Origin of the sequence: Sphingorhabdus sp. EL138 (assembly GCF_945862485.1) — a bacterium.
Lineage (GTDB): Bacteria > Pseudomonadota > Alphaproteobacteria > Sphingomonadales > Sphingomonadaceae > Sphingorhabdus_B.
The window spans coordinates 1-57038 of sequence record NZ_CAMAYF010000001.1 but is presented as its reverse complement, the minus strand read 5'-3'; the positions used below and the strand labels follow the sequence as shown (position 1 = coordinate 57038).

Here is a 57038-nt window from a genome sequence, read left to right as displayed (position 1 = left end):
CGTCACGTCCGATCAGGTCGATACGGCTGATATGCGCGTCCAAGTTGATGCGGATGCAGGGCCATTTCAGGCGGGCGGCAACTTGTTCGATATGTGTCGATTTACCCGTGCCGTGATAGCCTTGCACCATCACGCGGCGGTTATGGGCAAAGCCCGCAAGGATTGCGAGGGTAGTGTCAGGGTCAAACACATAGCTTGGATCGGTGTCCGGCACGCGTTCGTCGGCAATGGAGAAAGCGGGGCATTCCATATCCACAACAATGCCGAACAATTCGCGCACGCTGACCATTTTGTCAGGGGCGGCGAGGATGGTCGCGTCGCGGCTGTCGGGTTGGATATTTGGGATGTCAGTCATGTTATTCTCGTCAAATGAAAGCGGGCGAAGTTTTAAGGTGCGTATAGGCAGCAATCACGTCTTGCAAAGCCTTTTCATAAGAGCGGTTGCCGCCATTTTTGTCCGGATGATACGCGCGCACCTTCGCCGAATAGGCGCTGCGTAAGGCGCGGCGGTCGGCATCCTCGCTAAGCCCTAGCGTCCGCAACGCTTTGCGGTCTTCAAGCGACAGAAAATGGCCATCGGCCCGCTCTTTGGGGAGGCGCGACCGGAACCGGGTCGAGATAGCATCCAGCGGGTCTTTAAAGTCCGCCCATTTCGGCGGCGAATCGACATTGCCATTGGCACGAAAAGCGCGGGTTTCACTGGGCCAGAATTGTGTGGGGCTTTGCGCCATGGAAATTTCATCCGCCGTCATGCCCGCAAACCAGTTATAGCCCGCATTAAACTGCCGCACATGGTCAAGGCAGAGATATTGATAGTCGCCGGGACCGTTCGCCGATGCGGCCTGTCCTTTGGGATCAGGCGCACGAAATTCCCCTGCTTCGTGGCAACGCGGATAGGCGCATCGCCGCCCCGCGCCGTGAATGCGACCGTGAAATCTGTCAGTGGAACGCTCGGAGGCCATGATTTTCCTTGGCGAAAAACCCGCCATATGGGAAGAGCAGGCTATGAAAAAAGGTCCCGCACAACTGGAAATGGAAATGCTGCTTGAAACAGCATTTGCGCCAACCCGCCTATCCGTGATCAACGACAGCGCCAAACATCACGGCCATAGCGGCGATGATGGGTCCGGCGAATCCCACTTTACCATCGAAATTGAAAGCGCGGCCTTTACTGGTGTTTCCCGCCTGATTCGGCAACGTATGGTGAACAAGGCGCTGGGTGATATTCCCGGAACGCGTGTTCATGCGCTGGCCATCAAGGCTAGTGCACCCGGCGAGATTTAGATATTCTAGGACATTAGAAAATCGGCCAATAGCGGAGACGAATATATGCCTAAATTGACACAAGTTGTTCTTCTGGTTGCGTTATGTGCTTCCCCTGCTTTTGCCGCTGATACACAGACGAACCGACCGAAGGTGTACACAGACATTCTCGCCTGCCGCGCCTTGGCTGACGCCGCTGCGCGTCTTACATGCTTTGATGCGGCAACCAAGGCGTTGGAAGATGCCGCTGACAATCGGCAGATTGTGATGCTGGACCAAGATGATGTGCGCAAAACTCAAAAGTCTTTATTTGGTTTTTCCTTACCTAAAATTCCGTTTTTTGGCGAAAGCGACGCAGAGCAGGAAGCAGAATTCAAACAAGTTGAAGGCAATCTGGCGGGTGTGCAATCCATAGGGGCCGGTAAATACCAGTTCACGGTCAAAGATGCAGGGGTCTGGCAGACCATGGAAGCGACCCCCTTGCTTTTGAAGGACGGCAAAGCCTTTGTTATTAAACGCGGCGCGCTTGGCAGCTTCTTGTTGGTGATGAACGGCCGGGGCATCCGCGTGAAGCGGGTCAACTAAGCTCAGCAACGGGGCCACATGACATGATCGAGCTTTCTCCGCACCGCCTGTCGCTGTCGACGGGCATAGACATGGATGTATTTACGGCCGGTGATCCCAAAAATCCGGCGATTATCTTCCTGCATGGCTTTCCCGAATCGCACCGCACATGGCGGCACCAAATCGCGCATTTCGCCGACCGTTTTTATTGCATCGCGCCTGATCAGCGCGGCTATCGTGGGACGTCACAGCCCAAACAGGTCGATGCCTATACGGCGGACAAGCTGACCGCCGATATCTTTGCGTTGGCTGATGCCTTGCATGTGCAACAATTCATCATTGCGGGCCATGATTGGGGTGGGGCGATTGCGTGGAGCGTTGCGTTAAATGGGCAGGCTGGCGCGCTCAACCCCGCTTGGGCGGGACGGGTGTCACGCGCGATTATCGCTAATGCGCCGCATCCCTATATTTTTCAGCGCTTGTTGATCACCGACATGAACCAGCGCGAATCCAGCCAATATATTCGCGCCTTTCGCGATCCGGCGAACGACGCTTTGGTGCAGGAACATGGCCTCACCGGCTTGATGTTGAAAACGATTAAATGGGACAAGCCAAATGCGATGGAGCCGGAGGAACGCGCCGCGTTGCTCGCCGATTGGACCGACCGCGACACCTGTTTCGGGATGCTCAATTGGTATCGCGCGTCCGCGTTATATGTGCCCGCGATGGATGAGGATGCGGAAATCCCTGCCTTTGCCGCTGGCGCATTTCCACCGCTGATGATCCCGACCTTAGTGGTTTGGGCGATGGATGACCTGGCTTTGCCGCCCAGCAATATTGACGGCCTAGAGGAACTTGTGCCTGATGTAACAATCGCGCCCGTTGAAAATTGCGGGCATTTCGTGATTTGGGAACAACCCGATACGGTAAATGCTGCGATGGACAGATTTTTAGCCTAATCGCCGCGCCAGAATAAATCTGCACCGGTGATCGCTTCATCGGCCCCAATATTCTCTGCCATATTGCCCTTTCCGCCCGCGACCCGTAAAGCGCGGTCATTGTGACCGAACCAATCATCTTTGCAATCCCTAAGGGACGGATTCTCGACGAGGCTTTGCCGTTGATGCAAGCGGCGGGAATACAGCCCGAAGCTGCGTTTTTTGATGAGGCCAGCCGCGCGCTTTTGTTCGCGACCAACGATCCGGCGATCAGCATCATTCGCGTCCGCGCGTTCGATGTGGCGACCTTTGTCGCCCATGGCGCGGCGCAGATTGGCATTGTCGGTTCGGACGTTATCGACGAATTTGATTATTCGGAGCTATATGCGCCCGTGGACTTGGGCATTGGCCGTTGCCGCATATCGGTGGCGATGCCGCAGGGCGTGCCCGACGATGTTAATGGCGGGCATATCCGTGTCGCCACCAAATATCCCGGAACGACCAGCCGTTATTATCACGCGCGGGGTATTCAGGCCGAATGCGTGAAGTTGAATGGTGCGATGGAACTTGCGCCTTCGCTTGGGCTTTCGGGTCGGATTGTGGATTTGGTGTCATCGGGCAAAACGCTCGCCGAAAATGGCCTTGTCGAAACGGCCGTCATTAGCCAAGTGTCCGCGCGGCTGATCGTTAACCGCGCGGCATATAAGATGATGAGCGGGACTATTCCGGCTATGGTGCAACGTTTCCGGGAATTGACGGGCGCACGTGCAGCGGCTTAATTCTTCCGACATTGGTTTTGCGGATGCATTTGACGCTTTGGTCAATGGCCGGCGTGAGGCGGATGCCGATGTATCGAGCGCTGTGGCACAAACCATAAAAGATGTCCGCGCGCATGGGGACGTGACGCTGGCGGAAATGACTCAGCGTTTTGATGGTTTCGATCTGAACACAGCGGGTTGGCAGATTGACGCGGCGCAGTGCAAGGCGGCCTATGAGGCTCTGGAACCCGATTTGCGCGACGCGCTGACGCTCGCGGCGAAGCGGATTGAGGCCTATCACAAGGCGCAACTGCCAGAGGACCGTGATTATCGCGACAACGACAATGTGCGTTTAGGCGCGCGTTGGTCGGCGGTGGATGCGGCGGGGGTCTATGTCCCCGGTGGCCGTGCGGCCTATCCATCATCGGTGTTGATGAATATCATTCCTGCTAAGGTGGCTGGTGTTGCGCGCATTGTCATGGTCACGCCAACACCCGGCGGCGAAACCAACCAGACCGTTATGGCCGCCGCACATGTGGCGGGTGTGGACGAAATCTGGCGCGTCGGGGGCGCGCAGGCGATTGCGGCGCTTGCCTATGGAACCGAGCACATTCGCCCGGTGGATGTCATCACGGGCCCCGGTAACGCTTGGGTGGCCGAGGCAAAGCGGCAGCTTTATGGTGTGGTTGGCATCGATATGGTGGCTGGACCATCGGAAATCGTTGTGGTGGCCGATGCCCAAAATAACCCTGAATGGATTGCGGCGGATTTGTTAAGTCAGGCCGAACATGACCCGACGAGCCAGTCGATATTGTTCACGGACAATGCCAAATTTGCCACCCAAGTCGCGGCGGCTGTTGACGCGCAAATTGCGATGCTGTCCACTGGTGCGGTTGCGCGGGCGAGTTGGACGGATTTTGGCGCGATTATCGTGGTCGATGATCTGGAAGGCGCAATGCCTTTGGTCAACCGGTTGGCGGCAGAGCATTTGGAACTTGCGGTCGATGATGACCGCGCCGAACGGCTGTTTGACCTCGTGCGTCACGCAGGGTCGGTATTTTTGGGCCGCATGACGCCTGAGGCGATTGGCGATTATGTTGCCGGACCTAATCATGTGTTGCCTACCGGACGGCGCGCGCGCTTTGCATCTGGCCTGTCGGTGCTGGATTTCATGAAGCGGACCAGCTTCATTGCGCTTGATCAACAGGCTATCCATAAAATTGGTCCGGCGGCGGCAACGCTTGCCGATGCCGAAGGTTTACCCGCCCATGCGGCGAGTGTCAGGAAAAGATTATGAGTGCCCATAACGCCAGTGCGAAATCCAAATCCCGTTCGGCGGCGCGTCTGGCGTCGGTGCAGGCGCTGTATCAAATGGATATGGAAGACATCGGCATTGCCCGCCTGCTGAATGAATTTCATGCGCACCGGCTGGGTCAGGAAATCGAAGACGCGCAATATGCCGATGCCGACCCCGATTTCTTCGATGATGTTGTCTCGGGCGTTGATGCACGGCGTGCGGAAATCGACGGGCTGGTCGATGGCAAGCTGGGTGAGAAATGGAAGATGGATCGTTTAGACAAGACGATGCTCCAAATCCTGCGCTGCGGCACGTATGAATTGATTGCACGGCCAGATGTGCCAACCGCGACAGTGATCGACGAATATCTCGACGTTGCTCATGCGTTTTTTGACAAGAAGGACGCGAAGTTCGTCAATGGCTTGCTGGACGCCGTTGCCAAGGACGTACGCGCCCGTTGAACGGCGCTGTCCGGAATAGGGTTCTGCATGTCTTCGCCATGCGTTAACGTTGCACTATGACCACCGAATCCAGCTTCATCAACCTTTTGCGTGGCTTTGCCAATGACCCTGCGGCGCGTGGCTTGCTGGACGATGTTGCAGTTATGGACATAAGTGATGCGTCTTTGATTATCACCCATGACATGATGGCCGAAGGCGTGCATTTCCGATCAAACGCCAATCCGGCGGATGTAGCGTGGAAATTGCTGGCGTCGAACCTGTCCGATTTGGCCGCCAAGGGCGCCGCGCCCATTGGTGTGCTGCTTGGCTTCATGCTCGGCGATGATGCGTGGGACCGGGCGTTTGCCATTGGCCTGGAAAAGGCGTTGGCGCATTATAATGTCGCTTTGCTTGGCGGAGACACCGTTGCCAATCGTGGAGATAAACGGGCGCTGGGGCTGACCGCTTTGGGGAGGGCAACGCATATTCCCGTGCCATCGCGATCCGGCGCCCAAATTGGAGACATTTTATATGTGACAGGGACGCTCGGCGATGCCTTGGCGGGATTTGAGCTGATTGACGCTGGTTTTGATGAGGTTGGGCCACTGGCCGATGCGTTTAATCGGCCCGTCGCGCGGCTGGCCGACGGCCAAAAGCTTGCGCCGATCGTCACTGCGATGATGGATGTGTCGGATGGCTTGCTGCTGGATGCCGAACGCTTGGCGCGCGCCAGCCAGATTGGCATAGAAATAGACCTTGCGTGCGTGCCTTTATCGCCGCTTTATATCAGCTATCGTACCGACAGCCTTGAAAGCCGTATGCAGGCGGCAAGCTGGGGCGATGATTATCAATTGCTGTTCACCGCATCACCCGAAGCCGTGATACCCGTGCGCGCAACGGCGATTGGCCGCGTGGTGTCTGGCGGGGGGCTCACCTTAAAACATGGCGGGAATCCGGTAAAGCTGCCGCCAACACTTGGTTATCAACATCAATGAAATGCAGCGCAGAAAAGGCCACGTTTAATGGGTTGCCATCTCTAACTATGCCGTCTTATACGGCAACGGCTTGCAATTCTCTGCAGGGGAAGGGCAGAAATATGTGTTTATCCAATATAGGAGGGGAGAGATAATTTCATGTCTCTGACAATTATCGCAATATTATGCGGGTTATTGGCCGTAGTGTACGGTTTTGTAACCAGCCGCCAGGTGCTGAGTGCACCGGCCGGTAATGAAAAAATGCAGGAAATCGCTGCTGCCATTCAAGAAGGCGCCAAAGCCTATCTTGGTCGTCAATATCGGACCATCGCCATTGTAGGCGTCGTGGTTGCGGTGTTGGTGGCCTTGTTCCTCGGCGTTATACCAACCGTTGGTTTCGTGATCGGGGCAGTGCTTTCGGGCGTTGCGGGCTATATCGGGATGAACATTTCGGTGCGTGCAAATGTGCGCACGGCCGCTGCGGCGCAGACCGGGCTTCAAGCCGGTTTGACAATGGCGTTCCGCGCTGGTGCGATTACCGGAATGCTCGTGGCCGGCCTTGCCTTGCTCGCGATTGCTGTGTTTTTCTGGTATCTCACCGATGTCGCAATGATGGCACCGAACAGCCGCCCTGTTATTGATGCGCTTGTAGCATTGGCATTTGGTGCATCGCTGATTTCCATCTTCGCACGTTTGGGTGGCGGTATCTTTACCAAGGCTGCTGACGTCGGCGCTGACCTTGTCGGCAAGGTTGAGGCTGGCATTCCCGAAGACGATCCTCGTAACCCCGCCGTTATCGCGGATAATGTCGGCGACAATGTCGGCGATTGCGCCGGTATGGCAGCTGACTTGTTCGAAACCTATGTTGTGACCGTTGGTGCAACGATGGTGTTGATCGCCTTGCTGGTGCAGGGCGTGACCGACAATGCGTTGTTCATGAACCTCATGAGCTTGCCATTGTTGATTGGCGGCGTGTGCGTCATCACCTCGATCATCGGTACCTATTTCGTCCGTCTTGGCGGCGGAAAGAATATCATGGGCGCGATGTACAAGGGCTTTTTGGTCACGGCCATATTGTCGGTTCCGGCGATTTGGTTTGCTATCGACTTCGCTCTGGGCGGCATGTCAAATGATGTTGGCGGGTTCACCGGCCGGACATTATTCTATTGCTCGTTGCTTGGCCTTGTCATCACTGGCCTGATCATATGGATTACCGAATATTATACCGGCACCAATTATCGTCCGGTCCGTTCGATTGCGAAAGCATCTGAAACAGGCCACGGCACCAACGTTATTCAAGGTCTGGCAATCAGCCTTGAATCCACCGCGATGCCAACGATTGTAATCTGCGCAGGTATCATCATCGCTTATCAATTGGCTGGCGTTATCGGCATTGCCTTTGCCGCGACTGCCATGTTGGCGTTGGCCGGTATGGTTGTGGCGCTTGATGCCTATGGCCCAGTTACCGACAATGCCGGTGGTATTGCCGAAATGGCTGGCCTTGACGATTCTGTCCGTGAAAAGACCGATGCGTTGGATGCTGTGGGCAACACGACAAAGGCTGTGACCAAGGGCTATGCCATTGGTTCGGCGGGTCTGGCAGCGTTGGTGCTGTTCGCGTGCTACACCGCCGATCTTCGGGAATATTTCCCTGATCTTGCGGTGAATTTCAGCCTTGAAAACCCCTATGTGATCGTCGGGCTTCTGCTTGGTGCGCTTCTGCCATATCTGTTTGGTGCGATGGGCATGACGGCTGTGGGTCGTGCGGCGGGTGAAGTGGTGAAGGACGTGCGTGACCAGTTCGCAAACGACCCCGGCATCATGACCTACAAGTCAAAGCCAAATTATGCGCGTACCGTCGACTTGGTCACCAAGGCAGCGATTAAGGAAATGATTATTCCGTCCTTGCTGCCCGTGCTGACACCAATTGCGGTCTATTTCGTGATTACGGCCGTTGCAGGTCAGGCGGAGGGCTTTGCGGCTCTTGGCGCACTCCTGCTCGGTGTGATTGTCGGCGGTCTGTTCGTTGCTATCTCGATGACATCGGGTGGCGGCGCATGGGACAATGCCAAGAAATACATCGAAGACGGCAACCATGGCGGTAAAGGTTCGGAGGCTCATAAGGCAGCTGTAACCGGCGACACCGTGGGTGACCCGTATAAGGACACCGCTGGACCTGCTGTGAACCCAATGATCAAGATCACGAATATCGTGGCCTTGCTCCTCTTGGCAGCATTGGCCCATGGCGGCATGTAACGTTTAATCAGTTTTAAGTTTTAAGACCCCGCTGGAAGCAATTCCGGCGGGGTTTTTTATGTGCTGTTCCGATTGCTCAGAACCGCTTTCTGAAGCTCAATTCAAATACCCGGCCACGCGGGTCGATATAACCCGGTTGATAGCCCAAAGGCACATTGCCATTCTGATCGCGCACATCGACAATATCGTTCAAGATATTTTCGATGCGGAATGAGATGCGGCTACCTTTCAGCAAAGGCAGGGCCTTTATGACGCGCGCTTGCTGGTCCAGATTGATAAACAGAAATGCACTGACGGCGGCAATGTCGCTAAATCGCAGGTCATTGCTACCGGCAAGGCCAGTGCCGTCGGCTGTGGTTGCGCTTTTGTACGTCCCTTGCAGCCGGAAGCCAAAGCCCTTGTGGAAAAGGCCACCTGAAAGCTCTATCTCATGCCGTGATGCGCCGCCATTGTTGCTGGTGGCTGAGCCGTTGAGCAAATCGAGTACAGGCACGCCGGGACGGATAAGGATTTCGTCTTCGATGCGGTAGCTGTGGTATAAAGCGATGTTCCAGCGGCTGGGCTGGCCACCGCCGGGTGCACCAAAACGAGCCCCGCCACCAAATCCACCACCTGCAGCCCGCGGCGCACCAGAACCACCTCTTGCCGCAGCAGGAGGCCCGCCGAATGGCCCACGCGGAGGCGTGGCCGCGCCGATATTGCCTGACAGATTAAAGCCCCAGCGGATCCGTTGGGATATTTCACGGTCGAAATTCACTGGACGTTGGTCGATGCTAACCAACCGGCCTTGCGCATCGCGGACAACACGGCTGGCAAAGGCGGCTTCAATTTCTGGCGTCAGCAGGGGGAAGGCGGCTGTCGTGTTGCGGCTGTTATTTTTGAAATAGCTGAACTGTAGCGCGAAATCCTTGATGAAATCGGGGTTCCAATTCGCGTTCAATATGACATCGCGGCGCTTTTCACCGATCAGCGCGGCGTTGCCGCCGGTAATGACGTTGATGAACAGGCTTTCGCCGCGCGTGAAATCATAGGTTGCGACATTGGGTGTGACCAAAACTGGGTTGCCCAGTTGGCCAATGCCGGGTGCGTTTTCATCGCCTGTAATTGAAGCCTGAATGGTTAGATTGCGCGCAGGGGCCCAGCGCAGGCCAGCACCATATTCCAACAGCTTTCCGAAATCGGACAGGTCGCTATAGCCGATATTACCATTGACCGCCCATTCGCCAATCGCGGCGCCAAGGCCGAAATCGCGGCTCGTGAGGGGCAATTCCGCATTGACCGAATGGTTCATGATGTTCCGACGCAAGGATATGTCGGTCGTGACGCCTGATCGCCATGTCTCGCTGTCCAGCATTTGTCGGGTAAGGCCAGACGCGAACGTCATCTGCACATCGCCTGCGGGCAATTTGAGCACCGTTCCCGCAAGGGTGCTGCGCACGTCCATATTCTGGTTCAGACTGTTGGCGAGATCGGGCGCAAGAAACAGCAAATTCGCACCGAAATCCGCAGCAAACGGATTAATGGTTCCCGCAAGCACACCAGCGCGTAATGCGGTGAAATCTGCGTTGCGCGTGGTGCGTGTGTCATTGGCCGTGCGCGCATAATTGCCCGTTAATGTCCACCGCCATCTGCCCAGCGCATGGTTGAACGTGCTACCCGTCTGGAACACATGTGTTTCGCTTTCCCGTTCTAGGGGGCGCGGGGCGTCGAAATAGCGGCTGAGTGTCACATCCTGGCCGAAGGGCGAAAACGGACTGCTGCGGGGCAATACGAAGCTTGTACCGGGCAAACCCAGCAAAGATTCGCTGCCCCTCAGCGCATAGTTTGCGTTGAACGACAAAATTGTTTGCGGGCCAAGCGACCTGCTCCATGTGCCGTTCATCTCCAGCCGTTCGGTGCGGGGCAGCAATGTCCGGACATCGCCAATATTCCCGTCATTCAGGCGATTTGCTGTGCTGGCAAATTGCGCCAATGATGGGTTGGATATGCCCAACGGAATGCCCGCTTTAGTCACATTGCTTCCGGCAAGCGCGCTTAAGGCAGGCGAAATGGCTCCATTCACGCCAAGGCCGCTGATATTGCCGCCACGCGCCAGCGACGACCCAGCTGAAGAAATAAGGTCGCGTTCGGACTCAGTCAGCGCCGTCGCGCGCTCAAGCTCAATATCCAGATTAAATCGCGTTTTTGGCCCGATGCGCGTCAGCGTCGTTTCAAATTCATTTGTGCCAAAGCCACCATCCTGCGGCTGGGCATGTTCGATTTCGGCGGCGAAAGAAGCAAAATTATCCTTCAAGATGAAGTTGATCACCCTTTGGTCGGGTCGGAAACCAAATTTGAGCGCCACTTCTTCTGGGAAAATCTGGACCTGACGAATGGCCTCTGGCGGCAAATCACGCAATTCACGGAAGCCCGATACGCGTTGGCCATTGAGCAAGATGATAGGCATGCCACCGCCGCGTCCGCGGCCCGAATTGGCTTGCGGTGCGACCGCCGCGACAAGCTCCGTCAGCGATGATGCACCCAAGGAGGCAATATCGGCTTCGTTCAGCTCCTCGACGGGCGGGACGTCGGTGTCCACCGAGCCCTTAATGCGTTCCGCCGTAACGACGATTTCGCGTGAAGACCCGACTTCAACCGCATCTTTGGCGTCGCCACCGGGCATGGCCACACTGCTGCCTGTGCTCTGGGCATCGTCCATCGCTATTGCGGGCATTGCGGTTGATGCAAGCAAGATTGCACTCAAACGGGAAATTGTCATGGGGCGAAGCTCAGTTTATATGGTGCTACGTCGTAAGCATAATGTAAAATTCAAGGCCGTGCCTCTAAACTGCATCGCATTTTCTAGCAATGAAGCGATTATACTGTAGTGCTTCCCTTTTTCCAACATTAGGTTTACAGGCGCAACATCGTTCGATTTTTGAAGATTTAAGGGGCCGAATGGCAAAAGAAGAATTACTTGAAATGCGTGGGACAGTCCGTGAATTGCTGCCCAATGCTATGTTCCGTGTTGAGCTTGAAAATGGCCATGAAGTTTTGGGCCATACCGCCGGAAAGATGCGCAAGAACCGTATCCGCGTCCTCGTGGGTGACGAAGTGCTGTGCGAACTGACTCCTTATGATCTGACCAAAGGCCGGATCACGTACCGCTTTAAATAAGGGCGGCAGACCTTGGGTCTGAACCCTATACTCATATTGGCATCCTCCAGCCCGCGCCGCCGTGACCTACTGGCGCGGTTGGGTGTGGCGCCAGCGCGTATCGCGTCCCCCGACATAAACGAGACACCCCGCAAGGGCGAGGTTCCGCGTGTGTATGCGCTGCGTATGGCCGAGGAGAAGGCGGTTGCCGTTGCGCGGGACGCTGGAGAGATTGTTGTCGCAGGAGACACCACGGTTGCCGTTGGCCGCAGAATTTTATCGCAAGCTGCCGATGCTGACATGCAACGCGGGTTCCTGAACCTGCTCAGCGGTCGCCGTCATCATGTGCTCAGCGCCGTTGCCGTGATTGACGGAAATGGCCGGATGCGCAGCCGGATTTGCGATAGCATCGTGCGATTTAAACGTCTGTCGGCAGATGAAATCGAAAGCTATATCGATAGCGGCGAAGGGCTGGGTAAGGCTGGCGGCTATGCCATTCAGGGCAGGGCAGAGGCGTTGATAGACTGGATGGCGGGCAGTCATTCGGGCGTGATCGGTCTGCCCCTATATGAAACGCGGGCCTTATTGCGCGCGTCGGGCTATCCGCTTGACTGATATATGGCGCGATGATGCGCCGGGCGAGCGCCGCGCGGCTCTTGTCGAAAACGGAAACATTGTTGAGATCCACATTCAGCGCGACGCTTTATGGGCCTTGGGCGAATGTGGCGTGGGGCGCATTGACCGAAAAACGCCTTCGGGCGCGTATATCGTTTCCGATGATGGAAGCGTGCTTTTGTTACGCAGCAAGATCACCCAACCGGACGGCGCGCGCATAGCCTTTGAAGTGACGCGTGAAGCGATACCCGAGCCGGGCCGTATCAAGCCGCCAGAGATTATGCTGCGGGATAATGCGCCCAAACCCTTGATCGGCAAAGATGCACTGTGGGACGCGCGTGTGGCGTCTTTGGCCCCATCTGCCATCAACGCGTCCATTGCCGATGGCTTTGACGTTGGCATCGCTGGCCAGTCAGTTGTCGGCGACGTTAGCATAAGCTTTCAGCGCACCAAAGCAGGGCTGGTGTTCGACATTGACGGTATTGGCGATGCGTTCGCCATCAATATGGCCGCAGCGACCGAAATTGCGCGCCTGCTGCGCCTGTACCAAATTGGCGCGATGGTTCTGATCGATTTTGTGTCGATGGAGTCTAAGGCACAGCGCACGCAAATTGCCGAAGCTTTTGATGCCGCGTCCTTGGCGGACGCCCGTCCGTTCGAACGTACGGCCATTAACGGCTATGGCATGATGCAAGTCGTCCGTGCCCGGCCAAGGCCGTCGGTCCTCGACCATGTGTTCGGGACGCGTATCGCTGCGCTGTCGGACGAGACACAAGCCTATTGGCTGTTGCGCGCCGTGGCCCAGTCAACGGGTTTTGGCACGCGGACGGTGACAGCGCAGCCTGATGTTGCGACGTTACTTCAGTCCGAAGGATGGGCTGCATGGCGCGCGGCGGCTGTTCGCCTTGCGGGCGCGGATATGGTGGTGGTTGCAGATGAAAAAGCCGCAGGCTATGGCCATGTCCATGTCGCGCAAAGCTAATCTATGCCCGCTCTGCGGAAAGCCGGTAGTGGCGGAATCCAAGCCGTTTTGCAGTCAGGGATGCAAGGATCGCGACCTGTTGAAATGGCTGGACGAAGGCTATCGTGTGCCAGGGCCGCTGGCGGATTATGAAGATAGTATCGGTTCCGATGGCAGCGACTGATTTTGCGCTTGCCAAGAGGCGCATCGCCTCTCTATAGGCTGCGCTCCCACGCGGTTTTCGCCGCTTAGCCCGAGTAGCTCAGGGGTAGAGCAGCGGATTGAAAATCCGCGTGTCGGTGGTTCAAATCCGCCCTCGGGCACCATTTTTTCGGTGTTAATGATTTTAGCGACAAGAGGCCATGCGTCCCTTGTTCTGTTGCTGCGCGTGTGCAGCCAACTGCGCTGGGGTGTCGCAATAAAAAAGCCGGAGCAGCGATGGCTGCCCCGGCTTCTTTTTTCCTGAAGAATTCAGGATATTAGAATTTGTACTTCACCGACGCACCATAAGTGCGTGGTGCGTTTGGATAGCCCGAAATCGATCCAGACTGCACAACACTTGGGAAGATGACGGTAAGATATTGCGCATCCGTCAAGTTGCGACCCCAAAGCGATAATTGCAGACCGCTGTCCAAACGCAACGTTACCGCTGCACCGAGATCTTTTACCGAACGCGTATACTGTGCCGCAGATGGGTCATCGTTCATGACCGTCTTTGACTCAAAGTGGTAGTCGGTATTCAGGATCAGCGCTTTGCCGTCGCTCAAGTCTGCGGTGTAGGTTGCACCCAAGGTTGTCGACCACTTTGGTATGCCACCTACCGACTTGCCACTCAGGTCACCAAATTGCGATCTGACAAAGCTGTCATATTTCGAGTCGAGATAGACGGTAGCGACGCGCAATTGCAGTGCGTCGATAGGATTGAAGCTGCTATCAAACTCGACCCCCTTCACCGACTGCTTACCGGCGTTTGTCAGAACGAAGCCTGTGCCGATGAAGCTGTTGCCCTGGAAGTTTTTGATCGACTGATCAAAAATTGTCAGGTTGAACGCAACGCTGTCCCATTTTGCTTTCAGACCAAGCTCCTTGACCGTTGCCTCTTCAGGAAGCGCATAACGCGTTCCGCTGGTGAGGTTCGCCGAGGCAAGCCCAGCTGTGCGAATGGCCGATGCGGCGAGCGGCGCGCCTTGAGCTGGTGAACCTGCGACGAAATCCGAACCGAATGGACGCGAGTCAATCGACATGTTCCACGACGTTGCCTTAAAGCCTGTGCCATAGCTGGCGTACAGGTTAATGCTGTCGGTGGCTTCCCAGGCAATACGTGCCGAATAGGTCAGCTTACCATCGCTGGTGCGGCCATCTTCAACGGCATTTGGAAGGTTCAGGAACGGCGGCAAGAATTGCAGCGCCTGAAGGCCGAGGAACGGGTTACAGACAGTTGGCGCGCCATTTCTGTTCGGGCAGGCGGTGATGCGTGGATACAATGTGCTTGTATTGCCCACTGCACCGGCCGGAAGAACCGCAGGAACGCCGGCGGCACCAGCAACCTGGATCAAATCGATGCTTGAGAAGACGTCCGTAATCCGAATGTCGCTCGCAATGTTCTTCTTGTCCTTGGTGTAGTTGAAACCACCTGTCAGAACGAGGCCGTCGGTGAGTTCAAGGTCCGCCGTACCGAAGACGGAGTAGGCTTTGTTCGTGTAATCCCAATCTTCAAAACGTCCCTGGCCTTGGCCGCCAAATTGACCTGCGGTCGAAGGGATGCCTGCCAATGCGCGGATGAGGGCTTCATTGCCGGTATATGCACCGCCGGTGAGGGCGTTAGCATAATTGCGGAAATCACGACCGAGCGTCAGTGCCTGTTTGTTGTTGATGCTTTCGTCAAAATAATAGGCACCCAGCAAGAAGTTGAATGGGCCGTCAAAATCCGACGCCAAACGCAGTTCCTGAGTCTTTGTGGTGATGTCGACATCGCCACGGTTTGCACCGATCAAATCTGCGCTGGTGAAATCACTGTCCGCATTCGTTTTTGCGCGCGATTCACGATAGGCGGTGATCGAAGTGAGGCTCAACGAACCCATTTCATAATCGGCCTGCATCGAGATACCACCATTGGTGATGTCGTTTTCCGAATTGAAGTTCTGATACTCGGTATAGCTGAAAATGCCGCGCGAGTTTACCCGGCCACCGATGGCGCGAATGGCATTGCCAGTTGGGCCGTCGAAGATATTGCCAACAAAGCAGCAATTTTCGTCAATCTTGTCATAGTCACCGATCAAGCGCAGCTTGAAGCTGTCCGAAGGCTCGATCAACAACTGTGCACGGCCAAACCAGCGGTTACGCTCGCTTGTTTTCGATCCGTCGGTCAGGTTGGTGCCGTAACCATCAGCTTGGTTGATGCCGCCAGCAAGGCTGAACGCGACATTGTCAGAGATTGGACCCGTAATATCGGCCTTCGCTACGATTGCGTTACGATTGCCATAACTTATTTCAGCCGAACCGCCGAATTCATAGCTTGGTGCTGCAGTCACAATCGAGATAACGCCAGCCGAGGCGTTTTTGCCGAACAGGGTCGATTGTGGACCGCGCAACACTTCGACGCGCTGCAGGTTTGGTAGGTCGCTGATCGCTGCAGCGGAACGCGAACGGTAAACACCGTCGATGAACACGCCAACCGAACCTTCGATGCCGGGGTTGTTGGCGCCGTTGCCGAAGCCGCGAATGATGAAGTTCGTGTTGGCCGAACTTTGCAGCTGGCTGACGCGGAGCGAAGGAACCAGTGTCTGAATATCCTTAAGGTCGCGCACTTGCGCGCGTTCGATTGCAGCAGCCGAGGTCACCGAAACGGCAACTGGCACTTCTTCAAGTGTCTGTTCGCGCTTCGTTGCGGTTACGATGATGACATTTTCGTCAGCTTCGTCGCTGGCTTGTGGTGTATTGTCTTGTGCAAAGGCAGCTGAACCCACGCTCAGCGAAGCGATGCTGATCGTTGACAGCATGGCTGCCTTCAGCAGATGATTTCCCAATTTCATATTCACTCTCCTGTTGATCATTCTATCCCAGTTTACCTAGGTTTTATTGGGGATGAGATTTAAAATTGCCCCAGCACCCCCCCGAGCCGCTGTTAAGCATATTGCGGTATTAACGCGACAATTGCTGCGCAGCAATTGCTTAGTGTCATTCCCAAAAATATAGTTGCATATGCGATAAAAATGTAACGAACCTTTTCACGGTTCCATAGCGATCTGGATAGAAAATGCCCAAAATGGTCAAGAAGTCGGATCTTCCATCGAAAATATGCGCGGCCTGCGCAAAACCATTCGCTTGGCGCAAGAAATGGGCAAAGGATTGGGATAATGTTCTTTATTGTTCGGACCGGTGCCGCAAGGCACGATAAATTGGCGTTAGCTGCCTTCGTCGCGCTAATGATAAACCAAGCCCGACTGATTTTATAGTTCCTGACCTGAGCTCAGCACATGTCGTCCAGTTTTCTGTACTTTTGATGCGCAATCCGCCGCGCAGATGATCTCTGATCATTTGCGGGATGTAAAACTTTGCATTTATGTGACTATCGAATGACGAGAGGTGGAGAACTAGTCATTTTATCATCATGCTTGAGTCTTCCCCGCAAACTAGGCGAGCGCTCAGTTTCATTGGGGAATCAAAAATGATTAAAGTTTCAAAAACGCCACATCGCTGCATCAGCAAGTTTGCCATAGCTTCGGTCGCAGGTATCTTGGCTGTATGTTTAGCCAACCCAGCAATGTCGCAAGAAGCTGTCGACGAAGACAGTGCTGGCTTGTCCGAAATTGTCGTGACGGCGCAAAAACGAACTGAAAATCTGCAGGATGTTCCTATTTCTATCTCGGTATTGGGTAGTGAGGGTATCGAGAATCGCCACATACAATCGCTGCTTGATCTGGGTGATGGCGCCATTCCTTCGCTTCGCGTCGCCCCGTTCTTTTCGCGTCCAGGCGCGCTTATCATCAACGTGCGCGGTGTGGGTGTTTTGTCAGACAGCAACCAGCCAGCGCGTGACCAAGGCGTCGGCGTTTATGTCGATGGTGTCTATATGGGGCGTGCCCAAGGTTTGGGAACTGCGCTATACGATGTCGAGAACATCGAAGTGCTTAAAGGACCTCAAGGCACCCTTTTTGGACGCAATACCGAAGGCGGTGCGGTCAATATTGTCACCAAAAGGCCGAGCGGTGAATTTGGACTGGATGCCACTTTAGGCTTTGGCAATTACGGCAGCTACAGAGCCGAAGCACATCTCGACCTACCCGAGACAAATAATATCAGCCTGAAATTTGATGGTATTTTAACAAAGCGTGATGGCTTTGTGAAAAACCCGTTTCCAGGCGCACTGGATTATGCCAGCTTTGACAAACGCGGCTTCCGCGCTGAAGTGCAGTGGAAGCCATCAACCAATTTCACCGCCAATTACGCCTTCGATATCGCGCGCGACGCCACAAGCACAAACTATCTGCAATTGGTAGAGGGACCCGTAGGCGCCCCAGCGACAACTACCTCACCGGCGATTTTACCCAATCGCCTTTCTGACTTGCCAATCGTGCAGCCACGGCGCGCATCGAGCACCCCGGTTGGTATGCCGCAAGAGGCAAGCGTCGGCGATACAAAGGGTATTCGTGTCGGTTTGAATTGGGATGTGACCGACAATCTGACTTTAAAATCCATCTCCTCTTATCGCGATATGACGCAGTCACAGTATGACAACGCCATCAATATCGTGTCGCTGCAGCAACCACGGACGTCGGCAAACCCTACGGCCAGTTTCGCCGGGTTTCAGTTTGGCCGGTACAGTCTCGCGCCATTTGCCCAAGATCAAATCAGCCAGGAATTTCAGGTCATTGGCGATTTTGCCCGTTTGAAATTTGCGGCTGGCGCGCTTTATTATCGGGAGAATGCAGAGGATAGCGCAAAAGCGTTCAACACTTTGCAATTCACCGACGCCGCAGGAACGGCCATCGTTGTCCGTCAAATTGATTATGCGACGCAGATTGTGCAACGCGCAAGCCGCGTTGAAACAACCAGCATGGGCGTTTATGGTCAGGCCACTTACACGCCGCCCATCGCCGCCGATATACTGCACCTGACCCTTGGTGGCCGTTGGACGCGGGACGAAAAGGTGGGTGAGCTTTTCACCATTAACGGCACGACGCCAACGATCCCCATCAATGGCGTCAATGTTACCCGGCCAGTGCCGTTGGACGCCGCCTGGTCACGTTTTGACCCGCTGGTAAACCTTTCCATCGATGCGTCTGAAGATATCCTTATCTATGGCAAATGGAGCACCGGTTACAAATCGGGTGGCGCAAACTCGCGTTCGCTGAGCTATGCGGCATTTAATCCTGAAACCGTTTCAATGTTTGAAATTGGTGCCAAAGCGGAATTTCTGGATGGGCGCGCGCGGCTTAATGTCGCTGCCTATCAAGGCGACTATAAATCCATCCAGCTCGACTTTTTCGGCCTGTATGAAGATATCGTCAACGGCGTCCGCGTTGCCACAACACGCACAACTTCGGACACGGTGAATGCCCCGGGCACGGGTAAATTGAAAGGCTTTGAAGCGGAATTCAACTTGGCCCCTGTTACTGGACTAACGCTGTCGGCAAGCTATGCTTATAACAGCGTCAAAATTCCCGCGACGCTTAATCCGTTCCCACAACCCGGGAACGTTTTTATCACGGTGCCGGTCCCCATTTATCAGGTTTATACTCCAGAAAATACTGCAAGCGCAGCGATCGATTATGAACTGCCGTTAAAAGATTTTACCATCCGCGCACATCTTGATGGTAACTTCAATGATGGCTTTTACGGCAACTATACTGACACGGAATTCGACGCCGTCACCCGTGCCGTGCGATACGCGCAGCCAAAGGGCGAAAAAGCGCTTATCTTTAATGGTCGCATCGCTTTTGCCGACATCGACATAGGTTCGTCAGATGCAAAACTCACCATCGCGGTCTGGGCGCGGAACCTGTTCAACCAAGAACATCTGTTCTACAAAGCCGGGGCGCCGCGCTCTGGCATACAGGGTTTCTTCAATGAACCCAGAACCTTTGGCGTTGAAGCGAAGATCAAAATGTAAGGTTAAGAGCAATGACCTTCGGTCTGCGCTCTAACTTATAAACCCCAGGGGAATCGATATGCGTCACCTTTTTGCCGCTGCAGCGTTTTTGGCTTTCACCGCCCCAGTTGCTGCGGAAGCCCGCAATATTGTCATCACCAATGATGATGGTCTGACCAGCAATGTTGTCGCGCTGTATAAGGCTCTAAAAGCCGATGGCCATGATGTGATCGTATCGGTTCCGTGTCAGAACCAAAGCGGGATGGGCGCAGCTTTAGGGTTGCGCCCGCTCACTCCGCTGGAGACCGCCTGCCGCAACAATGCGGCCAATATAGGCGCATCGGGCGCTGGTTCGATGACGCGAGACGGGTTGGGCAGTGATTTTTATTATGTGAATTCAACGCCAGTTATGGCGGTATTATACGGGTTGGATATCGTTGCGATGAAACGTTGGGTGAAGGCGCCCGATCTCGTACTCTCCGGCCCCAATGAGGGACAAAATGTCGGCGCGATCGCTATCAGCAGCGGTACAATCAGCGCAGCGCAATTTGCAGCATTGCGCGGGTTGCCGGCAATTGCCTTAAGCGCTGGTCAGAATAGCGCAGGCCCTGATTTGGATAATGCCCAATCTCCTGCCATCGCGGAAAAAAGTGCGGAGATGGTGCGCGCTTTGGATGCGGCATCAAAAGGCGGGCGGATGCTCCCTTCTGGATTGGCGCTGAACGTCAATTTTCCCAATGAGGCGAAGGGAACAAAATTTTGTGCTTCGAAAATCGGCACGTATAACGCCTACACGATCACTTTTTCCGAAAATATGGCTGCCAGTGCATCGCCCGAAATGAAAGAAATCGCGCGGACGAATAAAATGGATATCCCGGCGCTGCCTGGCCTGTCACTGGGCCAAAATCCGGCCAAGCCCTCCGCGGACCAATCGCAGGATGAATCCATTCTACACCTGACGTGCATCGCTATATCGCCCATGCAGGCAGGCTATGCCAGTGATGACCAGAATATGAACTGGGTTAGCAGAATTTTGATAGGCTCTGCGCTGGCTAAATAAGGGCGAAGGTGCAGGGCAATGACGCGCCCACCGCTGCCAATATGCTGCCAATGTGAGCCATTTTACTGCTTTAGTTTTCGAAAAAAGCAGCCTCACGAAAATACATGGTAGTTCTAAGATTCTTAGGAGAATATATGGTGCCGGCTACAAGGTTCGAACTCGTGACCCCCTGATTACAAATCAGGTGCTCTACCAACTGAGCTAAGCCGGCACTCGGGGCGTCCCATAGCCTCAAATCACGCCAAAGGTCCAGCCCTCAGTTGCAGCAATTTCAAAATTTAATGCATTGGGTGCCCAAAGCTGCGGATTTTCGGCAACATTGCGGAGCCATGCAGCGGTTATCAGGGCATCGGTCGCATGGTCCGTGTAACGGTTTAAGGGCAAATGCGGTTTCGATCCAAGCGCTTGCAACGCCAAATCGAGGCTGATGGCATCGCGCACCTTGCTGCGGCCCTTGGCCACGCCAGCTGCGCGGGCGGCGATGGTGGTGTAAATCTCTAATGCTACCTTGCCCCGCGCCGGAAGCGGATCGAAGGGCCAAATGGCCATCGCATCGCGCAGTTGGTGCAGCAGCCGCATGCCAGCAAAACTGGCCTTGGCGACTTGCGACGCGCCAATCGCGTCATAGACGGTCGACGCCTTGCCGCTGCTGCCTTTGTTTAGCAATTCACATTGCCGCCAAAACAGATAGTCGGATTTTGCGCCATCTGCTGCGCCGAGATAAAAATGACGGCGGTGATGGCTTTCCAAAAAGGATGCCGCGCCCAAATCGGGATCGTCGCAGATATGGTCGACATAGGCCCAAAATGCCTTGGCAGACGCAGGCACGTCATCGCCCGGCAAATAGCTGCGACGTTCGATAAAGGGCGGAGCGAAGCTGAAGTCGAAGCCGATGAGCATATCATCATCCTGTGCCAGCAGCCATTCAGCGATGCCTTGGCGTGACCAGAGTTTGTCGGGCGGGTTGATGAGGCGCGGGGCTTCGTCGCCTGCCGCACAAACCGCAAGCGCGATGCCGGGATGTAGGCTGCCTTTCGCGCCCGACCAGTCGACGCACGCAAAACGCGTGAAGCTAGGCATTATTGCCTGTCCGGCTCGCCATTACGCGCGCGCAGTCGGTCCCAATATTGCAGCCGCTCGATGATCTTGCGTTCAAAGCCGCGCTCAACTGGCTGATACAGCTCGGCCGGCGTTACCGCATCCGGCCAGTAATTCGCGCCCGAAAATCCGTCCGCGCTGTCATGATCATAAGCATAGCCTGCGCCATAGCCGATGTCCTTCATCAGCTTCGTCGGCGCATTGAGAATGTGCGCTGGTGGCATCAGCGAGCCTGTATCCCGTGCCAGTTTCCATGCTGATTTTTGCGCCTTATACGCGGCATTCGATTTGGGTGCGGTGGCGAGATACAGGCATGCCTGCACAATGGCGACTTCACCCTCCGGACTGCCCAAAAATTCATAGGCCTGTTTGGCAGCAAGGCATTGGACCAAAGCCTGCGGGTCAGCGAGGCCGATATCCTCACTGGCGAAACGGACCAAGCGGCGTAGCACATATAATGGCTCTTCGCCGGCCACCAACATACGCGCCATCCAATATAAGGCAGCCTGTGGGTCGGAACCGCGCAAGCTTTTATGGAGCGCGGATATCAGGTTATAATGCCCCTCCCGATCCTTGTCATAGACAGGCATCCGGCGCTGCAACAGGGCCGCCATGGCTTGCGGGTCAAGCGGGTTTTCAATGTGAATGGCGAACAGAGTTTCCGCCTGATTGAGCAAAAAGCGGCCATCGCCGTCGGCGCTGCTGATCAATGCCACGCGGGCATCGTCGGTTACGGGCAAAGGGCGTCCCAATATGGCTTCGGCACGGCTCAGCAGCGTCGCTAACGCCGCCTCATTCAAACGTTGCAGCACCATCACTTGCGTGCGCGACAGCAAGGCGGCGTTCAGCTCGAACGACGGATTTTCGGTCGTTGCACCGACGAGCGTGACCGTACCGCTTTCCACAAATGGCAGGAATCCGTCTTGTTGTGCGCGGTTGAAGCGATGAATTTCGTCCACGAACAGCAATGTCTGCTTGCCCGTTCGTGCCATGGCCTCTGCCTCGGCAAAGGCTTTTTTGAGATCCGCCACGCCTGAGAAAACCGCCGAAATCGGTTTATAATGCATGTCCACGGCGTCGGCCAGCAATCGGGCGATGCTGGTCTTGCCCGTGCCCGGCGGTCCCCACAGGATCATCGAGGATAATTTACCCGCCGCAACCATACGGCCAATCGCGCCATCGGGCCCCGTCAGATGTTCCTGACCAATCACCTCATCCAATTTGGACGGGCGAAGCTTGTCCGCAAGCGGAGCGTTTTCCGGTATGGAGGCGGGCACTACGGGGGTGTCACCAAAAAGATCGCTCACGGCAAACGCCCGTTCCGCCATGCTTCATAACATAAGCATCGGCGCGTCCGACAGGTTCCGGAACGCGACCGCCGGCTTGCCACAGCTTTAACGCGCTGACGCCGCACGCGCAGCACGTTGGCGGATGAGGCGGATATAGGTATCGGCGACAGTCTGGTTAATCGCATCCCAGCTGAAATCGAGCGATCGTTGCTCGCCAGCCGCGCCGTGCTGCGTGCGCAAATCGGCATCGGTGCAATAGAGTTGAAGTGCGTCGGAAAATTTCTGGATGGCACCTGGCGAGATTAAGCGACCGGACACATTGTCCTGCACGAGGCTTTCGCTACCAGTCGCTTTGGCCGCAACAACGGGCAGGCCGCAGGCCATAGCCTCCAATGTAACATTGCCAAAAGTTTCGGTGACGCTTGGGTTGAACAAAAGATCCATGCAGGCCACTGCGCGGCCCAGATCTTGTCCCCCTTGGAAACCTACAAAACGGGCATGGGGCAGGCGGCTTTCAAACCAGCCACGAGCAGGGCCTTCGCCAATGACCATGACCTGATGTGGGACATTGCGGCGGCGCAATTGGTCAATCGCGTCGGAAAAAACGTCTAGGCCCTTTTCCATCACCAAGCGGCCAAGAAAGCCAATGACGACGGGCTCGTCAGTCACGCCTTGCGCGCGCCGCCACGCAAGGTCCCGGCGGCCAGAGTTGAAAATATCCCGGTCAACACCGCGTGACCAGATGTCGATGTCATAATTCATCCGTTGCTCGCGCAAAACCTGGGCAAAGCTCTCGGATGGTGCGACCAACGCGTCGCATTGACGGTATAATCGGCGAAGCCATGCCTCCACCAACGGTTCGGCGAAGGACATATTATAATATCGAAAATAGGTTTCGAAACGTGTGTGCACTGAAGACAGCACTGGCAGGTTACGCCGCCGCGCCCATTGGACAGCCTGACGCGCGACACGGTCTGGACTTGCGATATGGACGACATTGGGGGCGAATGCCTCCAGATCGCGCCTTACTTTTGCCGACAAGGATAAAGGCAGGCGATATTCTGGACGAAAGGGTATGGCGAATGACGGCACGTTAACGACGTCGCCGGTCGCAACAAAGGCCGGTTCAGCAACCGTTGGGGAATAAATCCGCACCGACGCGCCTTGCCCTAAAAGATAGCCGACAAGCCGATTTAATGCCTGATTTGCGCCATCACGGACATAATTATAATTGCCGCTGAAGAGCGCAATGCGAAGGTCGCTGGTCTGCATTGGTCGGCTTTTATCGGCGACAGCGCAAAATGCCAATGGGAATGGTGTATTTGGTGCGATATGCAGCCAATATGATATCAAGTCAGATCGATGTGTTGCTGATTGGGCAACCCAAAGCGTTTCACGCCGATGGCACGATGAGCGCCATGGCGCGCACACCGGTGGACCGATCCGTCTTCCTGGGCAAAAATGGCTTTGTGGGGGACCAAGTCGCCGACCCGACGGTGCATGGCGGCGCAGACAAAGCGGTGCATTTTTATCCTGCGGAACATTATCCCAAATGGATCGCCCATTTTGTTGCGGAGAATTTTGTTCACCCTCTCCTTGACCACGCTGGGGCATTTGGTGAGAATATTAGCGCGTGCGGGCTTCTGGAGGACAATCTGCGTATCGGTGATCAGTTTCGCCTCGGACGCGCAGTGGTTGAAGTCGCGCAAGGCCGGCAACCCTGCTGGAAGCTCGATCATCATTTCGGTGTGCATGGCCTGTCAGGCGCAGTCATCCAAACTGGCCGTTGCGGTGGCTATTTCCGCGTGATTGAAGAAGGCGAGGTAGCACCCGGCGACCGGATAGAACAGGTGCACGCGGCGGGGCATGATTGGACCATTGCCCGAACCTTCCATCTTTTAATTGGCGGCGGTCATCGCGCAGCGGGTGCCACGTCAGAATTGCGGGCGCTCGCCGCGCTGGAGACAATGGCGGAAAGCTGGCGAACAAGGGCCGCAAAATTGGCGGGGTGACCTTCTGCCGGAAGCGGACGCCTCCGCATACAAATTGGGCGACGCCTATTCGCTGGCGTCGGGTCGGTCGGACGCAGGGGCGTAGAGCCGGATTCGGGTCACACGTTTTTCGTCGCCTTCCATTATTTCCAAAGTCCAACCACTGGCCGCATGCACCAGCGTTTGGCCGATATCGGGGACTTGACCGGCAATGACGAAGGCGAGGCCGCCAAGCGTATCGACGTCTTCATCCACTTCCGCCAGATTCGGATCAATGGCATCGGCTAGATCGTCGAGTTCAGCGCGGGCATCAGCTTCCCACATATCGGGCGCTATTTGCGAGAATAGCAATTCGGGTTCGTCGTCATGTTCGTCTTCGATTTCGCCGACGATTTCTTCGACCAAATCCTCAATCGTGACCAAGCCCTCGGTGCCCGAATACTCATCCAATACGATGGCCAAATGTGTGCGGGTGCGGCGCATTTCGTCGAGCAGCGCAAGTACGCTCATATTTTGCGGCACGAACCGCGGTTGGCGAATGAAAGATTCAAGGCTGTCGGGACGGTCCTGATCTGAGGCCAGAACAGCGAATACATCCTTTATATGGATCATGCCGATGACGCTATCCAACGTTTCGCGGTAGACGGGCAGGCGGCTGTGGCCATGTTCGGCAAAGGCGGCGATGCAATCGGCAAAGCCAGCGCTTTCTTCAATCGCGATAATGTCGCTACGCGGGACCATGACGTCGTCAACGCGGTGCTCGCTAAAATGGAGCAAATTGCGCAACATGGTGCGCTCAACGGCGGTCAAGTCGCCATCCGCGTCCGATTGTCCGTTGTCGTCGCTATCTTCCTCATGCTCGGCGATCGCTTCTTCAAGCTGCTCGCGTAAGGTCGGCCCGTGGTCGCGGCCAAAGAAGATATTCTTCAGCCGCTGCCATAATCGTCCGTCGTTATCGTCGTCGGTTGCGGTTTTCGAACCGCTAAAACTGTCACCCTCAGGCATAATGGACGCGTACTGGCCTCTTAATGGTCGATTTCGTCATTATATGGATTGTGAAGGCCCATAGATGCAAGCGCTTTTACCTCAAGCGCCTCCATCAATTCGGCTTCGTCCTCCTCGATATGGTCATGGCCAAGCAAATGGAGCATCCCGTGGATGACCAGATGCGTTGCATGATGGGCGATGGAGATGCCTTTTTCTGCCGCCTCGGCAGCGCAGGTTTCATACGCCAAAATGATGTCGCCGAGCATGATTTCAGGGGCATCATACGTGCTGGTGATCAACGCGTCTAATTCCTCATCATCCAGCATCGGAAAGGACAGCACGTTCGTTGGCTTGTCCTTGTCGCGCCATTGTTTGTTGAGCGCATGGACTTCCGCATTGTCCGAAAGCTTGATGCTGACACTGACGGGAACAACGGGATCAGCTAGTTCAGGAATGGTTGCAAAGCGGACGGCGGCATCGACGGCCTTTTCAACTTCGCGCTGCCCGAAATCTTTATTGCCCCAAACTACGCCAATGTCGAGTTCGACATCAATCATGCCCACCCTCATAGGCGTCTACAATCTTGCCGACGAGCGGGTGACGCACGACGTCGCTGCTGTTGAAGCGGATGGTTCTTATGCCATCAACACCGTCAAGGCGCTGCACCGCATCATTCAAGCCCGACATGCGTTCACCGCCGGGGATATCGACCTGATGCGGGTCACCGCAAATGACCATGCGGCTGTTCATACCAAAACGGGTCAGAAACATCTTCATCTGTGCCGCTGTGGTATTCTGCGCCTCATCCAAAATGATGAAGGCGTCGGCCAAAGTACGCCCGCGCATGAACGCGATGGGGGCAATTTCGATCTCGCCAGAGGCAATCCGTCGCTCGACCTGTTCGGCTGGCAAGCAGTCATACAAGGCATCGTAAATCGGCCGCAGATAGGGATCGACCTTTTCCTTCATATCTCCGGGCAGGAAACCCAGCCGCTCACCCGCCTCAACCGCGGGACGGGAGAGGATCAGCCGCTGCACCGCACCAGTAATCAACATCGCTACGGCCTGCGCCACCGCCAAATAGGTTTTTCCGGTGCCTGCTGGACCAAGTGCGAAGATAATCTCGTCGCGGGCCAATGCCTCCATATAGGGTATTTGTGTGGCCGAACGCGGCACCAATGTCTTCTTGCGCGTGCGGATCATGATACCCGGAGCGTCGGTCGCGTCTTTGCGGACGATGCCCTCTAAAGTGGGTTCAGCGGTCATGGCGATGATAGCTTGTACAGCTTCGGTGTCCATATCTTGTCCACGCGACAGGCGGGAGTAAATGTCGTTGAGAACATCACGCGCCCGGCCAATGGCACCAGCTTCGCCTTCAATTTGGACGCGATTTCCGCGGGCAGAGATATAAACCCCGAGGCGGTTCTCAATCGTAACTAGATTGCGGTCAAATTCGCCAAAAACCGCGTTAATCAGATGCGGTTTGTCGAAACTCATCTCCAGCCGGGACAAGTCACCGGCTTGCGCTTGGGCTTTTTTGGCCATTCAGGCTGCTGCTCTCATCGTTGGTTCACCTTTCAGGCTAAGCGGTCCAGAATCGGTTATCTTAACGGTAACGATATCGCCTATTGAAAGGTCTGGCGCAAGCACATGAACCGATTGGAGCCATGGTGATTTGCCAATTAATTGCCCCTCAAATTTTCCGGGCCGTTCCAACAGGACATCGGTGGTGCGTCCCACGGTGCGATCGTTAAACGCCGTCTGGTCCGCAACGATCTGCGCCTGAAGCCGTTGCAGCCTTTCGTCCATGATTTCCATAGGTATTTGGTCGGACATATCGGCTGCGGGTGTACCGGGGCGTGGGCTATATTTGAAGGAATAAGCTTGTGCATGGCCGACTTCGCGCACGAGACCTAATGTGTCCTCAAAATCGGCATCGCTTTCGCCAGGAAAGCCGACGATGAAGTCGCCAGAAAAGGCGATGTCAGGCCGGACAGCGCGCACGCGGTCAAGGATACGCATATAGCTGTCACGGCTGTGGCTGCGGTTCATCGCCTTTAAAATGCGGTCTGAACCAGATTGAACGGGCAGATGCAGGAACGGCATCAGTTTTTCAACATCACCATGCGCGGCAATTAGCCCTTCGGTCATGTCGTTTGGGTGGCTGGTCATGTACCGGATGCGGCGAAGCTCGGGTATCTTGTCGAGGGCGCGGATGAGGCCGTCTAGGCCCTGAAGCGTGCCCTTGTCATCTTCACCATCCCATGCGTTGACATTCTGGCCAAGCAAAGTGATTTCGCGCGCGCCAGCATCGACTATTGCCTTTGCTTCATCAATCAGCTCAGCCCAGCCGCGCGAAATTTCCGCACCTCTGGTGTAGGGCACGACGCAATAAGTGCAGAATTTGTCGCAACCTTCTTGCACCGTCAGAAACGCCGATGGCGGCTGTTTGCGGCGGGCGGGAAGCTTACCAAACTTATCGAGTCCGGGCAGATCGAGGTCAACCACACGCTCGCCGCGTCCAACCGCTGCAACCATTTTGGGCAGGTTGTGATAGGCTTGTGGGCCAACAACGATGTCGACTTCGGGAGCGCGGCGGCTGATCTCGCCGCCTTCGGCCTGCGCGACGCAGCCTGCGACGGCGATGATGGGGCTCGTCCCGTCCTTGCGGCGCAGACGGCCGATTTCGGAATAGACCTTCTCCGCTGCTTTTTCTCGGATATGGCAGGTATTAAGAACGACAAGATCGGCATTCGCCTTGTCATCGGCCGGCGACATGCCCTTGCTTTCGAACATCTCGGCCATGCGCTCGCCATCATAGACGTTCATCTGACAGCCGTAATTTTTGATCGAATAGGTTTTTGGGGAATCCATGCTCATAATGCGCGCCTATACAAGGCGCGCCGCATTGCCGCCACCCTCCATCGCAGCGCCAATACGCGCCCGCACTTCGGCAGAAATCGCTTTACGGTCCGGATAATGCAGCGGATCAAATGGCTCGAGAAAATGCAGGGTCGCGGTGATCGGTGTGAGATACGACAAAAGGCGCCAGAAATTCTCGGTCACTTTTTCGTCGCCAACCCAGGCTACGCGCGGCGTGTGGTGGCCATAACTGAGGTAGACAGGCTGCACGAGCATTCCGGCTGGCGGCGGAACCAAAGCGGCGAACAAAGACGGTTTGAATGGCAACAGGCCCGATCCATCATGCGTCGTGCCTTCCGGAAAGATGGTCACGGGTTGGTCGCCCGTCATGGCCGCGCGCAAATCATCGACTTGATTGCCGACGCTGGCACGATTTTCGCGATTGACGAAGATGGTGTTGTTGATTTTGCACAGCCAGCCAATCAGCGGCCAGCTTTCGATGCCGTCATTGGCCACAAAAGTGCAGCCTGTAACGCCAGACATGACGGGAATGTCGATCCAACTATGGTGGTTTGCGGCATAGAACACATTATTGCGTATCCTGGTGCCCTTAGTTGCGGTCGCAATGCCGCTGGTCCAGCTGATCGAGAGTAAAAACAAGCGGGGCCAAGGCGAAGGTCTGCGAATAATCCGCCAGAGATTATGCAATAGCAGGCTTAAGGACAAGCTTGCTGCCATCAGCAACAGCCGTGTCAAAAACAAGAACTGCCCTGTGACAAAAGCCGCCGGGTTGCGTCGTTCAATCCTTGCGGTCGATGGCGACGCCATAAAGCTCCATACGATGGTCGACCAAACGATAGCCAAGGCGTTCCGCGATGATTTTCTGCAATGCCTCAAGCTCTGGGTCGACAAATTCGACGACCTTGCCGGTTTCGACGTCAATCAAATGGTCGTGATGCGCCTCGGGCGATGCCTCATAGCGGGCGCGGCCATCGCCGAAATCATGCCGGTCCAATATGCCAGCTTCTTCAAACAAGCGAACAGTTCGATATACGGTGGCAATCGATATTTTGGGATCAATGGCCGACGAACGGCGGTAAAGCTCCTCCACATCAGGATGGTCGGTCGCATCGGAAATGACGCGTGCGATGACCCGCCGTTGATCGGTTATGCGCAAGCCGCGCTCGTTGCAGAGCGCTTCAATGTCAATTTTGATATCCATTGAAAAAGACATTTAGTGCCGCCCCGTGATTCGTCAAAGAAAAAGGCCGGGGTGTCCCGGCCTTATGTTCTTGCAGGTAAGCGAAACGCTTATTTCACTTTCTTCTTGCGGCCCGAACCCGGCGCGCGTCCAAGGCCAATCGCTTTGGCCAATTCGCGGCGCTGTTCCGCATAAGCAGGGGCGACCATCGGATAATCGGCGGGCAATCCCCACTTGGTGCGATAATCTTCGGGTGTCATGCCATAATGCGTCATAAGGTGACGCTTGAGCATTTTGAGCTTCTTACCATCGTCCAGACAGACGATGAAATCACGCTTTACAGAATTACGGATTGGAACGGCGGGTTCCAAAGCTGTTTCTACCTTAATAGCGGGTCCGGAAATTCCAGAGAGAGCCGCGTGCACATTAGAGATTAAAGTGGATACATCCGCCACGGCAACGCTGTTGTTGCTTACATGTGCTGCGACAATATCTGCGGTTAACGTGATTAACAGCTCCGCGACCCCGTTACTTTCTTCTGACATTTTATGAACTCCAGCCCCAATAGATTATTGAATTAATCTTATAAAATTGGGTAGATAATCTAAGTTAAATCGTCAACTAATTGTTTAACACCGAATATAAATCATAATTGTAGAAGCATCGTAATTGCATCAACACTTATAACATTGATATTATTATAGTAATTTTTCCGACGTCCAATCGGGGTAAATCCATATTTAAGATAAAAACCATGGGCATTGTTGCCGTCGCGAACTTCAAGGAAAATTTTGCTTCGTCCTCCCTTGCGGGCCCGGCGGATTGTTTCAGACAATAAAAGCTTTCCGATATTTTGTCCCTGAAGTCGCCGGGCAACGCCAATCATCAACAATTCTTGATGATCAAATACCCAGCGGTTCATGGCAAAGCCGCAGACGCCATCACCATCCTTGGCCAGCAATAACTGGCAATCGGGCATCACTAATGTGGATAGACATTGTGCCGCGGTCCATGCTTCACCAAATCTGGGGTCGAAGGCGTCATTCATGATCGTCATCATGGCCGAAATGTCTCCGGCATCACCTTCAACGACCCGAATCATTTGGCGAAGGTTGCGGGCTTTGCGTCTGGCGCTCTGCCGTAGATGGGCGTTGCCGCAAGCGGATAGTTGTCCCGCAAATGCGTCCAATGGCGCGCATCAGGTAACAGCTCCAGCCAATGACGGTCGGCACGTTGGGGATCAATATCGCCTGCCACAATAGTTGCCTTGGCAAGGCTGGGTAGATCGGCGGGCAGAACGGAGCGCACAGGCGCACGCGAATGCCCCTGCGCATCAAATGCCTCAAAGAAATACTCGCCATGGCCGCCCGTCATGACGACGTCTACAGGCGCAGGCTCCGCCAACTGGGAACGCCCCATGGCCGCCACCAAAGCGAGGCAGCCATAACCATGTACATTAATGTGCCAAGCTAGACCCAAAGCCTTTGCGGCGGCCACGCCGACCCGAATACCCGTAAAGCTGCCCGGTCCGACATTGACCATGATCTGGTCCGCTTTGCCCTTGCCGGGCAAGGCAGCGATCAGGGGAAGCAAACGTTCGGCATGGCCGCGGCCAATGACTTCATGCGCTGCGGCGATAACATGCTCATCATTACACAAAGCGACCGAGCAGACCTGCGTCGCGGTATCGATGACCAATGTCCGCATGACAGCGCGTTGGCCGCTTGATTAGAGGATGCTGTTAAAGCGGTCGAACGCTGGCCTGGGGCTGCGTTCGAAAATGCTCGCCTTGTCGCCATAGCCCAAGGTGCAAATGAAATTGGATTGCACTTTAGTGCCTGCAAAAAACGCTTCGTCCACTGCATCATTGTTGAACCCTGACATCGGGCCAGTGTCCAATCCGAGTGCGCGCGCTGCGAGCATGAAATATGCGCCCTGCAAGCTGCTGTTGCGGAAGGCGGTTTTTTCTATAGCGACATCATTGCCAACAAACCAGCTCCGCGCGTCGGTATGCGGGAATAGTTCGGGCAGATTTTCGTAGAATTCGAAGTCCATGCCGATAATTGCGGTCACGGGAGCCTGAAGGATCTTCTCGCCATTGCCCGGCATGCAGCACGCGGCAAGTTTTTGTTTAGCGTCTTCGCTACTGCACCAAATGATCCGTGCGGGCAGGCAATTGGCTGATGTCGGGCCAAACTTCATAAGGTCCCAAATCTGTTCCAACTGCGCGGACGAAACGGGCGTATCCAGATAGCCATTATAGCTACGCGCTTCCCGAAAAAGCTGATCAAGGGCTGCGTCGTTCAGGGGGTGTGACATGATATCTACCTTCGCAATATGGGATTTTAAGCTGCGCGCACTTCACTGACTTCAGGTACATAATGCTTCAGCAATTGCTCGATACCGTTTTTCAGCGTGGCGGACGAAGATGGGCAGCCTGCACAGGCGCCCTGCATCTGCAGGAAAACGACACCTTTCTGGAAGCCCCGATAGATAATGTCGCCGCCATCATTGGCGACAGCAGGGCGCACGCGGGTTTCGATCAGCTCCTTGATCTGTTCCACAATATCGGCATCGGCAGGGTCATCCAAAGGATAATCTGCTGCAGCCGATGGGACTGAGAAGCCAGCTGTTGCAGGCTTGAACAGACGCATGTTGGCGCTGAAATGGTCCAACAATATGCCAAGCACGTCGGGCTTAAGGCTTGCCCACTCTACGCCGGGCGCTGCGGTCACGGAAATAAAGGAATGCCCGAAAAACACGCCTGTCACATCGCCAAGCGCGAAGAGTGCTTCCGCCAAGGGCGAGGCTTCGGCCTCTTCGGGCGACGCAAAGTCGCGCGTGCCTGTGTCCATGACCACATGGCCTGGCAGAAATTTGATGGTCGAAGGGTTCGGTGTCAGTTCGGTTTCTATAAGCATTTCCCGCATGTGGTGCGGTCGCCGACAAAGTGCAAGCCAGAATGTCTTGACAGCGGACAAGCCTAAGTTGACGGAAAGGAGGATAAGGAGAGCAAAATTGACAGATCAAGCACAGAAAACCGCGTGGATCACCGGGGCCTCGTCGGGCATTGGCGAAGCTTTGGCCAAGGCATTTGTTGCCAGTGGCGGCTATGCGATATTGTCTGGGCGCAATGTTGCGGAGCTACAACGCGTTGCAGCCGAAACAGGTGCGGCGGACCATTGTCTCATTTTGCCATTCGATACAGTGGATTATGCTAGTTTGGCCAGCAAAGTGGCCGAAGCTATCGCGTTTCAGGGCCATGTCGACGTGCTGGTGAACAATGCGGGCATCTCCCAACGGTCGCCCGCATTGGACACCGATTTGTCGGTCTATCAACGGATTGTCGATGTCGACTTGCTCGCGCCCATTGCGCTCACACAAGCCTTGCTATCGCACATGGTTTCGCGCGGTAGCGGGCAGATTGTTATGATCTCCAGCGTAGCAGGCAAAGCAGGTATCCCGATGCGCACCGCTTATTGCGCTGCAAAACATGGTTTGATCGGCTATGCCGACGCACTGCGCAGCGAAGTTGCGGGGCAGGGGGTAAAAATCCTTGTCGTCGCGCCGGGGTCGGTCAAAACCAATGTCTCACGCAACGCGCTCAACGCCGATGGCAGTGTGCGCGGTATCAGTGACGCGGCGATCGACAATGGTATTGATCCGAATGAAGTTGCAAGTCGCATTTGGGAGGCTGTGCGCACTGGCAAACGCGAAATCATTATCGCCGAGGGCATCGAGGCCAACATCCCCGTGCTGCGCGCGCAGGACCCGGAAAAGCTGTTTGACATGGTAGAAGCTATGGTCGCGGACGGCTACGCCAAGAAAATATCTGCGCGATAGAGGGCCTGTCCCTAAGTTCTGCTCGCGCGGAGGGCTGCGCCAGCGGCAAAGGGGGACAGCGCCGTTATCGCCAACGATGTTGCCGCGAGCAGCTGCATTGCGTTACCGGGATCTTCGGCCAAGGTGCCTGCGCCGAAGATGAGCAACGGAATGGTGATGGGCACTAATAGCAAACCGCCAAGTGCGCTCGCACCGCTTAGACCCGCGGTGAGCGCCGCAATCATCACGGACAGACCAGACAAAGCGGGTAAAGCCAAAGCCAGACCAAGAAGCAAGGTACCCAATTGCGCCTCCGGCAAGCCAATAAGCGCGGAGCCAACGACCGTTGCCAAAAGCAGGGGGAGGGCGAAAGCGACAATCTGCCCTGCGATCTTCGCCGTCGCGACAAGTTCATCCGACCAACCACGCACGGCAAGCTGATCGAGCACGCCGGACTGGCGGTCGGGCAAAATCAGCCGTTCAATCGGCAGGAGCGTCGCGAGCAGGGCTGCGATCCACAAGATGCCGCCGCCTGTGCGTGCCAGCAGGGCCTTGTCGGGGCCCGTCACAAAGGGGAATAATGTGGACACGGCGAGATAAAACACCACTGGAAGCCATAAGCCGCCGCCCGTCCATGCCAGACGTACTTCACGCGCAACCAGTGCAACAAACGCCTTCATGCCGCAGCGTCCTGGCTGTCGAGCGATAGGCTTAATGCGACATTGATCGAGGGCGGTTGATGCGCGGCGACAAGGACGATCCCACCCGCAGCGGCGCGATTAATAATCGCCTGATCAAGCCGCGTGCAGCTTGCACTGTCGAGGCCATTATAGGGCTCATCCATCAACCAAATATCTGCGCCGGAGGCAAGGACGCGCGCGATGCTGGCACGCTTGCGTTGGCCCGTGGAGAGAAAGCGCACGGGGATATGGGCAAGGTCTTGCAAATCCATAGCCGTTAAGGCTGCGTCCCGTGCGTCGGCTGATGCGCCATCCATATCTGCCCAAAAGCGGAGCGCGGCTTCCACGGTCACATTGGCATCCAGCGCCAAATTTTCGTCCGCAAGTGCCATGCGACCTTCGGAATGGATATTCCCCGACGTTACCGTCAGCAATCCCGCTACAAGGCGCAGCAAAGTGGATTTGCCACATCCGTTGGCGCCTCTGATCCAGATGATGTCCCCTGCGCGCGCTGTCACCGACAGGCCAGGCAACACCATGCGGTTGCCGCGCATGACCGCGACATTGTCAATGTTAAGCGATGGCAGGGATGCTTGACGTGAAGACATATCGCGACTTAGGCAGATATTCGTTCAATTGCAAAAGCAGGATGAGGATATGCATATTTCAAGACTGGATGACGCCGCCCGCGATGCCGCCATGCAACAACTGCCGCAATGGACCTATGACGCCGATGCAAAAGGTATCCGCCGCGTTTTGCGCTTTGCTGACTTTGCCGAAGCATTTGGTTTCATGACCCGCGTTGCGATTCTCGCCGAAAAAGCCGACCATCATCCCGAATGGTTCAACGTGTATAACCGTGTTGAAATTCTGCTGACTACGCATGATGCGGATGGCCTGTCGCAACGTGACATCGACCTTGCCTCCGCAATCGATGCAATCACGGCTTAGTCTGCACCACGTCGCCAAGGCCGCCCAATAGGCCCAGTTGCTTCCGCAAACGGTTTGGAAACCAGCGCGCAGAAAAGGCCAGTTGCTTCGCCATTTTGTTGACGGGCGTATGCACTTTCTCGCCGTGAATAGCTTCCCATGCCGCAGGGCCAATGATGGATACCGGGCTAACCTCAACACCCGCCGATTGCAGTCTTTCCTTACCAGACATGTTGCTACCGGCGTCGACATTGCTGATGATGTTGGTATCGATGAATCCGGGCATCAGGCTGCGGGATTTAATGCCATATGGACGCCATTCAATGTCATGTGCCTCAGCCAATGCGCGCACCGCAAATTTGGTGGCGCTGTAGACGCTTAATCCCGCCGACCCATAAATGCCCGCGGCAGAACTGGTGTAGAGCACGCATGCGTCATCGGTGTTCTTTAGTAGGTCGAAGCATGCTCGTGTGCCGCTAATCACGCCCGTAAGGTTTATTGCGATCATGCGGTCAATATCTTCGTCGGTCATGTCCTGAATCGGGCCGCCAGTGCCGATCCCTGCATTGTTGAACAACACGGTCATATGTCCGTTGGTGTGCTTGGCAAAGTCGGCAACGGCCTTTTTCCATTGCGCGCGGTCCGTTACATCCAATTTGTGGCGCGAATATTCGCCTTTGGGTAACAAGGCCGCGGTTACGTCCAAACCTTTTTCATCAATGTCCGCCAGACCAACAAACCAGCCGACATTTGCAAAATAGCGCGCAACTTCGCGGCCAAGGCCAGACGCGGCGCCGGTGATGAAAATGCTTTTTTGAGCTGTCGACATGATGATGATTCCTCTCTTACTCACATGGTTGTCAGCGACATCAATTTGTCTAAAACGTCAACTGATTATTACAGATCCTAAATGGCCTGAAATCCCTTGGCATAAATATGCCAGGTGAAAATTGCTGCGGCCCCGCGATGCGGACGCCAGCGTTCGGCGATGACGCGGATTTCTTTTTCCGATGGCCGCACGTCCAGCTTTAGCAAACGCCCAACGCCCTCTTGCACCGCAAGATCCCCTGCGGGCCATATATCGGTACGGCCCTCGGCAAACAGCAAATATATCTCTGCGGACCAGCGGCCAATGCCCTTGACCTGCGTCAGATAGGCAATCGCTTCCTCATCTTCATCGGGTAGGGCATCCAGGGGCAAGGCACCCGACAGCACCAGCTCCGCCAATGACCGCGCATAGCCCTGTTTCTGCCTACTAAGGCCGCAGCCCCGCAACGCATCAAAATCTTGCGCCAACAACTGTTCTGGTGGGCATTGCGCGCCGAGCAGGGCTTCTAGCTTGTTCCAGACTGATGCCGCTGCCGCGACGCTGACCTGTTGCCCGACAATCGTGCGCAGCAAGGTAGCGTAGCCGGGCGCACAGATGCGCGCGTCCGGATAGCCCGTGACAGCAAGGGCCTCAGTAATGCCCGGCTCAATCGCGGCTAGCGCATCAAGCGCGGCATGCAGTTGCTGTGTCGGTATGCCCATAGGACTGGCTTATGATCCCCGGCGGACGGTGGCCGCGTATAGAGCGATGGCTGCAGCGTTGGAAACGTTCAATGATTCCATCTTTGCGCTGATCGGCAGTTTTGCCAATTGGTCGCAATGCTCCTCAATATTACGGCGCATGCCGTCGCCTTCCGCGCCCAGCACCAATGCATTGCGTCCCGGTGTCAGTGCTTGATCCAGCGTCACTTCTGCATGGCCTGACAGGCCGATTCGCCAATATCCCGCCTCGGCAATTTCCTCCAGCGCACGCGCCAGATTAACCACCCGGACCCATGGCGTTATCTCCAGCCCGCCCGACGCGGCTTTTGCCAATGCGCCCGATTCGGGGGGCGCGTGCCGGTCCTGCGTCACAACAGCCACCGCATCAAAGGCCGCCGCTGTCCGGAATATCGCGCCGACATTGTGTGGATCGGTGACTTGGTCGAGGATCAGCAAGGGTCGGTTATCATCGTTGGAAAGCGCGAGCGCATCGGTCAGCCAGACATCCTCCAGCGGCGCAACCTCAAGCACTAAGCCCTGATGCGGCGCATCTTTCGGCACAAAACGCGCCAAATCGTTTACTTCGGCATATTGCACGGTCAAGCCGTCGGGCACGACAATTTTACCGATTTCCTCCCGCGTGCCCCATAAATTGATGAGGCGGCGTTCGGGATTGTCGAGCGCGGCATAGACGGCGTGCCGTCCATAAAATTTGGGATTGCCGCTGGTAACGGCGGCACCACGGCGACGGTGGCTCTTATGTGACGACATTATATGTACCTGTGCATGAAAAAGAGAAGCTTCTGGTGCCCTTTCCCACTTGAGGCATTGACAGGCAAGGGCCGTTTCGCCATTGGGCTGCTTCTTCTGCGGGACCGGCCCTCATGCAAACACATGATGCCCCGCGCGAAGACGTGGACAGGTGGCCGAGTGGTTAAAGGCAGCAGACTGTAAATCTGCCCGGTTTTCCGTACGCTGGTTCGAATCCAGCCCTGTCCACCATTTCTCGTTGGCGAGGTTTGTTTTGTTCGCTTCGTGTGCGTAATTGTCTTTCTCCCATAGCTATCTTGCTGCTCTTTTGAACGGGGTCTGTCCTAAGTGCCGAGCTAATTCGAACTAACACTATTGATCTGGACGGCTTTCTTACAAACTTCGTATCTCCGTCAAGCAAAGCCGTCGGACTTTGCCGTTGCGGACCCTGTGACTTTGGGCTTAGTTCGGGGTGCGTCTGTGTTGAATTTCGGTCGCGGATGGAGATGGATGCAGGCTGCATTATTTTGACGCAGACAGGGCAATTTTAAGGAGAGGGCAAAATGTCGGAAATCTATCCTGTTTCGGATGATTGGAAGAAAAAGGCGTTTGTCACGGCGGAAGGTTACAACGCCGCTTATGCTCAATCCGTGCGCGATCCGGACACATTCTGGCGCGAAGAGGCCAAGCGCCTCAACTGGATGAAACCCTTTACCAAAGTGAAGAATACCAGTTTTCACGAAGCGGATTTCGGTATCAAATGGTTTGAGGATGGCGCGTTGAACGTCTCTGCCAACTGCATTGATCGCCATTTGCCCGAACGCAAAGATGATATTGCGATAATCTGGGAAGGCGATGATCCATCGCAGCAACGGCGCATCACTTTTGGTGAGCTGCATGCCGAGGTTTGCCTGATGGCCAACGCCTTGAAGGCATTAGGCGCACAAAAAGGTGATCGCATCACCATCTATATGCCGATGATCCCTGAAGCCGCGATGGCCATGCTTGCGTGCACGCGTATTGGGGCAATTCATTCTATCGTCTTTGGCGGCTTTTCACCGGAAGCGCTGGCTGGACGCATTCAGGATTGCGATTCCAATATTGTTATCACCGCTGATGCCGGCATGCGCGGTGGGAAGCTGGTACCTTTGAAGCAGAATGTGGATGCTGCCCTTACGCATTGCACCTCGATCAAGGCATGCCTTGTGGTGCGCCATGTCGGAAACGACATACATATGCAGGACGCGCGCGACGTCTGGTATCATGATGTGCGTACAACAGTTCCTAGCGACTGCGCGCCCGAAATCATGGATGCCGAAGACCCGCTTTTCATTTTATATACGTCAGGCTCCACCGGAAAACCTAAGGGCGTATTACACACAACCGGTGGGTATTTGGTGTGGGCAACGATGACGCATCATTATGTGTTCAACTACACCCCCGGCGAAATTTATTGGTGCGCCGCCGACATTGGCTGGGTCACTGGCCATAGCTATGTCGTGTATGGCCCGCTCGCCAATGGTGCGACGACGGTGATGTTTGAAGGCGTGCCCAATTATCCCGACCACAGCCGGTTCTGGCAAATAGTTGACCGCCATCAGGTTAATATTTTCTATGGCGCGCCAACGGCGTTGCGGTCACTGATGCGTGAAGGCGATGATTGGGTGAAGAGAACCTCGCGCAGTTCTTTGCGTTTGCTGGGTTCGGTTGGTGAGCCAATCAATCCGGAGGCATGGGAATGGTATTATCATGTCGTCGGCGAAGGCCGCTGCCCTATTGTCGATACCTATTGGCAGACCGAAACGGGGGCGACCATGATGACGCCTTTACCTGGCGCGCATGCGTTGAAGCCGGGCGCGGCATCAAAGCCGATGTTTGGCGTGCAGCCGGTGCTGGTCGACGGCGACGGCACATTGTTGGAAGGCGCGACCGAGGGCAATTTGTGCATGATCGACAGCTGGCCAGGCCAAATGCGTACGGTGTGGGGCGATCATGATCGGTTTTTCCAAACTTATTTCACCACTTATCCCGGCAAATATTTCACGGGCGATGGATGTCGGCGCGATGCCGACGGTGATTATTGGATTACGGGGCGGGTTGACGACGTGATCAATGTGTCTGGCCACCGCATGGGTACGGCTGAAGTCGAAAGCGCACTGGTTGCCCATGCCAAAGTAGCCGAGGCGGCGGTGGTCGGATTCCCGCACGACATTAAAGGGCAGGGCATTTACGCTTATGTTACGTTGAATGCCAATGAGGCAGAGTCCGCGGATATACGTGCGGACCTTATCAAATGGGTGCGCCATGAAATCGGCCCAATCGCGACGCCAGATGTCATCCATTTTGCGCCGGGTTTACCCAAAACACGCTCGGGAAAAATCATGCGCCGGATATTGCGCAAAATTGCCGAAGGGGATGTGTCTAATTTAGGCGATATCTCGACCCTTGCGGATCCATCGGTCGTGGACAATCTTGTGCAATCAAGATCCACCGCCGGATGACTTTCGAAAGTGAAAACGAGAGGCTGAACTGGCTATCCTGAACAGCCGGTTCATATGGCTGTGACCCTTAGACCATGGCGAATAAACCAAAGCAATCGCATTGACGGCCATGGGTATCGAGGCACCACGGCGCCCAATATCGCATCGAGAAGCGATTTTATGAGCGCATATTGTTATTTTACAATTAGTTACGCGTTGACACGCGTAAATAAGCGCCGCACTTGAATGTCGTCCGAGGAGAAAGATGATGATTCGATCAAATAGAATGTTCAAAAATGCATGTATTTGCATTGGTTTTATTTTGTCATTGTCGTCTGTGTCTGAGGAAGCCTGGGCACAATCGGCAATAGATCCCGTTATACTGGCACCGGCAAACGGAAGCGTAATTGAGTCGGGCACGGAGATTGTACTCAGGTTACGCGAAGAACTTACGACCGACAAAAAGAAGTTGAAGGCGGGATATCGTTTCCAGATGGAAGTTGCGGAACCCCTTCGCCTGAACAGTCAGATTATCATCCCGTCTGGAACGCCAGCCATTGGCGAAGTGACGGAAGTTCGTAATAAAGCCATGTGGGGAAAGTCAGGTTACATTGAAGCGCGGGCCATTTCCATGCGGATCGGTGGGCGTACGATCCGCCTGAGTGGTTCATTCGACGACAAGGGTGCTGCCGGAACGGATATCATTCCCGTGGTCGGTTTTTTCACCTCCGGACGCAGCGCGACAATTGCATCGGGGAGCACTGTTAAAGCGTTCCTCGAGGAAGACATTGTTATTGCAAAGCCAACAGTGCCAGCGCCTACGCCAGCGCCTGCCAAGCCCGCGCCCAAATGAGGTGCAGCGCAGGGGCGTAGGCTCTGTTTCAGGACGAAAGCAAGGCATAGCCAGTATATCTCGCAGCTTGGATGCTGGACATTATATTTAAGAGGTTGACCCTGTCGGCTCTGTCGCCTGTATCATGGGAGTAGTGCGCGCCGCGTAAATCGACTGGGCTTCAGGCTGTTCCGCGGGTGAGTAGCCGGACCGGAACAGGGGCGATGCTGGGCGTTTCGCCTTTTAGCACCGCGATCAACGCTTCGACTAGCATTTCGCCGGCTTGCACATAATCCTGCTCAATCGTTGTCAGCGGCGGCTGCGCATAAGCGCCCATTGCGATGCCATCAAACCCGATTACGCGTACATCTGTGCCAATGGGGATATGATGTTCCTCGAGCGCGCGCATGGCACCCAGCGCGATAAAGTCATTCGCACAGAACAAGCCATCAAACGCAATTTTTTCGTGGATGAGGCCTTGGACCGCGGCGTAGCCTTGATCTTCACGCACCGCGTTTTCGGGGAGCGGTGGGCAAATGGGCTGCAAGCCCTTCGCCGACATATGTGCCATATAGGTTGTCAGCCTGTCTTGAAACTGTGGCTGCTCGCTATGGGTGGGACCAATATAGGCAATGTTTTTACAACCCTGTTGCAACAAATGGTCAATAGCCAGTCGCGCGCCTTGAACATTGTCACTTTTGATTGAAATCAGGTCTTCTTTGCTGGCGCCCCAGCAGATCATCGGCGTATTATGCCGAGCATATTCGCCGAAAAACTGCCAACCAGCGATATTCTGACCGCTGCCAATGACGATGAGGCCATCGGCCTGTCGGCTGCCGGTGTAATTGGCAAAGAAATTGGCAGGTGAATCTTGAAATGAGATTATCAGATTATAGCCCCGTTCGGAGGCCGACGCTGCGATGCAGCCCAATAACGACAGATAAAACGGGTTTATATTCGCCTTATTTTCACCCCGCCGACACAGGATGACAAGCGCGATCGAATATGTCTGCTGCGTGCGCAGTCGAAGGGCATTGTGGTCAACCGAATAATTGAGCTCGTTCGCCAGCGCGACGATGCGCGCGCGCGTGGTTTCGTTGACTTTCTTATCCCCGCGCAATGCACGGGACACCGTGGGCTGAGAAACCCCAAGCATGGCCGCAATCTGATGCGCCGTAATGCGTCCCTCTTTGCCCATGCAATGCCGTTAGCATTGCAAAACGGTCAAGTCACGCAGTGAGGGCCGTTTCCGGCGCAACAAATGCAAGATTGAGGCTTTCGGCAACCGCTTGGCTGGTGACTTTACCTTGATGCACGTTCAACCCGGCCAGCAATCCGCGTCCAGTTTCTGTGCTGCTATCCAACGCAGTTATGCCTTTGTTTGCAAGCGCAAGGCCATAAGGCAAGGTCGCATTGTTGAGCGCGGCCGCGCTGGTCTGCGGGACGGCGCCGGGCATGTTTGCGACGCAATAATGAATGATGCCGTCCACAATATAAGTGGGTTCTGCATGCGTGGTGGCGCGCGATGTTTCAAAACAACCGCCTTGGTCAATGGCGACATCGACTAAGACCGCACCGGGTTTCATCCGCTTCAGCATTGCGCGGGTCACAAGGCGCGGCGCGCTTGCACCCGGAATAAGCACGGCGCCAATGACGGCATCGGCAAGGCTGATTTCATGGTCGATGGCTTCAAGCGTCGAATAGCGCGTGCGCACCCGTCCGTTGAACATCTCATCGAGTTGGCGCAGACGCGGGATCGAACGATCAACGATGGTGACCTCCGCGCCAAGACCAACGGCCATGCGAGCCGCATGTGTGCCAACAACGCCGCCACCGAGCACTGTAACGCGGCCAGCAGCCACCCCCGGCACACCGCCGAGCAATATGCCCGCGCCGCCTTCGCTGCGGCGCATGGCTTGGCCAGCGGCTTCAATCGCTAGGCGACCCGCGACTTCGCTCATGGGGGCTAATAGGGGCAGGGCGCCGCGATCATCGGTCACGGTCTCATAGGCAATGGCGGTGCATCCACTGGCGATCAGACCCTTGGCTTGCTCGGGATCGGGTGCAAGATGCAAATAAGTGAAGAGCAATTGGCCGGGACGAAGCTGCACCCATTCGCTTGGTTGCGGTTCCTTGACCTTAACGATCATGTCGCAGCTCGCGAAAATTTCCTGCGCGGTTGCAGCGATTTCTGCGCCTGCCGCATGATATGCGTCGTCATTTGCCATGATGCCCGCGCCTGCGCCCGATTGCACCACCACCTGATGCCCAGCGGCCACATATTCGCGTACGGCACCGGGCGTTAAGCCAACGCGATACTCATGTACTTTAATTTCGCTTGGGACACCAACACGCATGACTCTCTGCTCCTCAAAACATGTTGGCAAAGATTAGCATTGTCATGACGCCGATACTCCGCAAAGATTCGACATATATGACTATTTGGTGCATATATTCGTCGTATTTGTCATAATGGATGAAAAAATTATGCAGCTTGATCGGGTGGACCGTAAATTATTAGGTGCGTTAGTGACAAATGGCCGCGCGACTCAGATGGAGTTGGGGGAGGCGGCTGGACTGTCCCCCAGTGCGGCGGCGCGGCGGCAAAAAGCCTTGGAAGATGAAGGCATATTGCGTGGCTATCGTGCGGATGTGAACTTGCGGAAATTGGGGCTTGGGGCGACGGTGATGGTAACAATCACACTCGACAGCCAAAGCGAGGAGGCGATGGCTGCTTTTGAGGCGGCGGTCGTCAACAGCCCGTCGACCATCCGATGTCACCTGATGAGTGGACGGAATGATTATCTGCTGGTGGTGCGTGCTGCATCGATCGAGGATTATGAAATCATCCATCGACAGGAAATTGCTCGCTTGCCGAGGGTTGCTCGGATCGAAACCGCATTTGCGTTGCGCGAAGTGGTTAACCGAGCGGTTCCTCCGCGTCTTTTCGATACATAAAGGGACTTGAACCGCAATATCCGGTGCAGGTGGGATTTCGGCTAATGAGTGGCCGCATATGCTGCCAAGACCATCGCAAGACTGTGACTGTTTTGTCACATCGCCTAAAAAGGACAATGACATTGACACAAAATTGCTTGCTTGGTGCACGCTTTGATGTTTGTGTGCACTTGCACAATAAAGCGCTGGCAAGATAAAACTGACCATTGCGTAGGCAAACAGATTTAGCGGGAAGAGAACGGCATCTGCCGATTGTTACGCAATGCGTGGCTAGCCGGTTAGTATCTATTGTACCTAAGAAGGGGTAAAATTATGCGTAATTCCATATTGAAGTTGGCAAGCATAAGCGTCGCGATCAGCGCGATAGCAATGTCGGCACCTGCCTTCGCGCAGGAAGCAGCTGAAGAAGCGGCCGGCCCGGTCACACTGACTGGCGGCGTTGTTCTTGCATCTGACTATCGTTTCCGCGGCGTTTCGCTCTCCGGTAAGGATTTTGCGGTTCAGCCATACCTGACGGTAAAGCATGAATCCGGCCTGTATATGGGCGCTTGGGGATCCAATCTTTCCGAAAATGACGGAGACGATGTTGAGGTCGACCTTTACGCTGGTTTTTCCGGCGGTGAAGCCGTGACATATGACATTGGTGCGACTTACTATCTCTATCCTGGCGTATCGAGCTTCAACTATGTTGAGGTCACTGGAAAGCTTGGTTCAACCATAGGCCCAGCATCCGTTGGCCTGCAATTGAGCTATGTTCCAAGCCAAGACAATACGGGCAATGACGACAACATCTATTTCGGTACCAACGCCAGCATTGCCGTGCCAAATTCCCCAATTTCGATTGTTGGATCGGTGGGTATGGAAGATGGCGCATTCACAGCTGGTAAGGAAAAGCTCGATTGGTCGCTTGGTCTAACCGCCGCTGTTTCCGGTTTCACACTGGGTGTTTCCTATGTCGACACCAACCGCCGGACGATCTTTGCACCCAAGGATAGCTCGGCTGGCGTTGTGTTCACTTTAAGCTACGGCTTCTGATAACGCTTCAAGGTTTGTAGGCTCGGCAAAAACCCAAGCCTCAAAGAAATACATACATGCCGGGCTTGACCTTTCAAGTCCGGCATGCGCTTATCAGTCACCCAAAAAACTGGTGAAAAACAATGTCCGTCAATCTTGCGAATTGGATCGCTGAGCACAAAATCGACGAGGTTGAGTGCATCGTGCCTGACATTAACGGTGTGCAACGGGGCAAGGTTCTGCCTGCGAAGAAGTTTCTTTCATCGGTCCGGGACAAATCGCTACGTATTCCGGGCAGCGTTTTTATCTGCACCATTGATGGCCATTATCCCGAAGACATTGCGGACATTTGGGATAAGGATCCGGACAAAATTCTGGTCGCTGATCCCGACACAATTTGCGTAGCCCCTGGCTTCAAATCACCGACTGCCTTCGTGATTGCCGATGTGCTGCATGGTGACGGAACCGAAGTTGAAATCGCCCCGCGCGCGATATTGAAAAAAGTTTTAAACATGTACGCTGATCGTGGGTGGAAACCGATTATGGCGCCTGAGGTCGAGTTTTACCTTGTCAGCCAAAATGTCGACCCTGACTTTCCGTTGGTGCCGCCCACTGGCTCCAGCGGACGTGCAGAAACTGCAAGCCAGCCTTATGGTTTGGAGGCGATGAACGAATATGAAGACATTATCGACCACATTTATGATGATTGTGAGTTGATGGGTCTCGATATCGACACGATGATCCACGAAATGGGTGCGGCGCAGCTGGAGGTCAACTTCATCCATGGCGACCCGTTGAAGCTGGCGGACCAAGTATTCCTTTTCAAGCGCACCGTTCGGGCGGTCGCAAAACAGCATGGCGTATACGCAACATTCATGGCGAACCCAATGGCGGGACAACCGGGCAGTGCCATGCATATTCACCAATCGGTTGTCGATGCCGAAACCGGCCGGAACCTGTTCTCCAACGCCAATGGTCGCGACAGCGCGCTTTTCCGCAGTTACATTGCGGGCCTTGTAAAATTCATGCCGCAGGTGTCGCCATTATGGGCGCCCAACGTCAACAGCTTCCGCCGGATGCGCCCCGATAGTGCCGCTCCGATTAATGTCCAATGGGGCGAGGACAATCGCAGTTGCGGTTTCCGCGTGCCCATTTCCGACAAGGCCAACCGTCGCGTCGAGAACCGCCTGCCGGGCGCAGATTCCAATCCTTATCTCGCTATGGCGGCGTCGTTGGTCTGCGGCTATATCGGAATGGTCGAACGGATGGTCCCCGCCAAAGCGATTACTGGCAGCGCCTATAACCGCGCCCGCACCTTGCCCCGCACGTTGGAAGCGGCGTTGGACCGGTTCAGCGCCTGCAAGCCGGTACGCAATCTGCTGGGTGAGGAATTTTTCGACATCTTCTATGCGGTCAAGGACTATGAATTGTTCAATTACCAGTCCGTGGTCTCGAGCTGGGAACGTGAGCATTTGTTGTTGAGGGTGTGATGCCCGATCCGTTGAATGATAGCTATTATTTAGCATCTGCAGGCGAGTATAAGCCCGATGCGCAGTTGATCGCTGACATAAAGGCCGACATCTGCATCATTGGTGGGGGCTTTACTGGCTTATCAGCCGCGATTGCCTGCGCCGAAGCAGGGTTAGATGTCGTTTTGCTTGAGGGTGAGCAAATTGGCTTCGCTGCATCGGGTCGAAACGGCGGGCAGATGATCCCCGGATTTAACATGGCGGCCACGGACCTGATCAAGCTGGTGGGCGAAGATGTCGGGCAAAAACTCTACCAACTTGCGATGTCGGCGCGTGATCGCGTGCACGCACGGATTGAGCGCCACGATATCGACTGCGATTTGCAGCATGGCCACATCCATTTGGCTGCAAAGAAGCACGGCTTTGCGCATTTGCAAGATGAAGTGACGTTTAGTGACCGTTTGCTTGGCGTGGGCGAAGCAGTGTTGGTCGCGCCCACGGATATCGGTCGATATGTAAACGTAGCGGGATATCATGGCGGTGTTTATGTGCCAAAAGGCGGCCATCTTCACCCCTTAAAATATGCGCGTGGTTTGAAGCGGGCGGCCAAGAGCGCGGGTGCAAGAATTTTTGAAGGCAGCAGGGCTGTCTCGATCGCAGAAGGCGAAAAGGTCGTTGTCCGCACGATTTCTGGATCCGTCACGGCTAGCAATGTCTTTCTGGCTTGTGACGCAGAAACGGTGGATCTGGCCCCCAAGGCGGGTCGGTACACGATGCCAGTATTGAACTATATTATTGCGACCGAGCCGCTGAGTGAAGACCGCGCGCGTGCGCTAATCCCATCGAATGCAGCGGTATCAGATAGCCGGTTTGTTCTAAACTATTTCCGTTTGTCCGCCGATAACCGACTGCTTTTTGCAGGTGGCGAAAAATATACGCCAAAGCCGCCGGAGGATATTGCTGCGTTTGTAAGACCCTATATGCTGAAGCTATTCCCGCAATTGGCCGATGTACGGATCGATTATGCATGGGGCGGTACGGTCGGGATCACCGTGAACCGTCTGCCGCATATCGGTCGCGAGGGTAATAAGCTGTTTGCGCATGGCTATTCGGGGCAGGGCGTGCTGCTCACGACGCTGGTAGGCGAGTTGCTGCCGGAGGTGTTGAAGGGCGATAGCCGCAATTTCAACCTCTTTGAAAAAATCCCGCATCGTGCGTTCCCGGGTGGCAAGCTGCTGCGAACACCCACCTATGTTGCAGGGATGCTTTATTCGGCGATGATGGATCGCTTGTGATTGAGAGGGGCCACATCGAAGCAATCCGCAAGCGTGAAATGGCGCGCTTCATCGCGGCTAATCCGAAATCGAAGGCGCACGCAGAAAACGCGCAGCAATGGTTTCAGGGTGTTCCGTTTCATTGGATGCTTGATTGGTCCAGTCCATTTCCGATCGTCGCGCAGGTGGCTTCTGGCGCGACGCTGACGAGTATTGACGGGCAGGTTTTCGATGACTTCTGTCTGGGCGATACCGCGAGTATGTTTGGCCATTCGCCAGCGCCGCTTGCGAAAGCATTAGCCGAACAAGCTGGGCAGGGCTTAAGCTATATGCTGCCCACCGCAAAGGGCGCGGAGCTTGGCGCGATGCTTGCCGAGATGTTCGGTCTGCCGCAATGGCAAGTGACGACGACAGCGAGTGAAGCCAATCGCGCCGTCATTCGTTGGTGCCGTGGGATGACGGGGCGCGACAAGATTTTGATCTTCAACGGCTGCTATCATGGCGCAGTCGATGATGTGTTCGTCGACTTGCGTGATGGCCGCGCGGTCAACCGGCCAAGCTTAATCGGGCAAGTGCAGGACTTGCTGCCAACGACTATGGTCATCGAGTTTAACGATGTGGACGCGCTTGCCGCGGCTTTGCGCGGCGGCGATATCGCTTGTGTCTTGGCTGAACCATTGATGACCAATATTGGCATGGTACGCGATGCACCGGGATTCCTTACGGAATTGCGCCAGCTGTGTGATGAAACCGGCACAATTTTGGTGCTGGACGAAACGCACACGATCTCGTCCGGCTATGGCGGACATAGCAACACGCATGGTCCAAAGCCCGACATATTGGTCGTGGGTAAATCCATCGGCGGCGGCGTGCCGTGCGCGGTTTACGGCTTTACGGCAGATATTGCGGAGCGGATGGCGGCGCTGAACGCATCGCGTCCAGCGGGCCATAGCGGCATAGGCACGACCTTGTCCGCTAATGCGCTCGCCATTACCGCGATGCACGCGATGCTGGGACAGGTGATTACGCGCGATGCTTATTCCCATATGCTGTCGATTACCGACAGGCTGGTGGCGCAGTTGAACGCAGTGATTGCGGCGCATGGGGTGAATTGGCATGTCAGCCATGTCGGCGCGCGCGTCGAATTGGTTTGTTCCGCAAAGCCGCCGCGCAATGGCAGTGAAGCGCGGGCGGCGGTGGACCATGTACTGGAAAGCACCATCCACCTCTATCTCGCCAATCGTGGTATATTGCTCGCGCCCTTCCACAATATGATGCTGGTCAGTCCAGTGACCCAAGCCGCGCAAATTGACCGCCTTGCTGCGGAGTTGAACAATGCGCTGACTGAGCTATTAGCATTTGGACATTCGGGCGGACGGAAGTGACATCATGACAATCAAACGCGCTATATCATCAGCGACCATCGCGCCGCGTAGCGAGGCAGAGGCGTTTTTTGCTGCGCATCCTGACATTGATTCGATTGAGATGATCTACACCGACTTTGGCGGTGTCCCGCGCGGTAAGCGCCTGCGCCAGCATGAGGTATTGTCCGTCTATGAAATCGGACGTTTTTTTCCCGGCTCCATCGCGGTTGTGGATATCACTGGGCAGGATACGGTCGAAACGGGTCTGGTGTGGGAAGATGGCGACGCCGATCGTTCAATGAAGCCAATTCCGGGTACATTGGTCCGCAGCCCTTGGGCGGGCGACAATGCCGCGCAATTCATGGTCGATTTTTATGAATTGGATGGCCAGCCGCATGATCTTGATCCCCGCCATGTCCTTGGCCTTGTCGTAGACCGTTTTGCCGAAATGGGCCTGACGCCCGCCTTGGCAGTGGAGCTGGAATTCTATTTGTTGGATCCAAAGCGCGCACGCGATGGCTCCATCCGTCCTGCGCGGCCAGAGTATAGTGGCGAAACGCCGCAGATGGTCGAAGTCTATGGCCTGCGCGAGCTCGATGATTTCCGTCCCTTCTTCGACGAATTATACGAAACCTGCGACATTCAAGGGCTTCCGCTGGAATCGGCCATATCTGAATTTGCGCCGGGACAATGTGAGTTGACCTTGCGGTATAAGCCCGACGTGCTGCGCGCCTGCGATGACGCGATCATGTACAAGCGCGTCGTGAAAGCGGTGGCGCAGGCGCACGGGCTTGAGGCGACGTTCATGGCAAAGCCATTTGCCGAACAAGCCGGCTCCGGCATGCATATTCACGTGTCGATGAACGACAAGGACGGCAATAACCTCTTCGCAGCAGATGATCCCGAAGGCACGCCAATGTTGCGCCATGCCATTGGCGGGATGATCGCCAGCGTGGGGGATTGCTTCGCGCTGTTTGCGCCGCATGCAAATAGCTATCGCCGGTTCAAGGCGAACAGCTATGCGCCTGTTGCTCCCACCTGGGGCGTCAATAACCGTACTGTGTCCTTCCGTATTCCGGCCGGTCCATCCGCAAGCCGCCATGTCGAGCATCGTGCCTGCGGTGCGGACGCCAATCCCTATCTTGCAGTGGCTGGCGTATTGGCGGGTATCCATCATGGGATCATGCACAAGATTGATCCCGGCCCGGCGGTTGTGGGCAATGGCTATGACCGTGACGGATCAGGTGATGACAAGCCACCTAGCAATTGGTTTGCCGCTGTTGACCGTTTTCACGGTTCCAAATTGTTGCGGGGCTATCTTGGCGAGCGCTTTGTTGACATGTTCACGATTGTGAAGCGTGTCGAACAAGACCGTTATTTCGGACAAGTGCCCAGCATTGATTATGATTGGTATTTGCGCAACGCGTAAGTCGCGGAGCATTTAAATCTACCTTCGTTGGGTGATTCACCAAAACCCACAGCCGGTCTTGCAATTCGATAAGGTCGCGGCCATATGCGCCGTGGGAGTCGGATGGACGTGGCACTCGCCAACCTGGTCAGATCCTGACGGAAGCAGCCACAACGAATTCGCTGCGGGTCATTCGGCTCCTACTTTTCCCCGTGTTTTGGTGGAGAAGACTTCGACAAAGGTCGGTGATACTTCTAATATGATGATAATGCCCGACTCCGACAGCCCAGATTTCACGCCACGCGACCCGGATATGCCTGATGATGCATTGGGGCTGGGGCTCGATTTGCCGCCCGTTGCCCAGTCGCCAGTGGCACAACCGCCCACCGCGCCCGTTCCGAGCGGCGGCGCGGCCTACCGTGTTTTGGCACGTAAATATCGGCCGCAGACTTTTGCTGAGCTCATCGGGCAAGATGCCATGGTGCAGACGCTTGGCAACGCCATTAAGCGGGACCGCCTGGCGCATGCATTTTTGATGACGGGCGTGCGCGGGGTGGGAAAAACCTCCACTGCGCGTCTGATAGCCAAGGCGCTGAACTGCATCGGAACCGACGGGCAGGGTGGACCCACCATTGACCCGTGCGGCAATTGCGAGCCGTGCGTGGCTATTGCCGAGGGGCGGCACATTGATGTCATCGAAATGGATGCCGCAAGCCACACCGGTGTGGACGATGTGCGTGAGATTATTGAAGCGGTGCGCTATTCTGCCGTGTCCGCCCGTTATAAAATTTACATCATCGACGAAGTGCACATGCTGTCGAAAAACGCATTCAATGCGTTGTTGAAAACGCTTGAAGAACCGCCGGGCCATGTAAAATTCCTGTTTGCTACGACCGAGGTGAACAAGGTGCCGATAACCGTATTGTCGCGGTGCCAGCGTTTTGATTTGAAGCGGATACCGACTGAGGAACTTTCCGCGCATTTTGCAGAAATTTCCGCGAAGGAAGCCGTTGCCGCCGAAGCGGAGGCGCTGACCCTAATTGCGCAAGCGGCGGAGGGCTCCGTTCGCGATGGCCTCTCAATACTCGATCAAGCCATTGCCCATGCCGATATGGAGGTCGATGGACAGGTCACCGCCGCGCAAGTGCGCGACATGCTGGGGCTTTCCGATCGTGGCGCAATCCGCCGGCTGTTCGGGCTCATACTTATTGGCGATGCGCAGGCGATGCTGGCGGAGGCGAAGAACCAGTATAATCTGGGCGTTGAACCTCTGGCGATGTTTGCCGGGCTCTTGTCCGAGGTCCATCGGCTTACCCTCGCCAAAGTTGGCGCACCGCGTGACGGTGCTTTGGATGCCGAGGCTGCGGCTGTGGTCGAGGACCACGCCGACCGTTTATCCTTCCCTGTTTTACACCGCCTCTGGCAGCTCTTGCTGAAGGGGCAAGAAGAGGTCGCCCGTGCTTCAGTCCCGCTGGATGCGGCGGACATGGCATTGCTGCGTGTGGTTCATGCCGCAACTTTGCCTGATCCGGGTGAACTGGCCAAGATGATTGGCGAAGGGGCGTTCACGGCTCCACCGTCGGCTTCTGCACCCACTGCACAGGCTGTTCCGCCAACGGCCAATGTGCAGTCATTGATGCCCGCCAATTTCCAAGCACTGCTGGAACGATTGGCGCGCGATGGTTTTGTCGGCCTTGAAATGACTTTGCGCGATGTGATGCGTATTGTGGATTACGCGCCACCTTATCTGGCATATCAATTGGCTGGGCCTGTTGCACCGAGCTTCGTCGCCGAACTACGCGATGCGTTGGCCAAGGTTACGGGCACGCGCTGGGACGTTGAGGAACGCGCCGGTGAGGCGCAACCAAGCTTGCTGGAGCAAGAGCAAGCCGCAGCCGAAGCAGATAAACGCATTATATTGGAGTCACCTCTGGTCAAAGCTGCTTTTGCCGCGTTTCCAGAGGCGGAGCTGCTCGACAGCGACGAGAATGACATGAAATGGAGTAAGAGCGCATGAAGAGCATGGAAGAGATGATCAAGGCGGCGCAGGAAGCCGCCCAAAACATCCAACAGCAGATGGAACAAGCACAGGCTACACTTGACACTATTCAGGTGGAGGGCGTCTCCGGAGGCGGACTCGTTAAGGTCCGTGCGACCGCAAAAGGCCGCATTTTGAACGTTGCGCTTGACGACAGCCTGATCGTGCCCGCCGACAAAGGCATGTTGGAAGACCTCATTACGGCAGCCTTTAACGATGCCCGTGAAAAGGCGGATGCCGCCAGCAATGCCGAAATGGGCAAAATGTCCAGCGGCCTGCCACTGCCTCCGGGTTTCAAATTGCCATTTTGATAAAAGGAATGGCTTTGCTGCCGTAGATCAATTTGGTTTTTCCCCAGTTAAATGCGTGCAGGTGATGCACATGCATTGAAAGCGTGCGCAAAGCACTCATATTGAGGGGGAACAGGCGGAACGCCATTTTGGGCGTCCACCAATTGGAGTATCTATGGATCTGAACCTTCCATTATTGCCGTTGCGCGACATTGTTGTTTTCCCCGGCATGATTGTGCCGTTATTTGTCGGGCGCGACAAATCAGTGGTTGCGCTTGAAAAGGCGATGGCCGCCAATAAAGAAATTTTTCTGGTAGCGCAGCTGGACCCAGCCGAGGATGATCCTGACAAGGATGATCTGTATAATGTCGGCGTTACTGCGACCATCATGCAGTTGTTGAAACTGCCCGATGGTACTGTGCGCGTGCTGGTTGAGGGCAAGCAGCGGGCAGAATTACGCGATCTTGTCGCGCGCGGCGGCGATTATGTCGAAGCTAATATTAGCCTGATTACCGAAAATAACATCGAAGGGCCGGAGGCCACTGCGTTAATGCGGTCGGTCATCGAGCAATTTGAGAATTATTCGAAGCTGAATAAGAAGATGCCTGCCGAAACGGCGGTGCAGTTGAGCGATATCGAAACACCATCTGCGCTTGCGGACGCGGTGGCGGCGAACATCCAATTGAAAGTTGCTGATAAGCAGTCCTTGTTGGTGGAAGCTAACCCGTTGCGTCGTCTAGAGATGGCCTTTGCCTTCATGGAAGGCGAGCTTGGCGTTTTGCAAGTGGAGAAGAAAATCCGTGGCCGCGTAAAACGGCAGATGGAGAAGACCCAGCGCGAATATTATCTGAATGAACAGATGAAGGCGATACAGCGCGAGCTTGGTAATGATGATGGTGAAGGCGGCGACGAAATTGCCGAGCTGCAATCCAAGATAGATACGATGAAGCTGTCCAAGGAAGCAAAGGCGAAGGCCAATGCGGAATTGAAAAAGCTGCGCGGGATGGCACCCATGTCCGCCGAAGCCACCGTGATCCGCAACTATCTCGATACGTTGCTGGGTATACCTTGGGGCAAAAGGTCAAAGTTGAAGCGAGATATAGCTAAGGCGCAAGATGTTCTGGATGCCGACCATTTTGCTTTGGAAAAGGTGAAGGACCGGATCATCGAATATCTGGCGGTGCAGGCGCGGACGAACAAGCTGAAGGGGCCTATATTGTGCCTCGTCGGCCCTCCCGGTGTAGGCAAGACGTCGCTTGGTAAATCGATTGCCAAGGCAACAGGTCGTGAATTTATTCGCCAATCCTTGGGCGGTGTGCGTGACGAAGCGGAGATCCGTGGTCACCGGCGGACCTATATCGGTTCAATGCCCGGTAAGGTCGCGGCAAACTTGAAAAAGGCCGGGACGATGAACCCGTTGTTCCTGCTCGACGAAATCGACAAGCTTGGCCAGGATTTCCGCGGCGACCCCGCGTCGGCTTTGCTGGAAGTTCTGGACCCGGAACAGAACAACAAGTTCAACGATCATTATCTGGAAATCGACCTCGATTTGTCTGACGTCATGTTTGTGACGACGGCAAACAGCTTAAACTTGCCGCAAGCCTTGTTGGACCGGATGGAGATCATTCGTCTTGAAGGCTATACCGAAGACGAGAAGCTTGAGATCGCCAAGCGGCATTTGGTCGAAAAGCAAATTGAAGCCCATGGCTTGAAGCATAATGAGTTTTCCATCAGCGACGATGCCATGCGTGACGTGATCCGTTATTACACGCGGGAAGCGGGCGTCCGCACTCTTGAACGCGAAATTGCGAAGCTTGCGCGTAAGGCGCTGCGCCGCATCTTGGAAGGCAAAGACAAAAGCATTGCCATTACACCGGAAAATCTGGCGGATTTTTCGGGTGTCCGCAAATATCGTCACGACATGGGCGAAGAAGAAAACCAGATTGGCGCGGTGACTGGTCTCGCCTGGACCGAAGTGGGCGGTGAATTGCTGACGATCGAAGCGGTTACGGTACCCGGTAAGGGGCAGATCAAAACCACGGGTAAGCTGGGCGAAGTGATGAGCGAATCCATTCAGGCCGCTTTGAGCTATGTAAAGGCGCGTGCGCCGAGCTATGGCATCAAGCCCAGCCTGTTTGCCCGCAAGGATGTGCACATTCACCTTCCCGAAGGTGCAGTGCCAAAGGATGGCCCCTCTGCTGGTATCGGCATGGTCACATGCATCGTTTCGACCCTCACCGGTATTGCGGTGCACCGCGATGTGGCGATGACCGGCGAAGTAACTTTGCGAGGTCGGGTGCTTCCCATTGGCGGCTTGAAGGAAAAATTGCTCGCGGCTTTGCGCGGCGGGATCAAAACAGTTCTTATTCCACAAGAGAATGAGAAGGATCTCGCAGATATTCCGGCCAATATCAAAAATGGTCTGGAAATCATTCCCGTCAGCCATGTTGACCAAGTGCTGGCAAGGGCGCTTGTGGCGCCATTGGTAGCCGTTGAGTGGACTGAGGCCGATGATTTGGCTGCGGCGTTACCAGCGGGAATCGGCGGAGAAAATGGAGCTTCGGTGACACATTAAGCCGGTGTGTTCTGTCTTTAGTTCTATGTAATTGGCAGGACGTGCGGTTTTTCACAGAAAATGACGGTTTTATGACGATATTTCCTTTGACAGTGCCAACAATCTCCTCATTATCCGCTCACCGGCTTGGGCCGCGACTCAATTTAGCAATAAATGAGTGTCACATTATTTTTAGAGGGGGTTCCCACATGAACAAGCAAGATCTCGTCAGTGCAGTTGCTGAAGCTAGCGGTTTGACGAAGGCCGATGCTGGTAAAGCTGTTGAAGCAACATTTGAAGTCATCACTGGCGCTTTGAAAAGCGGCGGCGAAGTGCGCCTCGTTGGTTTCGGTACTTTTGGCGTTGCAAAGCGTAAGGCATCGACCGGCCGTAACCCACGCACCGGTGAACCAATGACCATTAAGGCATCGACTCAGCCAAAGTTCAAAGCTGGCAAGGCGCTCAAGGACGCTGTCAACTAAGGCACAGGCCAAGAAATTGGTAAAAGGGGCGGGGCGAAAGCACCCGCCCTTTTTTGTATTGCGGAGCGAAGGCGACAAATTTTGTCGCTACGGGGCGCGTTTCTCGCACAAATTTATTATTGAAGCGCCGCAATGCCGGACCACGCAAGATCCAGGGTCAGTGCCACTTAAATTCACCATTTTGGCGTTCTGCGGATTTGCCCCATTTTGATAGTGATGCGGATTGAACGGGGGACGATGCCCCCGACGTTATTAAGCCGCTAAACGGGTTCCGTTTTGAACGCGGGCTATGGCTGGAAAGGCAATGATTGTTGCAGGTGCCAAGCGCCGCATATCGCCCAATATAATCCGCCGCTCCCGCTGCATCGCTGGCGCAAACTCCATATCGATAATATCCTGGATGCGCGGCATGGAATTGCGAATTGACAGAATAATCACGCCAATGGATGCACCCAGCGCAGTGAGGAAGAGAAGGGACGCGATGATTGTCATGGCACTAATCCTTTTTGATCCCCGCCCCAATAGGCGGAGTAGTGATTCGGCTTTACACCGGATTTGCGTATTTGTTCACTATTTGTTCTTTTTTGTCAAGCGGTGTTTTTCATCCGGAGCAACGCTGGGTAAAATGGGGGACAATGTGTGGATAATTTTTGCAGCGGCAAAGGTTGCTAATGGCCGAAGTTCACCGTTGTATGGTGCCACGGCGCTCCGTGTGCCATAGTTGTAGGGCCTGTTGCAGGCATCCCGTGAAGCCATTGCTGCCGTTTACAGAGCAACTATTTGGCAAAATGGCGCGCGCATAGCTGTCAAGGCTCTCGACCGCAGATGTCCAACTTCCGCCCGCTACGTTCGACCCTTCCGCTTCGCGCAGTGGTTTGGGAATACGGTAGCGGTCGCCTTCGCGCTGTGTTGCGCAGACAATGATTTCCTCGCCGACCGCCTTTGGGCAAGGCTCGGTGCCAAAGGTTAGGAGAAAGGATATGCGGTCCGGCGTAGCCGACTGCTGCGCTTCGCCCAACGACGGTTCACGTGCCAAAGACGATATCGGCGTTACCCCTAGGAAAAATGCAGCGGTTACGGTCAATTGTATTTTCATTTTGTTCTGCCGTCTATCCAATCACCCTATGCAGATCGACCTGAACAGTTTGTTAATGCCGCGACAGCGGATTTTGCATCCCAAGAAAGGCATTGGTACTTGACGAATCCTGCCCGCAACTATATCGGCCCGCTCATTCCACATGGGAAACGCACATACCGGTGCTGATCTTTGCCTTTCAGGCAATAGTGACGTTCTAGTTTCCCAGAGGCTCAACCGGAAGGAGAAGTACCATGGCGGCACCTGTCGTTACCATGCAGCAATTGCTTGAAGCTGGGGCCCATTTC

Annotated in this window: 57 protein-coding genes, 3 tRNA genes and 1 other RNA gene (1 of these 61 running past the window's edge); 33 read left to right on the top strand and 28 right to left on the bottom strand. The window is 55.2% G+C overall.

Annotated elements, in window-relative coordinates:
• Together cobS and Q0O33_RS00300 are read right to left on the bottom strand one after the other, a co-directional pair.
• Positions 1–355: the 5' end (the start) of a cobaltochelatase subunit CobS gene (gene cobS, locus Q0O33_RS00305; RefSeq protein ID WP_295494498.1), read on the bottom strand. 641 nt of this gene lie to the left of the window's left edge; 355 of the gene's 996 nt are visible here — the first part of the coding sequence; its start codon is at positions 353–355; its stop codon lies beyond the left edge, outside the window.
• A gap of 10 nt (positions 356–365) precedes the next feature.
• Positions 366–962 (bottom strand): J domain-containing protein, encoded by a 597-nt coding sequence (locus Q0O33_RS00300; RefSeq protein ID WP_295494495.1) that lies wholly within the window; start codon positions 960–962, stop codon positions 366–368.
• Positions 963–1005: 43 nt separating this feature from the next.
• Here Q0O33_RS00300 and Q0O33_RS00295 point away from each other — a divergent pair, with 43 nt between their 5' ends.
• From Q0O33_RS00295 to Q0O33_RS00260, 8 genes are all read left to right on the top strand, one after another.
• Positions 1006–1284, top strand: coding sequence for a BolA family protein (locus Q0O33_RS00295; RefSeq protein WP_295494493.1), 279 nt, complete (start codon positions 1006–1008; stop codon positions 1282–1284).
• A gap of 45 nt (positions 1285–1329) precedes the next feature.
• Positions 1330–1848, top strand: coding sequence for a hypothetical protein (locus Q0O33_RS00290; protein WP_295494491.1), 519 nt, complete (start codon positions 1330–1332; stop codon positions 1846–1848).
• Positions 1849–1871: 23 nt separating this feature from the next.
• The gene (locus Q0O33_RS00285; RefSeq protein ID WP_295494489.1) at positions 1872–2786 is read left to right on the top strand and encodes an alpha/beta hydrolase; all 915 of its coding nucleotides are present in this window, start codon (positions 1872–1874) and stop codon (positions 2784–2786) included.
• Between the two features lie 101 nt (positions 2787–2887).
• Positions 2888–3544, top strand: a complete 657-nt coding sequence (hisG, locus tag Q0O33_RS00280; protein ID WP_295494486.1) for an ATP phosphoribosyltransferase — start codon at positions 2888–2890, stop codon at positions 3542–3544.
• Entirely contained in the window at positions 3531–4820 is a 1290-nt protein-coding gene (hisD, locus tag Q0O33_RS00275; RefSeq protein ID WP_295494482.1) for a histidinol dehydrogenase, read from the top strand. The genes hisG and hisD overlap by 14 nt, the downstream gene beginning before the upstream one ends.
• On the top strand, positions 4817–5281 hold the full coding sequence (nusB, locus tag Q0O33_RS00270) for a transcription antitermination factor NusB (protein WP_295494479.1): 465 nt from the start codon (positions 4817–4819) through the stop codon (positions 5279–5281). The genes hisD and nusB overlap by 4 nt, the downstream gene beginning before the upstream one ends.
• Positions 5282–5337: 56 nt before the next feature.
• Positions 5338–6255 carry a thiamine-phosphate kinase gene (thiL, locus tag Q0O33_RS00265; RefSeq protein WP_295494477.1) on the top strand — a complete coding sequence of 306 codons (918 nt, stop codon included), beginning with the start codon at positions 5338–5340 and terminating at the stop codon, positions 6253–6255.
• 138 nt (positions 6256–6393) lie between these two features.
• Positions 6394–8490 carry a sodium-translocating pyrophosphatase gene (locus tag Q0O33_RS00260; protein ID WP_295494474.1) on the top strand — a complete coding sequence of 699 codons (2097 nt, stop codon included), beginning with the start codon at positions 6394–6396 and terminating at the stop codon, positions 8488–8490.
• 76 nt (positions 8491–8566) lie between these two features.
• Here the strand turns inward: Q0O33_RS00260 and Q0O33_RS00255 are convergent, their stop codons facing one another.
• Positions 8567–11248, bottom strand: a complete 2682-nt coding sequence (locus tag Q0O33_RS00255; RefSeq protein ID WP_295494472.1) for a hypothetical protein — start codon at positions 11246–11248, stop codon at positions 8567–8569.
• Positions 11249–11427: 179 nt separating this feature from the next.
• Between Q0O33_RS00255 and infA the strand changes: the two genes are divergently transcribed.
• The 5 genes from infA (at position 11428) to Q0O33_RS00230 (ending at position 13527) form a co-directional block, all read left to right on the top strand.
• Positions 11428–11646: a translation initiation factor IF-1 gene (infA, locus tag Q0O33_RS00250; protein ID WP_125230427.1), complete on the top strand. Its 219-nt coding sequence runs from the start codon at positions 11428–11430 to the stop codon at positions 11644–11646.
• Positions 11647–11664: 18 nt separating this feature from the next.
• Complete coding sequence (locus Q0O33_RS00245; protein WP_295494919.1) at positions 11665–12240, top strand: nucleoside triphosphate pyrophosphatase; 576 nt, start codon at positions 11665–11667, stop codon at positions 12238–12240.
• A complete protein-coding gene (locus Q0O33_RS00240) occupies positions 12233–13222 on the top strand; it encodes a ribonuclease E/G (protein WP_295494470.1) in 990 nt (329 codons plus the stop codon). Before Q0O33_RS00245 ends, Q0O33_RS00240 begins: the two co-directional genes overlap by 8 nt.
• Entirely contained in the window at positions 13206–13385 is a 180-nt protein-coding gene (yacG, locus tag Q0O33_RS00235; protein WP_295494918.1) for a DNA gyrase inhibitor YacG, read from the top strand. Before Q0O33_RS00240 ends, yacG begins: the two co-directional genes overlap by 17 nt.
• Before the next feature lie 67 nt (positions 13386–13452).
• Positions 13453–13527: transfer RNA gene (locus Q0O33_RS00230), tRNA-Phe, on the top strand.
• Positions 13528–13680: 153 nt separating this feature from the next.
• Here the strand turns inward: Q0O33_RS00230 and Q0O33_RS00225 are convergent.
• Positions 13681–16233, bottom strand: a complete 2553-nt coding sequence (locus tag Q0O33_RS00225) for a TonB-dependent receptor (RefSeq protein WP_295494468.1) — start codon at positions 16231–16233, stop codon at positions 13681–13683.
• 224 nt (positions 16234–16457) lie between these two features.
• Here Q0O33_RS00225 and Q0O33_RS00220 point away from each other — a divergent pair, with 224 nt between their 5' ends.
• The 3 genes from Q0O33_RS00220 to Q0O33_RS00210 all read left to right on the top strand — a co-directional run bounded on the left by Q0O33_RS00220 (position 16458) and on the right by Q0O33_RS00210 (position 20352).
• Positions 16458–16598: a DUF2256 domain-containing protein gene (locus Q0O33_RS00220; RefSeq protein ID WP_295490638.1), complete on the top strand. Its 141-nt coding sequence runs from the start codon at positions 16458–16460 to the stop codon at positions 16596–16598.
• 270 nt (positions 16599–16868) lie between these two features.
• Entirely contained in the window at positions 16869–19313 is a 2445-nt protein-coding gene (locus Q0O33_RS00215) for a TonB-dependent receptor plug domain-containing protein (protein WP_295494466.1), read from the top strand.
• Between the two features lie 58 nt (positions 19314–19371).
• On the top strand, positions 19372–20352 hold the full coding sequence (locus Q0O33_RS00210) for a 5'/3'-nucleotidase SurE (protein WP_295494464.1): 981 nt from the start codon (positions 19372–19374) through the stop codon (positions 20350–20352).
• 135 nt (positions 20353–20487) lie between these two features.
• Here the strand turns inward: Q0O33_RS00210 and Q0O33_RS00205 are convergent.
• The 4 genes from Q0O33_RS00205 to Q0O33_RS00190 form a co-directional block, all read right to left on the bottom strand.
• A tRNA-Thr gene (locus Q0O33_RS00205) sits at positions 20488–20563 on the bottom strand.
• A 20-nt stretch (positions 20564–20583) separates the two neighbouring features.
• On the bottom strand, positions 20584–21435 hold the full coding sequence (locus Q0O33_RS00200; RefSeq protein ID WP_295494915.1) for a hypothetical protein: 852 nt from the start codon (positions 21433–21435) through the stop codon (positions 20584–20586).
• Entirely contained in the window at positions 21432–22757 is a 1326-nt protein-coding gene (locus Q0O33_RS00195; protein WP_295494462.1) for a replication-associated recombination protein A, read from the bottom strand. The genes Q0O33_RS00200 and Q0O33_RS00195 overlap by 4 nt, the downstream gene beginning before the upstream one ends.
• Before the next feature lie 87 nt (positions 22758–22844).
• Entirely contained in the window at positions 22845–24011 is a 1167-nt protein-coding gene (locus tag Q0O33_RS00190) for a glycosyltransferase family 1 protein (RefSeq protein ID WP_295494460.1), read from the bottom strand.
• Between the two features lie 71 nt (positions 24012–24082).
• Between Q0O33_RS00190 and Q0O33_RS00185 the strand changes: the two genes are divergently transcribed.
• Positions 24083–24751: an MOSC domain-containing protein gene (locus Q0O33_RS00185; RefSeq protein ID WP_295494459.1), complete on the top strand. Its 669-nt coding sequence runs from the start codon at positions 24083–24085 to the stop codon at positions 24749–24751.
• A 45-nt stretch (positions 24752–24796) separates the two neighbouring features.
• Here the strand turns inward: Q0O33_RS00185 and Q0O33_RS00180 are convergent, their stop codons facing one another.
• The 11 genes from Q0O33_RS00180 to Q0O33_RS00130 all read right to left on the bottom strand — a co-directional run bounded on the left by Q0O33_RS00180 (position 24797) and on the right by Q0O33_RS00130 (position 32701).
• Complete coding sequence (locus Q0O33_RS00180) at positions 24797–25735, bottom strand: hemolysin family protein (RefSeq protein ID WP_295494458.1); 939 nt, start codon at positions 25733–25735, stop codon at positions 24797–24799.
• A 20-nt stretch (positions 25736–25755) separates the two neighbouring features.
• Entirely contained in the window at positions 25756–26274 is a 519-nt protein-coding gene (gene ybeY, locus Q0O33_RS00175) for an rRNA maturation RNase YbeY (RefSeq protein ID WP_295494456.1), read from the bottom strand.
• Positions 26267–27262, bottom strand: a complete 996-nt coding sequence (locus Q0O33_RS00170; RefSeq protein ID WP_295494454.1) for a PhoH family protein — start codon at positions 27260–27262, stop codon at positions 26267–26269. Before Q0O33_RS00170 ends, ybeY begins: the two co-directional genes overlap by 8 nt.
• The gene (gene miaB, locus Q0O33_RS00165) at positions 27263–28597 is read right to left on the bottom strand and encodes a tRNA (N6-isopentenyl adenosine(37)-C2)-methylthiotransferase MiaB (protein WP_295494450.1); all 1335 of its coding nucleotides are present in this window, start codon (positions 28595–28597) and stop codon (positions 27263–27265) included.
• 9 nt (positions 28598–28606) lie between these two features.
• Entirely contained in the window at positions 28607–29407 is an 801-nt protein-coding gene (locus tag Q0O33_RS00160) for a lysophospholipid acyltransferase family protein (protein ID WP_295494447.1), read from the bottom strand.
• Positions 29379–29801, bottom strand: a complete 423-nt coding sequence (locus Q0O33_RS00155) for a Fur family transcriptional regulator (RefSeq protein ID WP_295492172.1) — start codon at positions 29799–29801, stop codon at positions 29379–29381. The genes Q0O33_RS00160 and Q0O33_RS00155 overlap by 29 nt, the downstream gene beginning before the upstream one ends.
• A gap of 89 nt (positions 29802–29890) precedes the next feature.
• Positions 29891–30325, bottom strand: coding sequence for a MucR family transcriptional regulator (locus tag Q0O33_RS00150; RefSeq protein ID WP_295494444.1), 435 nt, complete (start codon positions 30323–30325; stop codon positions 29891–29893).
• A 101-nt stretch (positions 30326–30426) separates the two neighbouring features.
• Positions 30427–30882, bottom strand: coding sequence for a ribosomal protein S18-alanine N-acetyltransferase (gene rimI / locus Q0O33_RS00145; protein WP_295494441.1), 456 nt, complete (start codon positions 30880–30882; stop codon positions 30427–30429).
• Positions 30879–31487 (bottom strand): tRNA (adenosine(37)-N6)-threonylcarbamoyltransferase complex dimerization subunit type 1 TsaB, encoded by a 609-nt coding sequence (tsaB, locus tag Q0O33_RS00140; RefSeq protein ID WP_295494439.1) that lies wholly within the window; start codon positions 31485–31487, stop codon positions 30879–30881. Before tsaB ends, rimI begins: the two co-directional genes overlap by 4 nt.
• Positions 31488–31508: 21 nt before the next feature.
• The gene (locus tag Q0O33_RS00135; protein WP_295494436.1) at positions 31509–32099 is read right to left on the bottom strand and encodes a malonic semialdehyde reductase; all 591 of its coding nucleotides are present in this window, start codon (positions 32097–32099) and stop codon (positions 31509–31511) included.
• A 26-nt stretch (positions 32100–32125) separates the two neighbouring features.
• The gene (locus tag Q0O33_RS00130) at positions 32126–32701 is read right to left on the bottom strand and encodes a NifU family protein (RefSeq protein WP_295494912.1); all 576 of its coding nucleotides are present in this window, start codon (positions 32699–32701) and stop codon (positions 32126–32128) included.
• A gap of 97 nt (positions 32702–32798) precedes the next feature.
• Between Q0O33_RS00130 and Q0O33_RS00125 the strand changes: the two genes are divergently transcribed.
• Positions 32799–33623 (top strand): SDR family NAD(P)-dependent oxidoreductase, encoded by an 825-nt coding sequence (locus Q0O33_RS00125; RefSeq protein WP_295494434.1) that lies wholly within the window; start codon positions 32799–32801, stop codon positions 33621–33623.
• Between the two features lie 11 nt (positions 33624–33634).
• Here the strand turns inward: Q0O33_RS00125 and Q0O33_RS00120 are convergent, their stop codons facing one another.
• Both Q0O33_RS00120 and ccmA read right to left on the bottom strand, forming a co-directional pair.
• Positions 33635–34282, bottom strand: coding sequence for a heme exporter protein CcmB (locus Q0O33_RS00120; RefSeq protein ID WP_295494431.1), 648 nt, complete (start codon positions 34280–34282; stop codon positions 33635–33637).
• The gene (ccmA, locus tag Q0O33_RS00115) at positions 34279–34890 is read right to left on the bottom strand and encodes a heme ABC exporter ATP-binding protein CcmA (protein WP_295494428.1); all 612 of its coding nucleotides are present in this window, start codon (positions 34888–34890) and stop codon (positions 34279–34281) included. The genes Q0O33_RS00120 and ccmA overlap by 4 nt, the downstream gene beginning before the upstream one ends.
• Positions 34891–34939: 49 nt before the next feature.
• Here ccmA and Q0O33_RS00110 point away from each other — a divergent pair, with 49 nt between their 5' ends.
• Complete coding sequence (locus tag Q0O33_RS00110) at positions 34940–35233, top strand: 4a-hydroxytetrahydrobiopterin dehydratase (protein ID WP_295494425.1); 294 nt, start codon at positions 34940–34942, stop codon at positions 35231–35233.
• On the opposite strand, the gene Q0O33_RS00105 is transcribed toward Q0O33_RS00110, so the two are convergent.
• From Q0O33_RS00105 to rlmB, 3 genes are all read right to left on the bottom strand, one after another.
• Positions 35223–36041, bottom strand: coding sequence for an SDR family oxidoreductase (locus tag Q0O33_RS00105; protein WP_295494422.1), 819 nt, complete (start codon positions 36039–36041; stop codon positions 35223–35225). The two genes, Q0O33_RS00110 and Q0O33_RS00105, sit on opposite strands and share 11 nt — an antisense overlap.
• Positions 36042–36118: 77 nt before the next feature.
• Complete coding sequence (locus tag Q0O33_RS00100) at positions 36119–36742, bottom strand: DNA-3-methyladenine glycosylase 2 family protein (protein ID WP_295494420.1); 624 nt, start codon at positions 36740–36742, stop codon at positions 36119–36121.
• 9 nt (positions 36743–36751) lie between these two features.
• Positions 36752–37513: a 23S rRNA (guanosine(2251)-2'-O)-methyltransferase RlmB gene (gene rlmB, locus Q0O33_RS00095; protein ID WP_295494418.1), complete on the bottom strand. Its 762-nt coding sequence runs from the start codon at positions 37511–37513 to the stop codon at positions 36752–36754.
• A gap of 145 nt (positions 37514–37658) precedes the next feature.
• Here rlmB and Q0O33_RS00090 point away from each other — a divergent pair.
• From Q0O33_RS00090 to Q0O33_RS00080, 3 genes are all read left to right on the top strand, one after another.
• Positions 37659–37744, top strand: a tRNA-Tyr gene (locus Q0O33_RS00090).
• A gap of 311 nt (positions 37745–38055) precedes the next feature.
• On the top strand, positions 38056–39993 hold the full coding sequence (acs, locus tag Q0O33_RS00085; protein WP_295494415.1) for an acetate--CoA ligase: 1938 nt from the start codon (positions 38056–38058) through the stop codon (positions 39991–39993).
• A 316-nt stretch (positions 39994–40309) separates the two neighbouring features.
• Positions 40310–40825, top strand: a complete 516-nt coding sequence (locus Q0O33_RS00080; RefSeq protein WP_295494413.1) for a hypothetical protein — start codon at positions 40310–40312, stop codon at positions 40823–40825.
• A gap of 160 nt (positions 40826–40985) precedes the next feature.
• Here the strand turns inward: Q0O33_RS00080 and Q0O33_RS00075 are convergent, their stop codons facing one another.
• Both Q0O33_RS00075 and ald read right to left on the bottom strand, forming a co-directional pair.
• Positions 40986–42002: a LacI family DNA-binding transcriptional regulator gene (locus Q0O33_RS00075; RefSeq protein WP_295494410.1), complete on the bottom strand. Its 1017-nt coding sequence runs from the start codon at positions 42000–42002 to the stop codon at positions 40986–40988.
• Between the two features lie 31 nt (positions 42003–42033).
• Positions 42034–43161, bottom strand: coding sequence for an alanine dehydrogenase (gene ald, locus Q0O33_RS00070; RefSeq protein WP_295494407.1), 1128 nt, complete (start codon positions 43159–43161; stop codon positions 42034–42036).
• Between the two features lie 130 nt (positions 43162–43291).
• Between ald and Q0O33_RS00065 the strand changes: the two genes are divergently transcribed.
• The 11 genes from Q0O33_RS00065 to Q0O33_RS00015 all read left to right on the top strand — a co-directional run bounded on the left by Q0O33_RS00065 (position 43292) and on the right by Q0O33_RS00015 (position 55655).
• On the top strand, positions 43292–43762 hold the full coding sequence (locus tag Q0O33_RS00065) for an Lrp/AsnC family transcriptional regulator (protein ID WP_295494405.1): 471 nt from the start codon (positions 43292–43294) through the stop codon (positions 43760–43762).
• A gap of 312 nt (positions 43763–44074) precedes the next feature.
• On the top strand, positions 44075–44797 hold the full coding sequence (locus Q0O33_RS00060) for a TorF family putative porin (protein ID WP_295494402.1): 723 nt from the start codon (positions 44075–44077) through the stop codon (positions 44795–44797).
• Between the two features lie 122 nt (positions 44798–44919).
• Complete coding sequence (locus Q0O33_RS00055) at positions 44920–46266, top strand: glutamine synthetase family protein (protein ID WP_295494399.1); 1347 nt, start codon at positions 44920–44922, stop codon at positions 46264–46266.
• Positions 46266–47540 carry an FAD-binding oxidoreductase gene (locus tag Q0O33_RS00050; protein ID WP_295494396.1) on the top strand — a complete coding sequence of 425 codons (1275 nt, stop codon included), beginning with the start codon at positions 46266–46268 and terminating at the stop codon, positions 47538–47540. The genes Q0O33_RS00055 and Q0O33_RS00050 overlap by 1 nt, the downstream gene beginning before the upstream one ends.
• Positions 47537–48904, top strand: coding sequence for an aspartate aminotransferase family protein (locus tag Q0O33_RS00045; RefSeq protein WP_295494395.1), 1368 nt, complete (start codon positions 47537–47539; stop codon positions 48902–48904). The genes Q0O33_RS00050 and Q0O33_RS00045 overlap by 4 nt, the downstream gene beginning before the upstream one ends.
• A 4-nt stretch (positions 48905–48908) precedes the next feature.
• Complete coding sequence (locus Q0O33_RS00040; RefSeq protein ID WP_295494393.1) at positions 48909–50312, top strand: glutamine synthetase family protein; 1404 nt, start codon at positions 48909–48911, stop codon at positions 50310–50312.
• Positions 50313–50403: 91 nt separating this feature from the next.
• Positions 50404–50498: signal recognition particle sRNA small type (ffs, locus tag Q0O33_RS00035), an RNA gene on the top strand.
• Between the two features lie 52 nt (positions 50499–50550).
• Positions 50551–52308, top strand: coding sequence for a DNA polymerase III subunit gamma/tau (locus Q0O33_RS00030; protein ID WP_295494390.1), 1758 nt, complete (start codon positions 50551–50553; stop codon positions 52306–52308).
• Positions 52305–52640 carry a YbaB/EbfC family nucleoid-associated protein gene (locus Q0O33_RS00025; protein ID WP_295494387.1) on the top strand — a complete coding sequence of 112 codons (336 nt, stop codon included), beginning with the start codon at positions 52305–52307 and terminating at the stop codon, positions 52638–52640. The genes Q0O33_RS00030 and Q0O33_RS00025 overlap by 4 nt, the downstream gene beginning before the upstream one ends.
• 154 nt (positions 52641–52794) lie before the next feature.
• The gene (gene lon / locus Q0O33_RS00020; protein WP_295494384.1) at positions 52795–55194 is read left to right on the top strand and encodes an endopeptidase La; all 2400 of its coding nucleotides are present in this window, start codon (positions 52795–52797) and stop codon (positions 55192–55194) included.
• Between the two features lie 188 nt (positions 55195–55382).
• Complete coding sequence (locus Q0O33_RS00015) at positions 55383–55655, top strand: HU family DNA-binding protein (RefSeq protein WP_295494381.1); 273 nt, start codon at positions 55383–55385, stop codon at positions 55653–55655.
• Between the two features lie 252 nt (positions 55656–55907).
• On the opposite strand, the gene Q0O33_RS00010 is transcribed toward Q0O33_RS00015, so the two are convergent.
• Both Q0O33_RS00010 and Q0O33_RS00005 read right to left on the bottom strand, forming a co-directional pair.
• Positions 55908–56147, bottom strand: coding sequence for a hypothetical protein (locus tag Q0O33_RS00010; protein WP_295494378.1), 240 nt, complete (start codon positions 56145–56147; stop codon positions 55908–55910).
• 190 nt (positions 56148–56337) lie between these two features.
• Positions 56338–56751, bottom strand: coding sequence for a hypothetical protein (locus Q0O33_RS00005; RefSeq protein WP_295494376.1), 414 nt, complete (start codon positions 56749–56751; stop codon positions 56338–56340).
• Positions 56752–57038: the final 287 nt, after the last annotated feature.

Bases quoted from the DNA above. Each gene is read 5' to 3' on its own strand.
- Q0O33_RS00300 (WP_295494495.1), bottom strand. From the start codon at position 962: ATGGCCTCCGAGCGTTCCACTGACAGATTTCACGGTCGCATTCACGGC.
- Q0O33_RS00295 (WP_295494493.1), top strand. From the start codon at position 1,006: ATGAAAAAAGGTCCCGCACAACTGGAAATGGAAATGCTGCTTGAAACA.
- Q0O33_RS00290 (WP_295494491.1), top strand. From the start codon at position 1,330: ATGCCTAAATTGACACAAGTTGTTCTTCTGGTTGCGTTATGTGCTTCC.
- Q0O33_RS00285 (WP_295494489.1), top strand. From the start codon at position 1,872: ATGATCGAGCTTTCTCCGCACCGCCTGTCGCTGTCGACGGGCATAGAC.
- nusB (WP_295494479.1), top strand. From the start codon at position 4,817: ATGAGTGCCCATAACGCCAGTGCGAAATCCAAATCCCGTTCGGCGGCG.
- thiL (WP_295494477.1), top strand. From the start codon at position 5,338: ATGACCACCGAATCCAGCTTCATCAACCTTTTGCGTGGCTTTGCCAAT.
- Q0O33_RS00260 (WP_295494474.1), top strand. From the start codon at position 6,394: ATGTCTCTGACAATTATCGCAATATTATGCGGGTTATTGGCCGTAGTG.
- Q0O33_RS00255 (WP_295494472.1), bottom strand. From the start codon at position 11,248: ATGACAATTTCCCGTTTGAGTGCAATCTTGCTTGCATCAACCGCAATG.
- infA (WP_125230427.1), top strand. From the start codon at position 11,428: ATGGCAAAAGAAGAATTACTTGAAATGCGTGGGACAGTCCGTGAATTG.
- yacG (WP_295494918.1), top strand. From the start codon at position 13,206: ATGTCGCGCAAAGCTAATCTATGCCCGCTCTGCGGAAAGCCGGTAGTG.
- Q0O33_RS00225 (WP_295494468.1), bottom strand. From the start codon at position 16,233: ATGAAATTGGGAAATCATCTGCTGAAGGCAGCCATGCTGTCAACGATC.
- Q0O33_RS00220 (WP_295490638.1), top strand. From the start codon at position 16,458: ATGCCCAAAATGGTCAAGAAGTCGGATCTTCCATCGAAAATATGCGCG.
- Q0O33_RS00215 (WP_295494466.1), top strand. From the start codon at position 16,869: ATGATTAAAGTTTCAAAAACGCCACATCGCTGCATCAGCAAGTTTGCC.
- Q0O33_RS00210 (WP_295494464.1), top strand. From the start codon at position 19,372: ATGCGTCACCTTTTTGCCGCTGCAGCGTTTTTGGCTTTCACCGCCCCA.
- Q0O33_RS00190 (WP_295494460.1), bottom strand. From the start codon at position 24,011: ATGCAGACCAGCGACCTTCGCATTGCGCTCTTCAGCGGCAATTATAAT.
- Q0O33_RS00185 (WP_295494459.1), top strand. From the start codon at position 24,083: ATGATATCAAGTCAGATCGATGTGTTGCTGATTGGGCAACCCAAAGCG.
- Q0O33_RS00180 (WP_295494458.1), bottom strand. From the start codon at position 25,735: ATGCCTGAGGGTGACAGTTTTAGCGGTTCGAAAACCGCAACCGACGAC.
- ybeY (WP_295494456.1), bottom strand. From the start codon at position 26,274: ATGATTGATGTCGAACTCGACATTGGCGTAGTTTGGGGCAATAAAGAT.
- Q0O33_RS00170 (WP_295494454.1), bottom strand. From the start codon at position 27,262: ATGGCCAAAAAAGCCCAAGCGCAAGCCGGTGACTTGTCCCGGCTGGAG.
- miaB (WP_295494450.1), bottom strand. From the start codon at position 28,597: ATGAGCATGGATTCCCCAAAAACCTATTCGATCAAAAATTACGGCTGT.
- Q0O33_RS00160 (WP_295494447.1), bottom strand. From the start codon at position 29,407: ATGGCGTCGCCATCGACCGCAAGGATTGAACGACGCAACCCGGCGGCT.
- Q0O33_RS00155 (WP_295492172.1), bottom strand. From the start codon at position 29,801: ATGGATATCAAAATTGACATTGAAGCGCTCTGCAACGAGCGCGGCTTG.
- Q0O33_RS00150 (WP_295494444.1), bottom strand. From the start codon at position 30,325: ATGTCAGAAGAAAGTAACGGGGTCGCGGAGCTGTTAATCACGTTAACC.
- rimI (WP_295494441.1), bottom strand. From the start codon at position 30,882: ATGATTCGGGTCGTTGAAGGTGATGCCGGAGACATTTCGGCCATGATG.
- tsaB (WP_295494439.1), bottom strand. From the start codon at position 31,487: ATGCGGACATTGGTCATCGATACCGCGACGCAGGTCTGCTCGGTCGCT.
- Q0O33_RS00135 (WP_295494436.1), bottom strand. From the start codon at position 32,099: ATGTCACACCCCCTGAACGACGCAGCCCTTGATCAGCTTTTTCGGGAA.
- Q0O33_RS00130 (WP_295494912.1), bottom strand. From the start codon at position 32,701: ATGCTTATAGAAACCGAACTGACACCGAACCCTTCGACCATCAAATTT.
- Q0O33_RS00120 (WP_295494431.1), bottom strand. From the start codon at position 34,282: ATGAAGGCGTTTGTTGCACTGGTTGCGCGTGAAGTACGTCTGGCATGG.
- ccmA (WP_295494428.1), bottom strand. From the start codon at position 34,890: ATGTCTTCACGTCAAGCATCCCTGCCATCGCTTAACATTGACAATGTC.
- Q0O33_RS00110 (WP_295494425.1), top strand. From the start codon at position 34,940: ATGCATATTTCAAGACTGGATGACGCCGCCCGCGATGCCGCCATGCAA.
- Q0O33_RS00105 (WP_295494422.1), bottom strand. From the start codon at position 36,041: ATGTCGACAGCTCAAAAAAGCATTTTCATCACCGGCGCCGCGTCTGGC.
- Q0O33_RS00100 (WP_295494420.1), bottom strand. From the start codon at position 36,742: ATGGGCATACCGACACAGCAACTGCATGCCGCGCTTGATGCGCTAGCC.
- rlmB (WP_295494418.1), bottom strand. From the start codon at position 37,513: ATGTCGTCACATAAGAGCCACCGTCGCCGTGGTGCCGCCGTTACCAGC.
- acs (WP_295494415.1), top strand. From the start codon at position 38,056: ATGTCGGAAATCTATCCTGTTTCGGATGATTGGAAGAAAAAGGCGTTT.
- Q0O33_RS00075 (WP_295494410.1), bottom strand. From the start codon at position 42,002: ATGGGCAAAGAGGGACGCATTACGGCGCATCAGATTGCGGCCATGCTT.
- ald (WP_295494407.1), bottom strand. From the start codon at position 43,161: ATGCGTGTTGGTGTCCCAAGCGAAATTAAAGTACATGAGTATCGCGTT.
- Q0O33_RS00065 (WP_295494405.1), top strand. From the start codon at position 43,292: ATGCAGCTTGATCGGGTGGACCGTAAATTATTAGGTGCGTTAGTGACA.
- Q0O33_RS00060 (WP_295494402.1), top strand. From the start codon at position 44,075: ATGCGTAATTCCATATTGAAGTTGGCAAGCATAAGCGTCGCGATCAGC.
- Q0O33_RS00055 (WP_295494399.1), top strand. From the start codon at position 44,920: ATGTCCGTCAATCTTGCGAATTGGATCGCTGAGCACAAAATCGACGAG.
- Q0O33_RS00050 (WP_295494396.1), top strand. From the start codon at position 46,266: ATGCCCGATCCGTTGAATGATAGCTATTATTTAGCATCTGCAGGCGAG.
- Q0O33_RS00040 (WP_295494393.1), top strand. From the start codon at position 48,909: ATGACAATCAAACGCGCTATATCATCAGCGACCATCGCGCCGCGTAGC.
- Q0O33_RS00030 (WP_295494390.1), top strand. From the start codon at position 50,551: ATGATGATAATGCCCGACTCCGACAGCCCAGATTTCACGCCACGCGAC.
- Q0O33_RS00025 (WP_295494387.1), top strand. From the start codon at position 52,305: ATGAAGAGCATGGAAGAGATGATCAAGGCGGCGCAGGAAGCCGCCCAA.
- lon (WP_295494384.1), top strand. From the start codon at position 52,795: ATGGATCTGAACCTTCCATTATTGCCGTTGCGCGACATTGTTGTTTTC.
- Q0O33_RS00015 (WP_295494381.1), top strand. From the start codon at position 55,383: ATGAACAAGCAAGATCTCGTCAGTGCAGTTGCTGAAGCTAGCGGTTTG.
- Q0O33_RS00010 (WP_295494378.1), bottom strand. From the start codon at position 56,147: ATGACAATCATCGCGTCCCTTCTCTTCCTCACTGCGCTGGGTGCATCC.
- Q0O33_RS00005 (WP_295494376.1), bottom strand. From the start codon at position 56,751: ATGAAAATACAATTGACCGTAACCGCTGCATTTTTCCTAGGGGTAACG.